Raw genomic sequence first — 57,671 nt, 5'->3', positions numbered from 1 at the left:
GCGGGGCTGGACCCCGTGGCAGGGCCCCCTGTCGGTGCTCGCCCCCGGCGGCCGGGTCCGCACCCCCGAGGACGAGGGCGCGGTGTACGTCTATCCCGTCGACGCACAACTCGACACCACCGCCGAACTGACCTGCGACTGGCGCCTCGGCGACGCCTGGTGACCTCACACCGGAACGCCGGTGCCGGTGAGCGGAATTTCACGCACGAGTCATCGCGGGCAGCGTCGGGGTAATGAACGCTTCCTACCGTTGCCGCCATGTCGCACCGCATCACCGACTGGGATCCCGAGGACACCGTCGCTTGGGAAGCCGGTAACAAACACATCGCCCGCCGCAACCTGATCTGGTCGGTGGTCGCCGAGCACATCGGCTTCTCCGTGTGGTCCATCTGGTCGGTCATGGTGCTGTTCATGCCCGAGGCCGTCTACGGGTTCACCGCAGGCGACAAATTCCTGCTCGGGGCGACCGCCACCCTGGTCGGCGCCTGCCTACGGATTCCCTACACGCTGGCCACCGCCCGGTTCGGCGGCCGCAACTGGACGGTGTTCTCGGCGTTCGTCCTGCTGATCCCGACACTGGGCACCATGGTGCTGCTGGCCAATCCCGGTCTGCCGCTGTGGCCGTACCTGGTGTGCGCGGCGTTGGCCGGTTTCGGCGGCGGCAACTTCGCCTCGTCGATGACCAACATCAACGCCTTCTACCCACAGCGGCTCAAGGGCTGGGCGTTGGGCCTCAACGCCGGCGGCGGCAACATCGGCGTGCCCGCGATCCAGCTGGTGGGTCTGTTCGTCATCGCGATCGCGGGTAACCGCCAGCCCTACTGGGTGTGCGCGGTGTACCTGGTGGCGCTGGCCGTGGCGGGGATCGGCGCCGCGCTGTACATGGACAACCTGGAGCAGCACAAGATCGACTTCAGTGCGATGAAAGACATTCTGCGCGAACGGGATACGTGGGTGATCTCGCTGCTCTACATCGGCACGTTCGGGTCGTTCATCGGGTTCGCGTTCGCGTTCGGCCAGGTGCTGCAGATCAACTTCGTCGCCGGCGGGCAGAGCCCCGCCGAGGCGTCGCTGCACGCCGCGCAGATCGCGTTCGTCGGCCCGCTGCTGGGCTCCCTGTCGCGGGTCTACGGCGGTAAGCTCGCCGACCGCATCGGCGGTGGCCGCGTCACGCTGGCGGTGTTCGCCGGCATGATTCTCGCGGCCGGGGTCCTGGTCACCGTCAGCACGCTCGACGACGCCAGCGCCGGTGCGGCGACCGCGGCCACGATGATCGGTTACGTCATCGGCTTCATCGCCCTGTTCCTGCTGTCGGGCATCGGCAACGGTTCGGTGTACAAGATGATCCCGTCGATCTTCGAGGCCCGCAGCCGGTCGCTGGACGCGACCGAGGAGGTCCGGGTCGCGTGGTCGCGCGCCATGTCGGGGGCGCTGATCGGCTTCGCGGGCGCCGTCGGCGCGCTCGGCGGGGTGGGCATCAACCTGGCCCTGCGGCAGTCCTACCTGTCCAGCGGTTCGGCGACCTCGGCGTTCTGGATCTTCGCCGCGTTCTATGTGCTGGCCTCCGTCGTAACCTGGACGAGGTACGTGCGCCGCCCCGGCGACTCCGCGGTGCGGCGGGCGCCGCAGACCGACCTCGCGCGGGCATGACCGCCCCCGCAATTCCATGGCAACGGGGCCGAAACGAATCAGAAACACGACCTGCATACACAGAACACATGAGTGAGCCTGACTGGGCACCGCTCACCGGATTCCGGGTGGCGGTGACATCCGCCCGACGCGCCGAGGAGCTCAGCGCCCTGCTGCGGCGACGCGGCGCGACCGTCACCAGCGCGGCGGCGATCGCCATGGTCCCGCTGCCCGACGACGACGAACTGCGCGGCCACACCCAGTCGCTGATCGACCAGCCGCCCGACATCGTCATCGCCACCACCGGCATCGGCCTGCGCGGCTGGATCGCCGCCGCCGACGGCTGGGGGGTGGCCGCCGAACTGACCGCGGCGCTGGAACGCGCTCGCATCGTCTCTCGCGGGCCCAAGGCCACCGGCGCGCTACGCGCCGCGGGTCTGCCCGAGGAGTGGTCACCGGATTCGGAGTCCTCCCGAGAGGTGCTGCGCTACCTGCTCGACGGTGGGATCGCCGGGCGCCGCATCGCCGTGCAGTTGCACGGGGCGACCGACGACTGGGACCCGTTCCCCGAGTTCCTCGACGAACTGCGCGCTGCGGGCGCCGACGTCGTCCCGATCCGCGTCTACCGCTGGCGGCCCGCCCCCCGCAACGGCGAGTTCGACCAGCTGGTGGCCGGTATCGCCGAGGAGAAGTTCGACGCCGTCAGCTTCACCTCCGCACCCGCGGTGGCATCGGTGTTGATGCGCGCCACCGAGATGGGAGTCGTCGACCAGGTACTGACCGCGCTGCGCACCAACGTGCACGCGATGTGCGTCGGCCCGGTCACCGCCCGTCCGCTGGTGCGGCTGGGGGTGCCGACCTCGGCGCCCGAACGGATGCGGCTCGGTGCGCTCGCCCGCCACATCACCGACGAACTCCCGCTGCTGCAGGCCCGCACCGTGCGGGTGGCCGGCCATCTGCTGGAGATCCGCGGCACCTGCGTCCTGGTGGACGGTGTCGTGAAGTCGCTCTCGCCCGCCGGGATGGCCACGATCCGCGCGCTCGCGCACCGGCCCGGTGCGGTGGTGTCGCGGACCGATCTGCTCGGGGCGCTGCCCGGCAGCGGCACCGACACCCACGCCGTCGAGACCGCGGTACTGCGGCTGCGAACGGCGTTGGGCGACAAGCAGATCGTGTCCACGGTGGTCAAACGCGGCTACCGGCTCAGCGTCGACGACGATCCGATGGTCGCGCTGTGACGGGCCGGATCCTGGTCGCACACGGCACCCGCAAGCCCAGCGGGGTCGCACTCATCGGCGACCTCGCCGAACGGGTGTCGGCGGTGCTGGACGCCCCGGTGTCCGTGGCGTTCGTCGACGTACTCGGCCCCACCCCCGCCGACGTCCTGACCGCCATGCCCGGACGTCCCGCGGTCCTGGTGCCGGCCTTCCTGTCCCGCGGTTACCACGTCCGCGCGGACATCCCCGCCCACGTGGCGACCAGCGGACACCGGCAGGTGGCGGTCGCACCGGCGCTGGGCCCGGACCCGCAGCTGGTTCGCGTGCTGGCCGACCGTCTGGTCGAATCTGGTTGGCGGCAGACGGATTCGGTGATATTGGCGGCCGCAGGCACCTCCGACCCCGTCGCCATGGGCGACCTGCACACCACCGCCGCCTCGCTGTCGGCGGTCACCGGCGCCCGCGTCGAACTCGCCTTCGCCGCCACCGGGTCTCCGCGTATCGGCGACGCGGTCGCCGCGGCCCGCCGTCGCGGGGCCCGGCGGGTGGTGGTGGCGTCATACCTGTTGTCCGACGGCCTGTTCCAGGACCGGTTGCGCAGCAGCGGCGCCGACATCGTCACCGCCCCGCTGGGGACCCATCCGGGGTTGATCCGGTTGATCGTCAACCGGTTCCGGCGGGCCAGGATCCCGGTGGCGGCTTAACCGATCCGACCCCTGACGACCTCGAGCGCCACCGTCTCGATCGACTGGTTCTGTTGCCTGGCGAGTTTGAGGAGCAGGGCGAACGCTTCAGCGACGTCGATGCTGAAGCGTCGGATCAGAAGGTCCTTCGCCTCCTCGATCACGTCGTGCCGGGACGGATGTCGTGGTACGTCGCCCGCCCGCGTGGTCAGTGTCGCGGCGATGCGGTCGGCGATCAGCGCACCGACGGTCTCGGTCGCGGCGTCGAACGCGCCGACGCGGTCGGCATAGAGGTTGAGCGCGGCGTGCACAGTGCCGTCGTGGAACACCGGGAAGGCCAGCACCGCCCGCACCGGGGTGCACACCACCGCTTCCCGGCAGAAGTCCGGCCATCTCGTCTCGACCACCAGGTCGGCGACCCGGACCACCTCGGAGTGGATCGCCGCCGACAAACACGGACCCTCCCCGCATCCGCGCTGGATGTTGTCGAGTGCGTGGGCGTGCCCGTCGGAAGCGGCCAGGGAGCGGATGACACCGTCCTCGGTCACCAGCGTCGCACCTGCATGGTCGACGCCCGAGGTCTGTTGTACCGCGAGGACGGCGAAACTGCTCAGTTCGGCGGCCATGTCAGCCCGGGCCCGCCGCGCGTAGCGGCGCACGTACTCCTCCTGGCGGACAGCCATACCGGCGAGGTACCCCGGGCGCACAGACCCAAACGCGGTTCGACGCCGGTCGTTTGGGTACCTGACCACCATGAACATCCATCGCATCCTCGCCAAGGTCGAAGACGTGAAGTCGCTCGACGCACCGGCAGGCGTGAGTGCCCGCATCGCGGGCGGTGTCGTCGACGGCGCCCGGCTGGGCCGGGTCCTGCGAGGCTCCTGGCTCGGCCATCCCGTCCACCCGCTGCTGATCACCCTGCCGATCGGCACGTGGATGACGTCGGTGGTCTTCGACGTCGTGTTCTCCGACGTGGCCACGGCCCGGCGCCTCATCGGCGTCGGCTTGGCCGCGACACCGCCGACGGTGCTCGCCGGGTGGGCCGACTACGCGTTGCTCGACAGACGCCAGCAGCGGGTCGGGTTGGTGCACGCGGTGTCCAACGCGACCGGGGTGGCGATGTTCGGGTTGGCCTACCGTGCCTACCGCAAGGAGAAGGTGCGCGCCGCGCGGGTCTACAGCCTGCTCGGCCTCGGCGCGATCAGCGTCGGCGGTGCGCTCGGCGGGCATCTGTCCTACGCCCAGGGCGCCGGAATGTTCCGCTGGCAGCCGGTGCGTGCACTCACCCACCGCGCCCCGATGGAGTACCGGCGCGCGGCGTGACCGCTACGACGCGATCTCGACGACACCGTCGGCGGTGAGCCGGGTCCGGTACACCGGCACCGACACCGCCGGATCGTCGAGGCAGCTGCCGTCGTCGAATGCGAAGGCCTGCTTCTTGATCGGGGATTGCACGATCGCCCTGCCGCCGCGGTCGCCGGTGATACCGCGCGACATCACCGCGGCGCCGCTGAACGGGTCGATGTTGCCGATCGCGCCCAGCCCGCCGTCGTCGAAGCGGAACAGCGCGGCCTGCGCACCGCCGGGCAGCAGGACGCCGACGCCGCGGCCCGGGATCAGGAAGTCGTAGCGGCAGGCCGCTGTCCACGTCGCCGTGGTGCGGTCGTCGAGAAGTGTCACGGGGTCTCCTGCAGGGGTCGGACGGTGGGCATCCCGATCGAGACCGGCACCTTGCGGCCGGCGTGTTCGGTGAAGGCGATGGTCGGGTCCGGCACATCCGGGGCGTTGACGAACGACACGAACCGCGACAGTTTGTCCGGGTCCTCCAGCACGCCCTTCCACTCGCACGCGTAGCCGTCGACGTGACGCTCCATTGCGGCCTCGAATTCGGCTGCCAGACCGAGGGAGTCGTCACAGATCACCTCGCGCAGGTGGTCCAGGCCGCGTTCCTCGACCCACGGCGCGGTGCGCTGCAACCGGTCGGCGGTGCGGATGTAGAACATCAGGAACCGGTCGATATAGCGCACCAGCGTCTCGTCGTCGAGGTCGCCGGCGAGCAGCTGAGCGTGCTTGGGTGTCATCCCGCCGTTGCCGCCGACGTAGAGGTTCCAGCCGTTCTCGGTCGCGATGACGCCGACATCCTTACCGCGAGCCTCGGCGCACTCCCGAGCGCACCCCGACACCCCCATCTTGATCTTGTGCGGGGACCGCAGACCGCGGTAGCGCAGTTCGAGGTTGATCGCCATCTGCACCGAATCCTGCTGCCCGTAGCGGCACCAGTCGCTGCCCACACAGCTCTTCACCGTGCGCAGCGACTTCCCGTACGCCTGACCGGATTCCATGCCGCCCTCGACGAGGCGACGCCAGATCTCGGGGAGCTGTTCGACGCGGGCGCCGAACATGTCGATGCGCTGACCGCCGGTGATCTTGGTGTAGAGGCCGAAGTCGCGGGCGATCTCCCCGATCAGGATCAGCTGCTGCGGGGTGATGTCGCCGCCGGGCACCCTGGGCACCACCGAATAGCTGCCGTTACGTTGGATGTTGGCCAGGAAGTGGTCGTTGGAGTCCTGCAGCGCCGCCTGTTCGCCGTCGAGGATGTGCTCCGAACTCGTCGAGGCCAGGATGGATGCGACGGTGGGTTTGCAGATGTCGCAACCCTTTCCGGCGCCGAAGCGGTCGAGCAGGCCGGAGAACGTGCGGATACCGGTCGCGGTGACGATCTCGAACAGTTCGGCGCGCGAGTGGGAGAAGTGCTCGCACAACGCCTTCGACTGTTCCACACCCTCGGCTTCGAGGAGCTGTTTGAGCAGCGGCACACACGATCCGCAGGAGGTGCCCGCCTTGGTGCACGCCTTGAGCCCGGCGACATCGCAGCAGCCGCCGCCGATCGCGTCGGTGATGTCACCCTTGGTGACGTTGTTGCACGAGCAGATCTGCGCGGCCGCGGGCAGCGCGCCCACCCCGAGCCCGCCCTCGGCGCCGCCGGACGCGGGCGCGATCAGCGCCATCGGGTCGCCGGGCAACGCCTCGCCGACCATGGGGCGCAGCACCCCGTAGGCCGAGGCGTCCCCCACCAGCACGCCGCCGAGCAGCGTCTTGGCGTCGTCGGAGAGCACGAGTTTGGCGTAGGTCTGGTTGACCGCGTCGTTGACCACCACCTCGAGGCAGTCGGGGGTGCGCCCCTGCGCGTCACCGAAACTCGCGACGTCGACACCGAGAAGTTTGAGCTTGGTGGACATATCGGCCTCGGGGAACTCCGCGGCACCGCCGAGCAGGCGGTCGGCGACCACCTCGGCGCTGGTGTAGCCCGGGCCGACGAGCCCGTAGCAGCGGCCCTCGATCGCGGCCACCTCACCGATCGCGTAGACGTCGGGATCGCTTGTGTGGCAACCGAGGTCGGTGAGCACACCGCCGCGTTCGGCGAGCTCCAGGCCCGCGTCGCGGGCGAGCTCGTCGCGGGGGCGCACACCGGCGGCGAAGATCACCAACCCGGTGTCGATGAACGTCCCGTCGCCGAGCATCACCCGCAGCGAGTCGTCCTCCTCCGAGCGCCGCAGCGGCCGGTTGCGTTGCGCCGGTGCGATCGCATCGGTGCTGACGTCGAGGTGCACCTCGATGCCGAGCGCTTCGATCATCCGGCCCAGCAGCGCACCGCCCGCCTCGTCGAGCTGTTGCGCCATCAGCCGCGGCGACCGCTCGACGACGTGGGCCGTCAGGCCGAACCCGCGCAGCGCGTTCGCGGCCTCCAGACCGAGCAGTCCGCCGCCGATCACCACGCCCACCGGCCTACCGCCCGAGGCCAGCGCGCGTCGGGCGTCGGCGTGAATGGCGTCGAGGTCGTCGAGGGTGCGGTAGACGTGGCACCCCGGCAGGTCCCGCCCGGGCACCGGCGGAACGAATGCGTACGACCCGGTGGCCAGCACCAGCGCGTCGTAGCCGACGGTGGTGCCGTCCGCGGTCCGCACCGTGCGCGCGGCGCGGTCGACAGCCGTGACGCGCTGATTGAGCCGCAGGTCGACCAGGGCGTCGCCGAGGTAGTCGTTCCCGGCCAGCGCGAGCCGGGCCCGCTCCCAGTGTTCGGTGTAACCGGTCAGCCCCACCCGGTCGTAGGCGGCGTCGGCCTCCTCGGCGAGCACGGTGATTCGCCAGGCCCCCGCCTCGTCGCGCGCGCGCAGCGCCTCGACGAACCGGTGCCCGACCATGCCGTGGCCGACGACCACGACGCTTTTCGTTGACGACATGGCGCAAGGCTAGAAATCGGATATTGCCGCGATGTCGCATTGTGTGAAGGCCCCATCACGGTGTGCTCACGTTGCTCACGCGTGGGTTGTGAGACGGCGGGCGCGCCGACAGGTCTACGTTTGGGGGATGGGCGACGAGCGCGGTGGGCTGGTCAGCCGGATGTACGAACAGATCGACGACCTGTCGACAGCGCGCGACCAGATGGAACGCCTGGTGCGCGCGATCGTCGCGATCGGCTCGGATCTGGATCTGCCGGTCACCCTACGCCGGATCGTCGACGCCGCCAGGGAGCTCAGCGGCGCCCGGTACGGCGTGCTGGGAGTGCGCGGGCCCGACGGCGCCTTGGTCTCGTTCGTGCACGCCGGGACCGACGACGACACCGCGCAGCGGCTCGCCGAAGTGCCGGTCGGCGACGGGCTGCGGCTCGACGATCTGTCCGCGCAGTCACCGATCACCGGGGCGGTCCCTCCGATCCGGGCGGTGCTCGGCGTGCCGATCTCGGTGCGGGCGGCGCACTTCGGCACTCTCTACCTCGCCGACGACCGTCCCGGCCTGACCTTCTCCGACGAGCAGGAGGGCGTGGTCCGAGCGCTGGCGACCGCGGCCGCCGCCGCCATCGACAACGCGCGGCTCTTCGACCGCGAACGCGAAGCCTCGAAGTGGACCAAGGCCAGCCGCGAGATCACCACCGCACTGCTGTCCGGGGATCCGCAGACCGGACCGCTGCAACTGATCGTGAACCTCGCGCTGGAACTCGCCGAGGCCGAGCAGGCGATCCTGTTGGTGCCGCGCGAACCCGAGTCGCCCACCGATTCGGTCGACACCCTTGTCGTGGCCGCGACCGCCGGCCGGTACTCCTCGGAGGTGATCGGCCGTGAGGTACCCATGGACGGCTCGACCAACGGTGAGGTCGCGCGTCGCGGGCTGCCGCTGATCACCGATTCCTTCCAGTACCCGATCGAGGGGTTCACCGACGTCGGTGACCGTTCGGCGATCGTCATGCCGCTCATCGCGGACGACGCCGTGCTCGGTGTGATCGCGGTGGCCCGGCCTCCGCTGCAGCCGGCCTTCGACAACGACTACCTCGACCTGGTCAGCGACTTCGCCCGGCACGCCGCCCTCGCGTTGGCGTTGGCGGCCGGCCGCGAACACGCCCTGAATCAACAACTGGCGCAGGCGGATTCGGTCGAGGATGCGCTGCACGCCGCCGCCGAGGAATTGCGCAGGCTGTGGCGGGCGCGGCGCGTGCTCGCCGTCACCTTCCCCACCCACACCCCACGTGAGACCGCGCCGCGGGTGGTGGCGGTCGGTGAGCCCGCGCAGTGGGGTGACCTGCCGTCGCACACCCGGCAGATGATCACCACGCTGCGCGACGGGAACTTCCTCACTCCGGACACGAGCACGCCGGGCACGGCCGGGATCGCACTGCAGCATCCCGAGGGGATCCTCGTCGTCTGGATCGACCTGACCGCGCAACGGTCGTTCACGCTGGAGGACCAGACTCTGCTGACGGTCCTGGCGGGCCGCCTCGGCCAGGGCCTGCAGCGCGTGCACCAGGCCGACCAGCAGCGCGAGACCGCGCTCGCGCTGCAGCACGCCATCCTCGGCCCCGCGCATCTGCCGCACGGGTTCGCGGTGCGCTACCAGGCCGCGAGCCGTCCGCTGCAGGTGGGCGGGGACTGGTACGACGTCGTCGATCTCGAGGACGGCCGCATCGCGCTGATCGTCGGCGACTGTGTGGGCCACGGCCTGTCCGCGGCCACCGTGATGGGTCAGGTCCGCAGCGCCTGCCGTGCGCTGCTGCTGAGCAACCCCAGTCCCGGCGCAGCCCTGGCCGGGATGGACCACTTCGCCGCGCGGCTTCCCGGCGCCCAGTGCACCACCGCGGTCTGCATGGTGCTCGACCCCACGACCGGTGACCTGGTGTACTCCAGCGCCGGACATCCGCCGCCCATTCTGGTCGGCGCCGACGGCACCACCCGGTTCCTCGACGAGGGCCACACCATCGCCCTCGGGATGCGCACCGACTGGGCACGCCCGGAAGCGCATGTGACCCTGGCGCCGGGCGCGCTGCTGCTGCTCTACACCGACGGACTGGTCGAACGCCGCGGTGCGGCGCTCGAACACGGCATCTCGCGCGCCGCGGGCGTGATGCAGGACCTCCGCACGTCGACGCTCGACGATCTGGCCGACGACATCATGGCGCGTCTCGCACCGAGCGGCGGGTACCAGGACGACGTCGCCGTCCTGCTCTACCGCCATCCCGCACCGCTGGACATGACCTTCCCCGCCGACGCGAGCCACCTCGCACCGACGCGCAGGGCTCTGCGCAGTTGGCTGGCGCGGGTCGGGCTGAAACCGGCGCAGGCCACGAACGTGCTGATCGCCGCGGGCGAGGCCGTCGCCAACGCGATCGAACACGGCCACCGGCGCAATCCGGAAGGCACGATCTCCCTGCGGGCGACGGCGCTGACCGACGAGGTCAGGGTGGTCATCACCGACACCGGCGTGTGGAAGCCCCCCTCCCCGGTGCCCGACCCGCGTCGCGGCCGCGGCGTCACGCTGATGAACGCGCTCATGCACGACGTCGCCATCGACCACGGTGCCGGCGGAACCACCGTCCACCTCACCGCGAGGATCGCGTGATGACGACACCGCTCACCATCGACAGTGCCCGCCGGGACGACGGCCGCACTGTGCTCACCGCGGTGGGCGAGATCGACCTGAGCAACATCGACGCCTTTCGGTCGGCCCTGACCACCGCGACCGATGACAGCGGTCCGCTCACCGTCGACCTCAGCGCTGTGGAGTACCTCGACAGCGCCGCCATCAACGTCCTGTTCGACCGCGCCGAGGGCATCGACGCGCTGATCGCCCACGCCTTCCTGATGTCACCGCTGACGATCAGCGGTCTGACCGAACTCGTCGCCGTCGAATCGGCGGGCCCCTAGAGAGCTCGCGCCTGAAAGTGTTCGCCGAGGGCGAACGACGCCACGGAACATGAGCGGGGTCGACTCAAGTTCTATAGGGCAGCGGACCGGCACAGGGCGCGGTCCCCATCGACGAGGAGCGACTCATGAGCAACGTGGCTTTGCGGGTGCGGCCCGCGTGGGATCTGGACCGCTGGGTCCGGGACTTCTTCGGCCCGGCAGCGGCCAACGATTGGTTGAACCCAACGGCGACAACGGGTTTCAACCCGGCTGCCGAAATCGACCGGGACGGCGACGACGCGGTGGTGCGGCTGGAGCTGCCCGGTGTGGACGTCGAGAAGGACGTCGCCGTCGAGGTGGACAACGGTCAGTTGGTCATCCGCGGTGAACGGCGTGACGAACGCAGCGAGGAGCAGGACGGCCGCACGCTGCGCGAGATCCGGTACGGCTCGTTCCGGCGGTCCTTCCGGCTGCCGCAGCACGTCACTGGTGACGCGATCTCGGCGTCGTACGACGCGGGTGTGCTGACCGTCCGGGTGGCCGGCGCCTATGCCGGAGCCCAGCCGCAGCGGATCGCCATCGAAAGTAGGTAAGCCCCTCGGCGCACCCCCTCATGCGCCGAGACCGGAGTCAGGGTCGTGACCCCTCGTGGTTCACGACCCTGACTGTTTCCCGGGCTATTTCCAGCGCTCGAGCAGTTCGTTCGCCCGCGTCGCCAGCGCTGCCTGCAGGAACGGGCCGAAGCTGATGCGCGCGACACCGAGCGGGCCGAACGACGCCGGATCGTCCTGATCGGGGACGCCGATCGCGTTGACCGGCAGCGGCAACTCCGACGTCAGGCGTCGCTGGGTGTCCGGATCGTGCCGTCCCACCGGATACAACACGTCGGCGCCGGCTGCGGCGGCCTCCTTCAGCCGCGCCACCGCCCGGTCGACCCGGTCGGCGTCGTCGCCGTCCTTGCGGAGAAAGAGGTCTGTGCGGGCGTTGACCACCACGTGCACCCCGGCGTCGTCCGCCGCGGCCCGCAACGCGCCCACCAGCTCGGCGTGTTCACCGGAGGCGCGCAACCGGCCGCCCTCACCGTGCACGGTGTCCTCGATGTTCAACCCGACCGCGCCGACACCGAGCAGTCCCTCGATCAGCCGGCCGGGCGCTTCGCCGTACCCCGACTCGATGTCCACCGACACGGGCACCTCGACCGACTCGGTGATCTGCGCGACGCGGGTGAGGAATTCCTCGAACGTCATCCCCTCGTTGTCGGCGCGCCCGACCGAATCGGCGACGGGATGGCTGCCGACGGTAAGCGCCGCGAAGCCCGCGCCGACGGCCAGCCGGGCCGACCAGGCATCCCATACGGTGGGCAGGACCACGGGGTTTCCGGGCCGGTGCAGGGCGAGCAGGGTTTCGGCCAGCTGCGGCAGATCTTGGTTGGGCACGGACTCATCCTCTCGCGCCGAACGTGATCTGTCTCACTCTTAACTGTGTGATGTCGCTAGCATCGGGTGCGTACTGTGATTCACGACACCCTTCAGCCCAAGGAGGTCACTTGTCCACCACGACTGGTTTCGCCGAACTGCACGAATTGATCGGCGGTCTGCGACGCTGCGTCACCGCGCTGGCCTCCCAGTACGGCGACTCCCCGGCCATGCGCCGCATCGTCAACGACGCCGAACGGATCCTCAACGACATCGACCGTCTCGACATCGATGCCGAGGAACTCGAACTCGGTCGCGGGTTGACCCGGCACCAGCACGCCGGCGAGAAGATTCCGATTCCCGACACGCAGTACGACACCGAATTCTGGCGCGGTGTCGACGACGAGGGCCTCGGCGGCACCCGCTGAGTGGTCGCGGGCGGTCCGCCGCCCACGACACCCCGGGCGTGAGTGCGCCCACTCACGCCCGGGTTGGGTAACCGCATGCCCCCACCGATCCTCGAAAGGCAACCGTGAGCGCACCCACCGCAGACCGCGAGGGCACCGGCGTCTTCTCCGCGAAACGCGCCCGAATCCCGCAACGGACGTTGCGCACCGACCGCTGGTGGGTGCCGACGCTGCTGACCAACCTGGGTCTGGGCGCCTTCGTCGTCTACGCGACGGTCCGTGCGTTCTGGGGCAGCGCCTACTGGGTGGCCGACTACCACTACCTCACGCCGTTCTACTCGCCGTGCGTGAGCACCGGGTGTATCCCCGAGGCCAGCCACTTCGGCCAGGTCCTGCCCGACGTCTGGTGGCTGCCATACGCGGCGTTCTCGCTGCCGTTCCTGCTGCTGTTCCGGCTCACCTGTTACTACTACCGCAAGGCCTACTATCGGTCGGTGTGGCAGTCCCCACCGGGTTGTGCTGTCGCCGAACCGCATTCGAAGTACACCGGTGAGACGCGGCTGCCGCTGATCATGCAGAACCTGCACCGCTACTTCTTCTACATCGCGGTGCTCATCTCGCTGATCAACACCTACGATGCGATCCTGGCGTTCCACTCCCCCAGCGGATTCGGCTTCGGGCTGGGCAACGTCATCCTCGTTATCAACGTCATCCTGCTGTGGACCTACACGGTGTCCTGCCACTCCTGCCGCCACGTCACCGGCGGCCGTCTCAAGCACTTCTCCAAACATCCGATCCGCTACTGGATCTGGACACAGGTCAGCAAGCTCAACACCCGGCACATGCTCTACGCGTGGATCACCCTCGGCACGCTGGTGCTGACGGACTTCTACATCATGCTGGTCGCGAGCGGAACCATCTCCGACCTCAGATTCATTGGCTGACAAGACAACCGGACAAGTTCAAAAAGACGAGTGAGGTTTCATGGGTGAGCTCGAACGGCACCAGTACGACGTGGTCGTGATCGGTGCCGGCGGCGCGGGTTTGCGTGCGGTGATCGAGGCACGGGAGCGCGGCCTCAAGGTCGCCGTGGTCTGCAAATCGCTGTTCGGCAAGGCGCACACGGTGATGGCCGAGGGCGGCTGCGCCGCATCGATGGGCAACACCAACCCGAAGGACAGCTGGCAGGTCCACTTCGGGGACACCATGCGCGGCGGCAAGTTCCTCAACAACTGGCGGATGGCCGAACTGCACGCCAAGGAGGCACCCGACCGGGTGTGGGAGCTCGAGACCTACGGCGCGCTGTTCGACCGGACCAAGGACGGCCGGATCAGCCAGCGCAACTTCGGCGGCCACACCTACTCGCGCCTTGCCCACGTCGGTGACCGCACCGGCCTGGAGATCATCCGCACCATGCAGCAGAAGATCGTCTCGCTGCAGCAGGAGGACAAGGAGGAACTCGGCGACTACGAGGCCCGCATCCGGGTGTTCGCCGAGTGCACGATCACCGATCTGATCAAAGACGGGGACCGGATCGCGGGCGCCTTCGGGTACTGGCGCGAGAGCGGCGATTTCATCCTCTTCGAGGCGCCCGCGGTGGTGCTCGCGACGGGCGGGATCGGCAAGTCCTACAAGGTCACCTCGAACTCGTGGGAGTACACCGGCGACGGCCATGCGCTGGCACTGCGGGCCGGCGCCACGCTGATCAACATGGAGTTCATCCAGTTCCACCCGACCGGGATGGTGTGGCCGCCCAGCGTGAAAGGCATCCTCGTCACCGAGGGCGTGCGCGGTGACGGCGGGGTGCTGAAGAACTCCGACGGCAAGCGGTTCATGTTCGACTACATCCCCGACGTGTTCAAGGGGCAGTACGCCGAATCCGAGGACGAGGCCGACCAGTGGCTCAAGGACAACGACTCCGCGCGCCGAACCCCCGATCTGCTGCCCCGCGACGAGGTCGCCCGCGCCATCAACACCGAGGTCAAAGAGGGTCGCGGTACCCCGCACGGCGGTGTCTACCTCGACATCGCGTCGCGGATGAGCTCCGAGGAGATCAAACGCCGGCTGCCGTCGATGTACCACCAGTTCATGGAGCTCGCCGAGGTCGACATCACCACCGACGAGATGGAGGTCGGACCCACCTGCCACTACGTGATGGGCGGCATCGAGGTCGACCCGGACACCGGGGCCGCGAAGGCCCCAGGCCTGTTCGCCGCCGGCGAGTGCGCGGGCGGTATGCACGGGTCGAACCGGTTGGGTGGCAACTCACTGTCGGACCTGCTGGTGTTCGGCCGCCGCGCCGGCTTGGGCGCCTCGGACTACGTGCGGTCACTGGACAGCCGGCCTGCGGTATCGGACGAGGCGGTCGAGGCGGCCCGGAAGCTGGCGCTGGCTCCGTTCGACGGGCCGAGCGACGGCGAACCGGAGAACCCGTACACCGTGCAGCTGGACCTGCAGGACACCATGAACGAGCTCGTCGGGATCATCCGCACCGCCGACGAGGTCATCGAAGCCCAGGGCAAACTCGACGAACTGCGCGAGCGGTACAAACGCATCAAGGTGGAGGGTGGCCGGCATTTCAACCCGGGCTGGCACCTCGCGATCGACCTGCGCAACATGCTGCTGGTCAGCGAGTGTGTGGCCAAGGCGGCGCTGGAGCGCACCGAGAGCCGGGGCGGCCACACCCGCGACGACTATCCGGCGATGGAGGCGGAGTGGCGCCGGACGCTGCTGGTGTGCCGGGCGAACGACGACGACGTCGTCGTCCCGAGCGCCACCGTCACCCGTGAGCCCCAGGTGCCGATGCGCGACGACCTGCTGGAACTGCTCGACATCGAAGAACTCGAGAAGTACTTCACCGACGAGGAACTCGCCAACCACCCGGCAAGGAGGAGCTCATGAGCTACCAGGCGAAGTTGCGGGTGTGGCGTGGCGACGAGGACGGCGGCGACCTGCAGGACTACACCGTCGAGGTCAACGAGGGTGAGGTGGTGCTCGACATCATCCACCGGCTGCAGCAGACGCAGACCGGCGACCTCGCCGTGCGGTGGAACTGCAAGGCGGGTAAGTGCGGATCGTGTTCGGCCGAGATCAACGGCCGCCCGCGGCTGTTGTGCATGACCCGGATGTCGACGTTCGGCGAGGACGAGACCGTCACGGTCACACCGCTGCGCACGTTCCCGGTGATTCGCGACCTGGTCACCGATGTGTCGTTCAACTACGAGAAGGCCCGCGAGATCCCGGCGTTCACGCCGCCGAAGGATCTACAGCCCGGTGAGTACCGGATGGCCCAGGAGGACGTGAACCGGTCACAGGAGTTCCGCAAGTGCATCGAGTGCTTCCTGTGCCAGAACGTCTGCCACGTGGTGCGCGACCACGAGGAGAACAAGAAGGCGTTCGCGGGTCCGCGCTACCTGATGCGCATGGCCGAACTCGACATGCATCCCCTCGACGTCCACGAGCGCCGCGCGGAAGACGCCCAGGAGGTGCACGGCCTCGGCTACTGCAACATCACCAAGTGCTGCACCGAGGTCTGCCCCGAACACATCAAGATCACCGACAATGCGTTGATCCCGATGAAAGAGCGTGCGGCAGACCGCAAGTACGACCCGGTGGTGTGGCTGGGCAACAAGCTGTTCCGGCGGAAGTAAACGGGTAGCCTCGGTCACAGCGGCCAATCAACGACGAAAGGCAGCCTGATGACCCTCAGTCACACGCACAGTGTCAACGACATCCGTACCGCGATCCGTCAACTGTCCGTCCGCGCGGACCTCGCCCGCAAGGAGGGCCGCAGCGCTGACGCCGCCGAGCTCGAACGGCGGATCCAGGGTTACCGCGAGGAATTGGCGACGCGTCCCTGAGGCCGCGGGGTCAGCCGCCGAGACGGCGGAATGTGCTGCGGTGGAACACGATCGGGGCGACGTCCGGGTGGACGGTGAGGTCTTCGACCCGCAGGATCACGATCGTGTGGTCACCGGCCTCGACGAGGTCGTGGATCGACCCGTCCAACCACACGCTGGTGCCGTGGATGAACACCGCCCCTTCGGGGGTGGACGTCGTCTCCAGCCCGGCGAAGCGGTCACCGGCCTTGGCCGCCAGCGTGCGCGCGGCCGCGTCGTGCGACTCGCCAAGCACACTGATGCCCAGCCGCGGCAGGTCCTTGAGTTTGGGCCACGTGGTCGAGCTGTTCTGCACGCAGAACGACACCAGCGGCGGGTCGAGGGAGATCGGGACGAAGGTGCTCGCGGCCAGGCCGACGCGGGTGCCCTCGGTCTCGGCGGCGATCGCGATGACGCCCGTCGGGAAGTGGCCGAATGCCTCACGCAGCGTTGCGGGGTTCAGTTCTGTGCGACTCATAGCGGGACCATCTTCACACGGGGCGGTGGACGGCGCATCACCTCGCCATCCTCAGCCCGCTGACCGGTCGGGGCCCGGTAGCCTGACACCCCACGGGTGACAGCGAGGCCGAGGACCGACGAATCGACATGTGGATCACGCTCCTGGTCATGGCCGTCGCGGTCAGCCTCGAGCCGTTCCGGGTCGGGATGACCGTGCTGATGTTCAACCGTCCCCACCCGCGGCGGCAACTCCTGGCCTTTCTGGCCGGCGGTTTCCTCATGGGCATCGCGGTCGGTGTGGTGGTGCTGTTCCTGCTGCGCCCCGCGCTGGGCTCGGCCCACTTCACGCTGCCGGTGGTGCAGATCGTGGTGGGCGCCGTGGTGCTGGTCAACGCCGCGCTGGTCGTGGCCGGGGTGTGGAGTCGCGGCCGCGACGTGGTCGGTGATGCGGGCGCCCGGTTCGGGCCGTTCGCGGCGCGGGCGCGGGGCATGCTCAGCGGCGGCGCACCGTGGACGGCGGGCGTGGCCGGGCTCGGGATCGCGCTGCCGTCGGTGGACTATCTCGCCGCGCTGGCGCTGATCGTGGCCTCGGGGGCGGCGACGTCGGTGCAGTTCAGCGCGCTGGTGGTGTTCAACGTGGTGGCGTTCGCGCTCGTGGAGATCCCGCTGGTGTGCTACCTGGTCGCGCCGGAGCGCACCCGCGCCGCGGTGTCGGCGCTGTACGACTGGGTGCGCTCCCGGGGCCGCCGCGGGGTGGGCGCGATGCTGGCCGTCATCGGGTGCGTGCTGCTGGCCGCGGGGTTCGCCGGCCTGTAGCGATTCGGGTGTCGCTGGTTGCGCTGAGCGCAACCAACTGCACCGAAATCACTTGGGTGGGTTGTTGAGCACGTACTGCAACCCGGCCATCAACTGCGAGACGGGGTCGGAGCCGCCGCCGAACGCGGCCTGGGTCGCAGGCGCGGTGACCTCGGCCGGGTCGTACCCGTTGACCGGGTCCACGGTGATCGGCGCGGTCAACGGATCGTCGTTCCGCTTGTACCCCGCGTCGACATACGGTTGGAGCACCTTGTCGAGCTTCATCAGCGTGCCCTTGTCGATCCCGAGGTACTTGAACGGCATCACCAGCGGCAGATGCTCCTCGGGGATCATGTACGTCGTCGTCTTCGCGCCGCGCGAGTTGACGGTCGTGCGGATGTTCTGCGGCGGCACCATCTCCGGGCGGGTGAACGCCACCGCGGTGTGGCCGGTCGCCAGGCCCACGATCGCGTTCGCGACGGAGATCCAGTTGTCCGGCCGGTCCGGCCAGTCGGCGATGCTGTCGTAGGCGGAGATGAACTGGTAGGTGTCGTACTGGCTCTCCACCGGCGCCGGGATCCGGTAATCCAGCGACGGCACCACGCTGCCGACCGGGAACATCTGGGTCAGGAAGCTCTCGCCGAAGGGGTGCCGCGCCACCGGGTTGCCGTATGTGGCGAAGCTCAGCTGATCCGGCGGCGGCGCTGCCGGGTCATACGCGAGCCGCGCCTGCACCTCGTCGAGCACCGACGCACCTTCGGACAGTCCGATCGCGGTGCCCGGACCGCCCGCTTTGATCGCCTGGATGAGGTTGGGTGCGCCGACGTCGATGGACTCGCCGTAGCTGGGGCCATCGAGACCCAAGCCGGGCACGAACTGGTCCCCCAGCGCGCCGATGCCCGGGAACAGCCGTTCGAGGGTGTGTCCCTGCACCTGTCCCGCCGGGTAGTCGACGATCTCGCGGTCGAGGCCGGGGAACCAGTCGGCACCGGTGCGCATGATGTATTCGTCGTACGGGATGCCCAGCACATGGGCGCCGCCGAGCGCGTATCCCCGGCCCGGGGTGCCCAGCGGCGCCGGTCCGTCGGCCGGGGCGGGCGGCGGGGGCGGTGTGTCATCGGCCGTGGCGACCCCCAGGCCGAAGCACCCCGCGGCGCCGAGGATCGTCAACGTACTGCCAAACGCCACAAGCCGTTTCATGCACTTCCCGCCTTACTCGGCTGCACTGTCTCGCACCCTACTCCGCATCGTCACCGTGGGGCACCCACAGAAACGTCCAACCGCTCGAACGCACCCCGCCGGTACTGCTCGGCGCAGGCGGTGCGCTGGATCTTGCCGCTGGTGGTCGTGGGCAGCGATCCGGGCGCCACCAGCACGAGGTCCTCGACGCTCAGCCCGTGTGCGTTCGAGATCGCCGCGGTCACCTTCTCTTTCACGTCTTCAACGTCGGATGCCGGATTCTTGATCTCGACGACGGTGACCAGCCGCTCGGCGCCGTCGACGGGCACCGCGATCGCGGCGACGCGACCGCGGGTGACCTCCTGCACCGTGGCCTCGATGTCCTCGGGATAGTGGTTGCGGCCCCGGATGATCAGCAGATCCTTGATCCGCCCGACGATGTGCAGCTCGCCGTCGCAGACGAAGCCGAGGTCGCCGGTCCGCAGCCACGGCCCGTCCGGTGTCCCCGGCGACGGATCGACCAGCGTTGCGCCGAAACCACTTTGCGCATCCGGCGATTTGCCCCAGTAGCCTTCGGCGACGTTCTCCCCGTGCACCCAGATCTCCCCGACGGCGTCCGGTGGGCATTCGCGGCGGGTGTCGCCGTCGACGATCCGCAGCGTCGGGGACTGCGGCACCCGGTACCGGATCAGCGGCGTCCCCCGGCCGGCGGCGCTGCGCCGCACGCGGCCGGCACCCAGTTCGTCGGGGTCGAAGTACCCCGCCGGCGCGTCCTCGTCCCAGGTGCCCGTTGCCACGAACACCGTCGCCTCCGCCAGACCGTAGGCCGGGCGCATCATGTGGTCACGGAAGTCGAAGTGCGCGAACCGATCCACGAACCGGTGCAGGGTGGCCGGTTCGACGCGTTCGGCGCCGCTGATGATGCCCACCACCCCGCCGAGGTCGAGACCGTCGAGATCCTCGTCGGTGGTCTTGCGGGCGGCCAGGTCGAAGGCGAAGTTCGGCGCCGACGACCAGGCGTGCGGGTTGGCGGCCAGCGCGCGGATCCAGCGGGCCGGTCGCTCCAGGAACGCCACCGGGCTCATCAGGTCGGCGCGGCGGCCACACAGGATCGGGGCGCAGACCCCCAGCACCAGACCCATGTCGTGATAGAAGGGCAGCCACGACACGAGCGTGGCGTCGGGCGGCAGCGGGGCGTCGGCGAAGAAGCTGCGCATCAGCTGCTCGAAGTTCACCGTCAGGTTGCGGTGGCTGATCATCACACCGGCGGGTGAGCGGGTGGATCCGGAGCTGTACTGCAGGTAGGCGATGCTCGGCAGTTCGGCCGGGCCGACCTCGAGGGGCGCCTCGGCGTCCAGCGCCAAGGTGTCGATTGCGACGATCGTCGGGGGCATGGCCTGCGGCGTTGCGCTGACGAAGGTTTCGACGTCGGCGACCGCAGACGCGGTGGTGAGCACCACCGACGGGGTGGTGTCGGCCAGGACCGCACTGACCCGCTCGCCGCCGGCGCCGGGATGGGGCAGCGGCAGCGGCACCGCGACGAGCCCCGCCTGCATCGACCCCAGGAACGCCAGGATGTACTCCAGCCCCTGCGGCGCGAGGATCACCGCGCGGTCACCGGGTCCGCCGAGCCGGGTGAGTTCGCGCGCCACGTTCGTCGTCCGCCGGGCCAGCTGCGACCACGTCAGGCTCTGCACCACCCCGGCGGGACTCCCGGAGTAGTCGGTGAACGTGAACGCGAGGTCGTCGGGACGCATGCTCGCGCGCCCGTGCAGCATCGACAGGATCGACGACTGCCGCTCCATCATCCCCACTCCTCTCAGCCGACCTCGACCGGCTCGCGCACCGCGGGCCGCGCCGGACCCGGGCGCGTCGGCCACCAGTTGGCCCGGCCGACCAGCGCGGCGATTGCGGGCACGGTGATGGTGCGAACCACGAACGTGTCCAACAAGATTCCGACGCCGATGACGAAACCGCCCTGGACCACGAGACCGATACTGGAGAACAACAGACCCGCCATCGACGCGGCGAAGATCAGACCCGCCGCGGTGATCACGCCGCCGGTCGTACTCAAGGTGCGGATGACGCCGTGCCGCACGCTGCTCGGGGATTCGTCGCGTAGCCGCGAGACGAACAGCATGTTGTAGTCGGCGCCCACCGCGATCAGTACCACGAACGCCAAAGGTGGCACGCTCCAATGCAATTCCTCACCGAGGAGGAACTGGAACGTCAGCACCCCGATCCCGATCGCGGCGAAGTAGGAGACCACCACCGAACCGACGAGGTACAGCGGTGCGATCACCGCCCGCAGCAGCAGCATCAACGTCAGCAACACCACGATCAGGGTCGCGGCGATGATGAACCGGATGTCCTGCTGGTAGTAGTCGCGGGTGTCGCGCAGCGAGACCGGGAAGCCGCCCATCGAGATCGTCGCATCGGCCAGCATGGTGTTCGGCTGGGCGTCGCGTGCGACGTCCTGGATCCGGTTGACCTGATCCATCGCCTCGGCGCTGAACGGGTTGAGCTCGGTCTGCACGAGATAGCGCACCGACCGGCCGTCCGGCGAGATGTAGGCCGCGGCGGCCTTCTGGAAATCGGGGAGGGCCAGCACCTGCGGGGGAATGCTGAACCCGGCCTGGGACGGGTCGGCGGCGCTGTTGCGCATCGTCAGCAGGAACGCCGACGCCTCGTCGAGGCCGGCGGCGATCACCTTGACCTGTTTGACCAGTTCGTCGACACCGCCCGCCACTTCGCGGCTGCCACCGGCCAGGCGGTTGGCGCCCTGCTGCAGGTCGGCCAGCCCCTTCTGCGGTCCGCCCGGTTTGTCCAGGCCCATCGCGTTGACCGCCTTGGCGACGCCTGCCATCGCGGTGTTGAGCTTCTTGACCGCGGTGTTGAGGGTCTGCCGGTCGTCGACGCCCTGCAGTTCCTGGGCCAGCCCGTTGATCTCGTCGAGGCTGCCCTCCTGACGCGCCTTGACGAGCCGTTCGAACTGCATGCGGGTGTCCCGGCAGGACGGATTCGAGTCGCAGATCGCGTTGCCCTGCAGCGCCGCCAGCACCGGACCGATCCAGGCGAACATGTCCCTGACCGTGCGGAAGTTCACGCCCATGGAGTTGCCGAGCGCGTTCACGCTGGCGACCAGCTTCGCCGCGACCTCGACATCGCGGACGAGTTTGTCCCCGCCGTACTCGGTGCGCACCGACGAGAACGTGGTCACCAGGTCCTGGATGCTGGGCGCGATCGTGTTGATCTGGCTGCGGACGTCGGCCAGGCTGTCGGCCAGCGTGTCGGCCCCGTCGGTCAGGCGGTTGAGGTCGCTGCTGCGCTGGCCGATCTGGTTGGAGCCGTCCTGCAGGCGGTCGCCGACGATGCCGGCCTGGAACGTGGCCCGGAACTCCGGCGGCACCTCGCCGAGCGGGCGGGTGATCCCGCTGACCAGGCCGACGCCGGGCAGCTGCGCGACGCGGGACGCCAGCTGCTCGAGATCGGCGAGGGCGCGCGGGTTGCGCAGGTCGTGCGGGGACTGGATGAAGATGTACTCGGGGATGGACTGAGCGATCGGGAAATGCCGCTCCAGCGCGGTGTACCCGATCGAACTCGACGCCTCTTCCGACACCACCTTGCGGTCGTCGTAGTTGTAGCGGGCGAACAGGCCGATCCCGGCCAGCAACGCCAACACCAGCAGGCTGGCCACCAGGTGCGGTACCGGGCGCCGCACGATCCGGATGCCCGACCGCCGCCAGAACCGGGCGGTCAGTTCCCGTCGCGGTTTGACCCAGCCGCGGGGCCCGGCGAGCACGAGGATCGCCGGCAGCAGCGTCACGCCGGCGAGGAAGGCCACGCCGATCCCGATCGCCGACGACACGCCGACGGTCTTGAACACGCCCATCTTGGCGAAACTCAACAGCAGGAACGTCACGCCCACCGTCGCCGCGGATGCGGTGATCACCTTCCCGATCGAGATCATCGCGGCCTTGACCGCGTGGTCGTAACCGTCACCGGCCCGCAGGTAGTCGTGATAGCGGCTGATCAGGAAGACCGCGTAGTCGGTCCCCGCCCCGGCCATGATGGCGCTGAGGAACACGATCGACTGGTTGGACACCCCGGCCCCGGTGAGTTCGGAGTAACCGGCCACGGCGGCCTGCGCGATCAGCAGCGACGAGCCGATGGTCACCAGCGGCAGCAGCATCGTCACCAGGTTGCGGTACACCACCAACAGGACGCCGAGGACCAGGACCGCTATCGCGATCTCGATCGGCAGGCGGTCCTTCTCCCCGGCGACGGTGAGGTCGGCGACGGTGGCGGCCGGGCCGGTCACGTACGCGGTCAGCCCGCCGGCCTTCCCGTCGGGGATGGTGCGGTCGACGATGTCGGAGACCCGGGTGAACGATTCGTAGGCCCGCGGGGTGCCCAGCTCACCTTCAAGGCTGACCGGCAGCACCCAGGTCGTCTTGTCCTCACTGGTGAGGAACGGGCGCAGCTGCGGGGTGGCGACGAAGTCCTGCACCGACACCACATCGGCGGGGTCGTCGCGCAGCGCGTCGACGAGCTTGCGGTAAACGGCCTCGTCGTCGGGGGTCAGCCCGTTCTCGTTGATCAGCGCGACCAACAGCAGATCGTCGTTGCCGGATTCCCCGAATGCCTCGGCCATCTTCTCGGCCGTGACCGTCGACGGCGCGTCGGCGGGCAGCACCGCCAGCGGATGCCGCTGGGCCATCTCGCCCAGGGAGGGCACCGACAGCGGCAGCGCGATGGCCAGGGCGGCCCAGACACCGATCACCACCCACGGCCAGCGCACCACGAAGTCGGCTAACCGCCGCATGACGCCCCCACCTCCGAGCGGACGTTGCGCGACCGGTTGACACTGCAGGTTCGGCCGTAGCCGCGATGTTGCTCCACGCTATGCGACGCGACCCCAGTTACCGCTGTCGGCAACCTGTTCGGCGACAGATTTCATCGTATTCATGTACCTCGCAACCGATTTCCTGGCCACCGAGTTGTCGGGATGCATGATCGCCATCGCGGTGCCCTCGCCGTACCGGAAGATGTAAATGGTCAACTGATAGGAGAATCGGCCGTCCGGGTAGATCCCGATGTTGTTGGCCAGCCCCATGTCGGCGGCGGCGAGTACGGCATTGAGCGGCGCCGCACCGCCGTGAAAGAAGTTCGACACCGGGAAATTCGGTTTCGGCCAATTCAATTCCGGCGCCAATTCCATCGCCCGGTAATACGGAACTCTTGCCATATTCAAACTCGAGTCGAAAGACGCCTGCGCCGCCCACGCCGCGTCATTGAACGAGGCCGCCCCGATCGGAACGGTGATCGGAATCAGCCCGGTGAACCACCCCTGGGTCATGAAATTGTCCGTCGCCGCGCGGGAATCCCGAGGGGTGAGACCGTAATACGTCAGCGCGCCGGTCAATTCGTGTTCGACCTGCGCCAGACATGCGAACAAGCCGCCGACGAATCGCGCCCCCGCACCGGAACACGCCGCATCGAATCGCTCGGTCTGCCCGGGATCCATGAGCAGTTGCGAAGTCATGTCGCTGCGCACCGCCTGCGCGGGATCGCCCAGCGGCAGCGGGAATTCCGGGAAGCCCGACTGGTTGTTCTCGGCAAAGTCGATCCAGGCGCGAACTTCCGGCGAAGCCACGGTCAACTCCGCCGTGCGCTCACGTTCGCGAACACAGAACTCGTCGAAACTGCCGGCGTCGGGCAGGACGAGCGCCTCGCCGCCGCCGCTCAGGGCCGAGTACATCCCGTTTGCTTCGAGCATCGTCGTGCCGATCAGCGTCGCGTCACCGTGCACGTGGTCCATGGCCGCGAAAAACGTGAAATAGTCGTCATTCTGAATGACGCCGAACGTGAAGCACGCCCATTCCAGCGGACTCGGGATGGCGACCACGTGCGCCTGGATCTCGTCGATCGACATGAGACCGTGGTCGACGGGGACGAATTCGATGTCGGCGGGGTCCTCGATCGCGTGCCGCACGAACTCACCGTCGGCGGTCTGCTCGAACCAGCTGCGAAAGGTGTCGTGGCGCCGCAGATATGCGTTCACCGCGTGATCCATGGCCGAGATGTCGCATTTCCCGGCGACTTCACAACTCGCGATGATCTGTCGCGAGAAATTCAACCCCGCGGCCGTGCGCTCGGAGTAGTTACGCAGATGCTGGCCCTGCATGTAACTGATCGGGACCGAACTGAGCGGCGCTTTCCGAGCAATTTCCACCGCAGCCGCAGTGGGATGCCAAGAGGTTACCGAACCCGGCTTCAACGACCATTCATCAAGGGGCCCAACAGTGATCTTGCCGATTTGCAACTCGTCTAACCTCTCCGCTTTGCCGATCCGCGACCGGCACGAGCCGTTGCCGGATCAACATACTCCCGCCGGACCCGCATGGGTTCGACACCGCCGACGCCAGGAGACCGAACCGCGCGTGGCATACGCGAACATGCCATAGTGTGCCCCGGAACACATCTTCACGGGCGCAAGAAGTGCCTGAAGGCCACTTTCTGACAGCCGGTGCAAGGGAGGAACTACGGGCATGGATGCTGCCGTAAAAACCAACGAAACAGCAGGTCGATTCGCGATCGTCGGTTACGCGGCGCGGTTCCCAGGAGCCCGGGACGCCGACGAGTTCTGGGACGTACTACGGGATGGCCGCGATGCGATATCCGAGGTCCCCCAGGATCGTTGGAACGCCGACGAGTTCTTCGACCCCGAACCCGGCGCCCCCGGCAAGGTCGTCACCCGCCGCGCCGGCTTCGTCGACGACGTGACCGGCTTCGACGCCCCGTTCTTCGGTCTGTCGGCCCGTGAGGTCCGTCTGATGGACCCCCAGCACCGGCTGCTGCTCGAAACCGCCTGGCGCGCCGTCGAACACTCCGGCACGGCACCGACGTCGTTGGCCAACAGCAACACTGGCGTGTTCGTCGGCCTGGCCACCCACGATTACCTCGGAATGGCATCCGATGAGCTGACGTACCCCGAGATCGAGGCCTACATGGCGATCGGGACGTCGAACGCCGCCGCGGCCGGGCGCATCAGCTACCGGCTGGGCCTGCAGGGGCCCGCCGTCGCCGTGGACACCGCGTGCAGTTCCTCGCTGGTGGCCATCCACCAGGCCTGCCAGGCGCTGCGGCTCGGGGAGTGCGACCTCGCGCTGGCGGGCGGCGCCAACGTGCTGTTGACCCCGGCGACCATGATCACGTTCTCCAGTGCGCACATGCTCGCGCCGGACGGCAAGTGCAAGACCTTCGACGCCGCCGCCGACGGTTACGTGCGCGGTGAGGGCTGCGGCGTCATCGTCATCAAACGCCTCGAGGACGCCCTGCGTGACGGCGACCGGATCCGGGCCGTCATCCGCGGCAGCGCAATCAACCAGGACGGCGCGTCAGGCGGGCTGACCGTGCCCAATGGTGTTGCCCAGCAACGCGTCATCACCGATGCGCTGCAACGCGCCGGCCTGAAGCCCAGCGACATCGGTTACCTGGAGGCCCACGGCACCGGCACCTCCCTCGGCGACCCGATCGAAGCGCAGGCCGCCGGCGAGGCGCTCGGCGCGGGCCGCGACCCCGGCAAACCCCTGCTGATCGGTTCGGCAAAGACCAACATCGGGCACCTCGAAGCCGCCGCCGGCATCGCGGGTGTCCTCAAGGTCGTGCTGGCGCTGGAGAACGAGCAGCTGCCCAAACACCTGCACTTCGAGAACCCGTCGCCGCACATCCCGTGGGACCGGCTGCCGGTGGAGGTGGTCACCGAGACCACCCCGTGGCAGCGCAACGGTCAGCCCCGCATCGCCGGCGTCAGCTCGTTCGGCTTCGCGGGCACCAATGCCCACGTCATCCTCGAAGAGGCGCCCGAGCCCACCCCTGCCAGCGAACCGGCACCGGCCGACGAGCGGTTCGGCCTGCTCCCCCTGTCCGCCCGCACCCCCGCCGCACTGGTGGCGCTGGCCGGGCAGTACCGCGACTACCTCGCCGAGCATCCGGAGGCCACGCTGGCCGACGTGTGCCACACCGCGGGCACCGCCCGCGCGCACCTCGAGCAGCGGGCCGCCCTGGTGGTCGACTCCCGCGACGCGGCCGTCGAACTGCTCGGTGCGCTCGCCGACGACCGGCCGGCCCCCGGCCTGGTGCGCGGCGAATCGCACGACACCCCCAAGACCGCGTGGCTGTTCACCGGTCAGGGCAGCCAGTACCCCGGGATGGCGCGGCAGCTGTACGACACCGAGCCGGTGTTCGCCGAGACCCTCGACCGATGCGCGGCCGCGGTGGCCGATGCGCTCGAAAAGCCGTTGCTGGACGTCGTTTTCGATACGGGGGCGAGTGACGCTGAGGAGACGTTGCGGCAGACCAGCTACGCCCAGCCCGCCCTGTTCGCGGTCGAGATGGGGCTGGCCCGGCTGTGGCAGTCGTGGGGTTTCGAACCCGACGTGGTGCTGGGCCACAGCGTCGGCCAGTACGCCGCGGCCTGCGTCGCCGGGGTGTTCGAGCTGGAGGACGGCGCCCGGCTGATGGCCGAACGCGGCAGGCTGTTCGGCAGCCTGCCCGCCGGTGGGCGCATGGTCGCGGTGTTCGCCGCCGCCGACCGCGTCGAGAGCCTGACCGACGAGTACCCGAGCCTGTCGGTGGCGGCCTACAACGGCGCCAACACGGTGCTGTCCGGACCCGCCGACGAGTTGGAGAAGGCGGTCGCGCGACTGGCCGCCGACGGTGCCCGGTGCGACTGGCTCGACACCAGCCACGCGTTCCACTCGGCACTACTCGACCCGATCCTCGACGAGTTCGAAACCTTCGCACAGGGTTTCACCTACCGTGCGCCGCAACGGATCCTGATCGACAACCGGACCGGCGCCGCCCTGGGCCGCAGTGTGCGCCTCGACGGTGCCTACTGGCGCAGGCACGCCCGCCAGCCGGTGGAGTTCGCCAAGAGCGTGCGCACCCTCGCCGAGATGAACTGCCGCGTGCTGCTGGAGATCGGGCCCCGGCCCGTGCTGACCGCGGCCGCTTTGGCGGCCTGGCCGGACCCGGCCACCGCCCCGCGCGCGATCGCCTCGCTGCGCCGCAACACCCACGACCACCGGCAACTCACCGAGGCGCTCGCCGACGCCTACGTGCTCGGCCACCTGCCGCGGTTCGCCGCGCTGAAGCGCCCCCACGCGCAGCTGCTCGACCTCCCCACCTACCCGTTCGAGCACCGCGAGTATTCATTCCGTGACAACCGGACAGCGGGCGTCGAGGATCGGCCGCAGCCCACGGCGGCGGCGACCGAGGCGCTGCGGCTACTCGAGGACGGCCGCATCGCCGAACTCGCCGCTCTGCTCGGCGACGCGGACGGTGATCAGCAGAGCCACGACGTGTTGACCAGGCTCGCCGCCCAACACAATCGGCAGCGCACGACACAGTCCATCGCCGACGACCGCTACGAGTTCCGGTGGGAGGCGCTGACCGGCGCACCGGCCGGAGCGGGCGGCGAAGCGTCGTGGCTGCTGGTCGGTGACGACACCGAGACCGTGCGGCCACTGGTCGACACCCTGGTGGCACGCGGGCACCGGCACCGCTTCGTCGGGCTGCCCGCCACCGACGCCGACGAGGACACCCTCGTCGACATCCTGCGCGAGGCCGCAGAGGACGACGCCACACTGCGCATCCTGCACATCGCGGCTGTCGACTCGACGACCACACCGTCCATGCGGTCGCTGCTGCGCATGCAGCACCGCATCCTCGGCGGCACCCGCCGCCTCTTCCGCGCCGCTGCGACCGCGGAACTGCGGAGCCCCGTCTGGGTGGTGACCCGTGGTGCGCAACGTGTTTCCGACGTCGACTCTGTCGCCCCCGAGCACAGTGCGCTGTGGGGGTTCGGCCGCGCCGCCGCACTCGAGCTGCCACAGGTCTGGGGCGGGCTCGCCGACCTCGCCGCGGGCAGCGCCGACGAATGGTCCGCGCTGCTCGACCGGTTGACCGCACCCGCCGCCGCGGTGCGGGAGGATCAGCTCGCCCTGCGGGGCCACACCACCTATGTGCCGCGCCTGGTCCGGCGCGACGGGGTCACCGGCGGTGCCCTCGAACTGCGGAGCGACGCAACCTATCTCGTCACCGGTGGGCTCGGGTCGATCGGTATGGAGATCGCCGGCTACCTGGCCGCCAACGGCGCCGGTCACCTGGTGCTGACCAGCCGCCGCACCCCCGACGACACAGTCCGCGAACGCATCGACGCGCTGGCCGCCCAGCACGGCTGCGATATCCGTGTCATGACCGCCGACGTCGCCGACGCACACGACGTGGCGCGGCTGCTGGCCGGTGTGGCTGCCGAACTGCCGCCGCTGGCGGGCATCGTCCACGCGGCGGGCGAGATCGGCACCACCCCGCTGACCGCCCTCGACGTCGAATCTCAGCAAGCCGAGGTCGACCGTGTATTCGCGGGAAAGGTCTGGGGCGCCTGGCATCTGAGCGAGGCCGCCGCGGACCTGGAGCTCGACTTCTTCATCAGCACCTCCTCGATCGCCTCGATCTGGGGTGGCTACGGGCAGACCGCCTACGGTGCGGCCAACGCCTTCCTCGACGGGCTGGCCTGGCGCCTGCGCGACCAGGGCATCGCGGGGGTGAGCGTGAACTTCGGCCCCTGGTCGGCGGGTATGGCCGATGCGGAGTCGCGGGCACGCCTCGACGAGCGCGGGGTCCGCACGCTCGGACCGGCCGACGCGCTGGCGGGCCTGGCCGACGTCGCGGCGAACTCGACACAGGGGGTGATCGCGCGCATCGACTGGGCGCGGTTCCTGCCGCTCTACCAGCAGGCGGGCCGACGCGCCTTCCTCTCGGAGCTCGACCGCGAGGTGCCGAGCGCGGCGACACCTGCGGTGGTGACGCCGTCGGGCCGGACCGAACTCGTCGAGCAGCTCACCAACGCCCCTGTGCAGCAACGCAAACGACTGCTCACCGACTACCTGCGCGACGCGGTCGCCGACGTGACCCGGGTCGACGCCGCCGAGATCCGCGAGGACGCCGGCTTCTTCGACCTCGGCATGGACTCGCTGATGGCCGTCGAGCTGCGTCGCCGCCTCGAACAGGGTGTCGGCAAGGAGATCCCGGTCACCCTGGTGATGGACCACCCGCGCCTGTCCGATGCGGCCGAGTACCTGCTCGGCGACGTGCTGGGCCTCGAACAGCAGGCGCCCGCCCGGCCCGCGCCTCGGCAGGCCGCGACGACGCGGGCCGACGACCCGATCGCGATCATCGCGGTGTCGTGCCGGTTCCCCGGCGCACCGAACCCGGAAGCGTTCTGGGAGTTGCTCTCCGGCGGTGTCGACGCGATCCGGGAGGTCCCCGAGGACCGCTTCGACATCGATGAGTTCTACGACCCCGATCCCGACGCCGCGGGCAAGACCTACACCCGGTTCGGCGGATTCCTCGACGGCATCGACGGATTCGACCCGGAATTCTTCGGTATCTCCCCGCGCGAGGCCGTGTGGATCGAACCGCAGCAGCGGCTGATGCTCGAAACCGTCTGGGAGGGGCTGGAACGCGCCGGGTACGCACCGGCGGACCTTCGCGGCAGCCGGACCGGAACCTTCGTCGGGGTGGCGGCCAACGAGTACGCCCACCTGCTGTCCTCGGAGTCGATCGACAAGATCGAACCCCACTTCATCACCGGCAACGCGCTCAACGCCATCTCCGGCCGCGTCGCCTTCGCGCTCGGGTTCGAAGGTCCCGCCGTCGCGGTCGACACCGCGTGCAGTTCGGCGCTGGTCGCCGTCCACCAGGCCGTCCAGGCACTGCACGCCGGTGACTGCGACCTCGCCGTCGCCGGCGGGGTGAACGTGCTGCTGAGCCCGGTCACCGTCGTCGCCGCCTCGCGGGCGCGGATGCTCTCCCCGGTCGGCCGGTGCAAGACCTTCGACGCCTCCGCCGACGGGTACGTGCGCAGCGAGGGCTGCGGGATCCTGGTGCTCAAGCGGCTCAGCGACGCGGTCCGCGACGGCGACCGGGTGGCCGCGGTCATCCCGAGCAGCGCGGTCAACCAGGACGGCGCGTCCAGCGGTCTGACCGTGCCCAACGGCGGTGCGCAACAACGACTCATCAGGTCTGCCCTCGACCGCGCCGGGCTCACCGGCGCCGACGTCGACTACCTCGAGGCGCACGGCACCGGCACCCCGCTCGGCGATCCGATCGAGGTGCAGGCGGCCGCCGCGGCCTACGGAGACTCGCGTACCGCCGACCGGCCGCTGCTCATGGGCTCGGTCAAAACCAACATCGGTCACACCGAATCCGCCTCGGGTGCAGCGGGTCTGATCAAGGTCGTGCTCTCGCTGCAGAACGAGACGCTGCCGCAGAGCCTGCACTTCGACACCCCGTCACCGCACATCCCGTGGGATTCGTTGCCGGTGCGCGTGGTGGACAAGGCCGTGCCGTGGCAGACCAACGGCAGGCCGCGCCGCGCCGGTGTGAGTTCCTTCGGCTTCACCGGCACCAACGCCCACGTGCTCGTCGAAGAGGCGCCGCCGCTGCCCGAGCTCGACCCCGATATCGAAGACGACCAACCCGACACCGACGCAACGCCGGTCAACGTGCTGGCGCTGTCGGCGCGGTCCCCGGAGGCACTGGTCGATCTGGCACAGCGGTACCGGTCCTGGCTGGAGGAGACCCCCGACGCGGATCTGACCGACGTCTGCCTCACCGCGGGCACGGGCCGTTCGCACTTCGAACACCGCGCCGCGATGGTGGTGGACTCCATCGAGTCCGCCCGCCAGGCGCTGACCGATCTGGCCGACAACCGGACCCGGCCCGGCGTGGTGCGCGGTGAGCAGACGCACCGCCCGACCACGGCGTGGCTGTTCACCGGACAGGGCAGCCAGTACCCCGGTATGGCGCGGGAACTGTTCGAGGCCGAGACGGTGTTCGCCGACACCGTCACCCGGTGCGCGGACGCGGTCAAGGACATCCTGCCGCAGCCGCTGCTCGAGGTGCTGTTCGCGACCGACCGGGAGACCGGAGAACGGTTGCGCCACACCTCGTATGCCCAGCCGGCGCTGTTCGCCGTCGAGATGGGTCTGGCGCGGCTGTGGCAGTCCTGGGGCATCGAACCCGACGTGGTGCTCGGCCACAGCGTCGGCCAGTACGCGGCGGCCTGTGTCGCGGGCGTGTTCAGCCTCGAGGACGGCGCCCGGCTGATGGCCGAACGCGGCCGGATGTTCGGCGGTCTGCCCGACGGCGGGCGGATGGTGGCGGTGTTCACCGACGCCAAACACGTCGAGGAGATCGCGAGCGAGTTCCCGCGCGTATCGGTGGCGACCTACAACGGGCCCAACACCGTGCTGTCGGGCCCGGGCAAGGATCTCGAGCAGATCGTGCCGAAGTTCGCCGAGGAGGGCATTCGCTGCACCTGGCTGGAGACCAGCCACGCCTTCCACTCCGAACTGCTCGACCCGGTGCTCGACGAATTCGAGTCCTACCTCGGCCAGTTCGAATTCGCCACGCCCACACTGCCGTTGGTGTGCAACCGCACCGGCTCGGTGATCACCGCCCAGACTCCGCTCGACGCCACGTACTGGCGCAGGCACTCCCGCCAGCCGGTGCAGTTCGCCGAGAGTGTGCGCGCGGTCGCCGCGCTGGGCGCCTCGGTGCTGATGGAGATCGGACCGCAACCGGTGCTGACCGGTGCCGCGGTGCAGGTCTGGCCCGAACACCTGGCCGCACCGCGGGCGGTCGCCTCACTGCGCAAGGGTGTCGCCGACCGTCGTCAGATGGCCGACGCACTGGCCGCGGCCTACGTCGGCGGACACCGACCGAACTTCGCCGCGGTGCAGAACCGGCCGCACCGCAAGCTGGAGCTGCCCACCTATCCGTTCCAGCGCCGCCGCTTCTGGCCCAAGACGTCCAGCATCTCCGTCGACGGCCCGACGGTGTCCGGGATCCTCGGTAGTGCAAAAGATCTCGCATCCGGGGACACCGTGTACACCAGCCGGCTGTCGGTGAAGTCGCAGCCCTGGCTGTCCGACCACGTGATCTACGGCACCGTCGTGGTGCCCGGCGCGACGTACGCCGCGATGGCGCTGGCCGCCGTCGGCTCACCCGCGAGGGTGAAGGACGTATTCTTCTACGAGCCGATCATCCTGCCGGAGAAGGCCTCTCGCGAGGTGCAGCTGACCCTGCATCCCGGCGACGGCGACGGTGTGTGGACCTTCCAGGTGCACAGCAGGCCCTACGGCGAACGCGGCGCCGACTGGTCGCTCAACGCCGACGGCACTGTGGTCTCCGGGCTCGAGGAGATCGCCGACCAGGACAGCGGACCCGTCGACGAGGCGATCGAGCGGCTCAACCGCATGCGTCCGCAGGACCTGTTCGAGACGTTCGCCGACATGGAGCTGGCGTGGGGTCCGACCTGGTCGGGGTCGCTCAAATCGCTGTGGCTCGGTGAGGGCGAGGCGATCGGCGACATCCTCGTCGGTGAGGAACTGGCCGACCAGCTCGGCTCGGAGCCGATGCACCCGGTCCTGATGGATCTGTGCACCGGTGTCGCGTTCCCCGCGTTCCCGGCGCTGCTGGCCGCCGAACAGGGCGTCAGCGATCTGTTCCTGCCGCTGCGGTACGGGCAGGTGTCGCTGCGGGAGAAGATGCCACGCCGGTTCTACTGCCGTGCGCGGTGGCACACCAGCGAGCTGATGAGCGAAACCCAGGTCTTCGACCTCGATTTCGTCAGCCGGGACGGCCGCCCGCTCGGCGGCATCCGCGAGTTCACCGTCAAACGCGCACCGCGCGAGGCGTTGTTGCGCGGCCTCGGCGGGGACGCCACCCGGCTGCTCTACACCCTCGGCTGGGCCGAGGTGCCGGCCCCGGAGCCCGGCGACTCGACCGGCAGCGGCACCTGGCTGGTCGCGGGCTTCGACGAGCTGGCATCCGCCGTGCCGGGCTGCATCCCGTTCGATCCGGCCGTCGACACCCAGCCGTTGGGCGAGGTGCTCAGCGATGCCCACGAACGCGGGATGGCGTTCTCCGGCGTGGTGTGGCGGGCCGCGCAGCCTGGGGCGGACGAGTCGGCCGCCGACGTGGCGGCGCGGACGGAAGCCGAGATCGCGAACCTGCTCAGTGCGGTGCACACCGTCCAGGGTGGGCTGAAACTGCCCGGCGGGCTGTGGATCGTCACCGAACGGGCGGTCGCCACCGAATCCGGTGAGCCGGTGGATCCGGTGCAGGCCGCGCTGTGGGGTCTCGGGCGCACCACGATCAACGAGGAACCGGCGCTGCGGTGCAGGCTGATCGACTGCGACGGGTCACCCGAAGCGGTGCGCGCGCTGGCCGATCTACTCGTCACCCCCGTCGACGAGCCGGAACTGGCTGTGCGGCAAGGGAAACTGCTCGCCTCGCGGCTGCTGCCGTGGGCGCGCAGCGGACACTTCACCGTGCCGCGCTCGACCGACTACGTTCTCGCCCCGACCGAACGCGGCGCGATCGACAACCTGCGGCTCACCGAGGCCGACGTGCCGCCGCCGGCCGAGAACTACGTGCAGGTCCGCGTCGAGGCCGCGGGCCTGAACTTCCGCGACGTGCTCAACGTGCTCGGTCTCTACCCCGGCGATCCCGGGCCGATCGGCGGCGACTTCGCCGGCGTCGTCACCCAGTTGGGCGACGGTGTCACGGGACTCGAAGTGGGACAACGCGTCTACGGCTCCATGCAGGGCGCGTTCGCCAGCCGGTTCAACGTGCCCGCGCAGTTCCTGGCGCCGATCCCCGACGGGGTCAGCGCGGTGGAGGCCGCGACGATCCCCGCCGCGGCGCTCACGGTGCGGCTGTCGTTCGACTGGGCGCAGCTGCGGCCCGGCGACAAGGTGCTCATCCACGCCGCCAGCGGTGGCGTCGGACTGGCCGCGGTGCAGATGGCGCAGCGGTGCGGTGCCACGGTGTTCGCCACGGCGAGCACGTTCAAGCGGGCGACGCTGCGGAAGCTGGGCGTCGAATACGTCTACGACTCGCGCACAACGGATTTCGCGGATCAGATCCTCGCCGACACCGACGGCGCCGGGGTGGACGTGGTGCTCAACAGCCTGACGAGCGAAGGGTTCATCGAGGCGACGCTGCGGGCCACCGCCCAAGGCGGCCGCTTCGCCGAGATCGCCAAACGCGATATCTGGTCGACCGAGAAGATGGCCGAGGCCCGCCCCGACATCTCCTACGAGATCGTCGCGCTGGACACCGTGATGTTCACCGAGCCCGATCGCATCCGCGATCTGCTCACCGAGGTGTCGGAGGGCCTGGCTCGCGATGAGTGGACCCCGCTGCCCGCGGAGATCTACCCGCTGACCGAGGCCAGGACCGCGTTCCGCCGGATGCAGCAGGCACGCCACATCGGCAAGATCGTGCTGCAGATCCCCCAGCCGCTGCAGCCGCGGCCGGACCGCAGCTACCTGATCACCGGTGGTCTCGGGGCAATCGGCCTGCACACCGCGGCGTACCTGGCGCAGCTCGGAGCAGGCGACATCGTGCTGACCAGTCGCCGGGAGCCCGATGCCGATGTGCGGCGGGTGATCGACGACATCGCCGAGCGGTACAAGTGCCGGATCCACACCTTCGCCGCCGATGTCGGCGACGAGGCCGCGGTGGCGGCGCTGCTCGACCGCATCCGCGCCGAGCTGCCGCCGCTGGCGGGGGTGGCACACCTCGCCGGTGTGCTCGACGATGCGCTGCTGTCCCAGCAGAGCCCGGACCGGTTCCGGGCGACGCTGGCGGCCAAGGCCTACGGCGCCTGCCACCTGGACCGGCTGACCCGGGACGACGGGCTGGACTTCTTCGTCGTGTCGTCGTCGGTGTCGAGCCTGTTCGGCTCGCCGGGGCAGGCGAACTACGCCACGGCCAACGCGCTGCTGGACGGTCTGGTCGCGCAGCGGCGGGCCCACGGCCTGCCCGCCACCGGCGTGAACTTCGGGCCGTGGGCCCAAGGCGGGATGGCGTCGTCGGAGGCGGCGACCGCCAACATCAGCGCTCAGGGTCTGGTTCCGCTGGAACCGTCGGCGGCGCTGAGCGCGCTGGCCGAAGTGATCGCCAACGGCACCGGCCAGGCCACGGTCATCAAGGCGAACTGGGCGCGGGCGGCCAAGGTGCTCGGCAGCTCGCGGCCGCCCATCCTGGACCTGGTGTTGCCGAGTGCCGCCGGTGAGGTGACCGGCGACAGCGAGCTGCTGCGGCAGCTGCAGGAGATCCCGGTGCCCCAGCGGGCCGGGTTCGTGACCGAGTTCCTGCAGCGGGAGGTGCAGACCTTCCTGCGCCTGGCGCAGCCGCCGGCGGCGACGAGCCGGTTCCTGGACCTGGGGACGGACTCGTTGATGGCGATCGAGCTCCGGAACCGGTTGCACAGCCAGTTCGGCGGGGCGTTCACGATCAACGCGACCGCGGTGTTCGACTACCCGACCATCGGTGGGCTGGCCGAGTACCTCGTCGGGCAGCTGCCCGATGCGGAGACGCCGGAGGCCACACCCGAGCCGATTGCGCAGGAGCCGTCCGAGCCGGAAGGCGCCGGGCCAGCGGCGTTGCCGTGACGTCGCTCCCTCGGCATGTTGCTGTCGCAACATGCCGAGGGGGTGCTGGCTGACCATCCCCGCGAAGGCTTCACACCGATGTTTGCGCAGTCCTATCGTGAAGGCTGCGCGACAGGTTCGGGGGCAGACAGTGGACGGCACACCCTTCGGTCACTACCTGCTGGTCGAACTCCTGGGCCGGGGTGCGACGGGTGAGGTGTGGCGCGCCCACGACACCGTGGCCGGCCGCACGGTCGCACTGAAGCAGCTGTCCGCGCATCTCGGCCGCGACGTCGAGTACCGGATGCGGTTCCAGCGCGATGCGCAGGCCGCCACGCTGCTCAGCCATCCGCACGTCGTCCCGGTGCACGGCTTCGGCGAGATCGACGGGCGCCTGTATGTCGACATGCAGTTGATCGACGGTCGGGATCTGCGGCGACTGCTGAGCCAGGGGCCGCTCGACCCGGCGCGCGCGGTCATGATCGTCGACCAGGTCGCCGCCGCCCTGGACGCCGCGCACGAGATCGGCCTGGTGCACGGGGATGTTCGGCCGTCCAACATCATCGTCGCCGGATTCGACGTCGCCTACCTCGGCGACGTCGGTATCCCCCGGCCGGCCACCGGCCCCTACCAGTACACGGCGCCGGAGCGGTTCCGGGACGGACGCGGCGACGGGCGCTCGGACACCTACGCGCTGGCGTGCGTCCTCTACGAATGCCTGGTCGGTGCGCCCCCCTTCCAGGGCGATGGCCTCGAACAGCAGATCGCCGGCCACCTCATGACGCCACCGCCGCGGCCGTCCACCGTGCTGGCGGGCATCCCGGCGCGGTTCGACCTCGTCATCTCCAGGGGGATGGCCAAGGACCCCGGCGACCGCTACCGAACGGCGGTGGAGTTGGCCCACGCCGCCCGCGCGGCGGTGACCACGACCCTCGCCACGGACTTCCCGCCGCCGCCTGCGGCCGCCCACGCTCGCGCAGGCACGTCGATCGACGCGTTGCTCGACCACACGGTCTCGGCCATCCACAGCGGCGGCGACGGCGACCGGTCCGACGCGGCCGTCGACCCCGACCGCGCGCACGCGGACTTCGATGACCTGCTCACCGCACCGGGCGAACCGGGCGAGATCCGGCGCCTCACGATCATGTTCGCCGACCTCGTCGACTCGACGGTGCTGTCGACCGAGGTCGAACCGGAGACCTACCGCCTCCTCGTGGGCCGGTACCGGCAGCAGGTGCTGCGCATCGTCGGCAAATACGAGGGCCATATCGGATCGACCAAGGGCGACGGTCTGCTCGTCGTCTTCGGCTATCCCGTCGCCCACGAGAACGACGTGCGCCGCGCGGTGCAGGCCGGGCTGGAGATCACCCGCGACGTCGCGCGGCTGAGCGAGCAGGCCGAACGCCGTTTCGGCCTTCGCATCGACGTGCGGGTCGGCGTCCACCGGGGGCTGGTCTACCTCGACACCGCGCAGGACGATGTGTTCGGGCTGGCCGCCAACATGGCGGCGCGGGTCTCGGGGCTCGCGCCACCGGGCACCGTGGTGGTGTCGGATTCGGTGGAGGCGCTGGTCAAGGACACCTTCGAACTGGAAGCGCTGCCGCCTGCGCCGGTGAAGGGCATCAAGGGTCTGGTCAGCCACTCGCGGGTGGTGGGCGAACGCGCGGAGACGTCCCGCGGACACAGCGGCCCACTGGTGGGGCGCGAACGCGAGCTCGCCCGGCTGCGCCGGGGGTGGGTGCGGGCACAGGCCGAGACGCTGACCACACCCGCGGTGGTGATCCGGGGTGAGGCCGGGATCGGTAAGAGCAGGCTGGTCGCCGCGGTGATCGACCTGGTGGCCGACGACGGCGGGGTGGTCGTCGAGCTGGCGGGCTCGCCGTTCCACACCGATGTCGGACTGCACCCGGTGCGTGTGCTGCTGGAGCGCCGCTGCGGTGTCGACCGGATGACCGCCCCGGCGCGGTGTGTGGATCTGCTCCGGGCCGAACTCGCCGCGCGGGGTCTGGATCCGGGAACGGATGTGAGCCTGTTGGCGCCCGTGATGGGCCTCGGTCCGGAGTCCGGATACGAGATGTCGCCGTTCGAGGGCCGCCGACTGCAGGAGGCGATCGGCGCCGCGGTGGCGCGGTACCTGACGGCCTGCCTGAGCGGGGCGCCCGGCCTGATCGTCGTCGAGGACGGGCACTGGCTCGACCCGTCGACGCTCGAGTTGATCGCGGACGTGTTGCGGGCCGCCGACGGCCGGCTCCTGGTGGTGGTCACCGGCCGCCACGGGACCTGGCTGCCCGGTGACTGGCCCGCCAAGATCCTCGACCTGGACCCGCTGTCCGACGACGAGGTGGACACGCTGATCGCGGCACTCGATCCGACGGTCACCGCAGAGGAGTGCGCCGCGGTGCGCGAACGCTGCGACGGTATCCCGTTCTACGTCGAGCAGGTGGTCAGCGGCCTGGGCCAGACCGGTCCCGAGGAGAACCGCCCGCCGGTGCCGGATCCGCTGTACGAGCCGTTGTTCGCCCGCCTCCTCGCGCGGCCCAACGTGGTGCCGGTCGTCGAGGCGGCCGCCGTCATCGGGCGTCAGGTCGACCGCGGATTGCTGATCGCGGTGTGCGGGCTGGCCGAGGACGACGTCGACGACGTGATCGACGAGCTCGAAGACGCGCAGGTGCTCGAACCGCAGGGCGCGGGCGGTTGGCGGTTCCGCCACGAACTGCTGCGCGAGGTCGCCGCGGAGTTGGCTCCGCCCAGCGTCCGACGGGATCTGCACGGCCGGGTCGCCGACGCGTTGACGGGCCGCGCCGCGGGCGACCCCGACTGGCGGCTGGTCGCCGCGCACTACGAGAGCGCCGAGCGGTACGCCGACGCCGCGGCGGCCTACCGCGAGGCGTCGGCGGCCGCCCGGCTCCGCGGCGCACTGCCCGAGGCCCGCACCTACCTCAGCCACGCGCTGTCCGAACTCGAGAAGAGCCCGCCCGACGCCGCCCGTGACCGCCTCGAGATCCGGCCGCGACTGGAGCGCGGATTCCTCGCCGCGGCGATGGAGGGATACCAAAGTGTCTCCGTCGCCGACGATTTCGAGCGTTGCCTGCAGTTGGCGGGCACCGATCTGCACGACGACGAGGTCTGCTCCACGTTGATCTCGGTGTGCAGCTACTACGTGTCGCGTGCCGATCTCGACCGCGCCGCCCAGATCCTGGAGCTCGTCGAGTCGGCACCGGACATGGGCAGAGAATGGCTCCGCCCTTCGGTCAACGGTGCGCTGGGCACGATCGCGTTCGTCCGCGGTCAGATGCCCACTGCCCGTGCACATTTCGCGAAGGCGCTGGAGAGTGTGGCACTCGAGGACCGCCAGCGCATGGGTGAGCTGTGGTACGTCCCGCACGATCCGGTGGCGATGGCGCACGAACATCTCGCGATGGACCGGCTGTGGCGCGGCGACCTCGCGGGCGCGGAGGCCGCCACCGCCGCCGCGCGGCGACGGGCCGACGGGCTGGGCGCCCCGCTGGCGGCGTACAACGTCGTCAACGCGATCGACATGGAGATCTGGATGCGCGTGGACGCCGGTCAGTTCGACCGGGCGCGCGCACTGGTCGCCGAGATGATCCGCCGGTCCGAAGACCACGGCTTCGACTTCTGGCAGCTGTTCGGGACGACCGAACAGTGCATGGTCGACGCCGAGATGGCGCTGCACACTCCGGCCCCCGACCGCACCGCACTCGAGGCGCTGATCACGGCGATGACCCAGGCCGTCGACTTCTGGCGCGCGGTGGGCCTGTACATCTACCAGACCCATTACGACTGCGTCCTCGCGAAACTGCTGACCGCGGCGGGCCGCCACGACGAGGCGCGGCAGCGGATCGAGACGGGTCTGCGCATCGCCGCCGACACGGGCATGCACTTCCACGACGCCGAACTGCTGCGCGCGCGGGCGCGCACCCGCGCCGACGACGCCGACCGCACCGCGGACCTGGCGGCGGCACGACGAATCGCTCGCGAGCAGGACGTTCCGCTGATGGAGTTGCGTGCCGCCCTCGACGACCACGACGTGCGCGGTTCCGCAGCGCGCGGCGTGCTGGCTGCGGCCCTCGAACGCTTCTCGGACGACGGGCCGACGGGCGAGGGCACCCTCCCTGAGCTGCGGCGCGCACGGTCGCTGCTGCGGTGACTGCGACGGCCCGCATACGCCGCCTTTACGTTGCGTGATCAAAATCACATTGGGGCGTATGTGCCGGTCAGACATGTGTCAACTGCGATTTCCGGTGGCCCTACCAACCAGGTGGTTACCCCGGTCGGAGGAATTGCCGGCAGGGGGTTTGAGTTGTAGTTACCGGTGGGTATAGTCGCGGCAGTTACTGGTGGGTAACTTAGCGAAAAGTACCCAACCGAGCTGTGGCATTTCTCATCGAGGAGGCAACGTGAGCCACTACAAGAGCAACGTCCGGGATCAGGTCTTCAACCTGTTCGAGGTGTTCGGCGTCGACAAGGCGCTCGGCCAGGGCGACTTCACCGACCTGGACGCCGACACGGCCAAGGAGATGCTCGGCGAGATGGCTCGCCTGGCCGAGGGCCCGATCGCCGAGTCGTTCGTCGAGGGCGACCGCAATCCCCCGGTCTTCGACCCCGAGACCCACACCGTGACGCTCCCCGAGGGCTTCAAGAAGTCGATGCGCGCGCTGTTCGACGCCGGCTGGGACAAGGCCGGTATGAAGGAGGAGCTCGGCGGTATGCCGATGCCCCGCGCCCTGCAGTGGGCCCTGATCGAGCACGTCCTCGGCGCGAACCCGGCCGCGTACATGTACGCCATGGGCGGCGGTATGGCGCAGATCTTCTACGACAACGGCACCGACGAGCAGAAGAAGTGGGCCAAGTTGGCCGCCGAACACAACTGGGGCGCCACCATGGTGCTCACCGAGCCCGACGCCGGCTCCGACGTCGGCGCGGGCCGCACCAAGGCCGTCCAGCAGCCCGACGGCACCTGGCACATCGACGGCGTCAAGCGGTTCATCACCTCGGCCGACTCCGACGACCTGTTCGAGAACATCATGCATCTGGTGCTGGCCCGCCCCGAGGGCGCAGGCCCCGGCACCAAGGGTCTGTCGCTGTTCTTCGTACCGAAGTTCCACTTCGACCCGGAGACCGGTGAACTGGGCGAGCGCAACGGCGTCTTCGTCACCAACGTCGAGCACAAGATGGGCCTGAAGGTCTCGGCCACCTGTGAGCTGACCTTCGGCCAGCACGGTGTCCCGGCCAAGGGCTGGCTCGTCGGCGAGGTGCACGACGGCATCGCGCAGATGTTCGACGTCATCGAGCAGGCCCGAATGATGGTGGGCACCAAGGCGATCGCCACGCTGTCGACCGGCTACCTCAACGCGCTCGAGTACGCCAAGGACCGCGTCCAGGGCGCCGACATGACCCAGATGACCGACAAGACCGCTCCGCGCGTGACCATCACGCACCACCCGGACGTGCGTCGCTCGCTGATGACCCAGAAGGCCTACGCCGAGGGTCTGCGCGCCCTGTACCTGTTCACCGCGACCCACCAGGACGCGGATGTGGCCAAGGCGCTGCACGGCATCGAGCCCGACCTCGCGGTCAAGGTCAACGACCTGATGCTCCCGATCGTCAAGGGTGTGGGTTCCGAGCAGGCGTACGCCAAGCTCACCGAGAGCCTGCAGACCTTCGGTGGCTCCGGCTTCCTGCAGGACTACCCGATCGAGCAGTACATCCGCGACGCCAAGATCGACTCGCTCTACGAGGGCACCACCGCCATCCAGGCGCAGGACTTCTTCTTCCGCAAGATCGTCCGCGACAAGGGTGTGGCGCTGGCGCACGTGGCGGGCCAGATCGAGGAGTTCGTGAAGTCCGAGACGGGCAACGGCCGGCTCAAGGCCGAGCGTGCGCTGCTCGCGACCGCGCTGACCGACGTCCAGGCGATGGCGGCCACGCTGACCGGCTACCTGATGGGTTCTCAGGAGGACTCGAAGGAGCTGTACAAGGTCGGCCTCGGTTCGGTCCGGTTCCTGATGAGCGTCGGTGACCTCGTCATCGGCTGGCTGCTGCAGAAGCAGGCCGCCGTGGCGATCGAGGCGCTCGACGCCGGCGCCACCGGTGCGGACAAGTCGTTTTACGAGGGCAAGCTCGCGGTCGCGTCGTTCTTCGCGAAGAACTTCCTGCCGCTGCTGACCAGCACCCGCCAGATCGTCGAGAACCTCGACAACGAGATCATGGAGCTCGACGAAGCCGCGTTCTGATCCCTTTCACGCAGAAGGCCCCCGCCACGGCGGGGGCCTTTTGTGATGGTTCAGCGCGAGCAGACGCAGATTCGCGTGCACAGCGTCCGAACAGCGCGAATCTCTGTCTGCTCGCGTAGGAAAGGAGGGCTGGCTGAGAAACAAGGGCGGGTCCGGGAGGACATTGGGGGCGTCTTCTCACTGTGTCTCGCGCCGCCGGTTGTTCACCCCTGCACCGGCTATTTGGATCTGTCACTCCCGAACCCGTCGTGCGACCGACTTTACGCCTCTGATTCCCCTCAGACCAGAGGTGCGGTAAATCGAATCGCAGGAAAGTGGTGGCCCCGTGTTGCCGTCGGGTCGGGGGGTCAGACGGCAACACGGAGCTACCCGGTGTATCGACCGTGCGCGAGGCGGCGTTACACGGTCCCGCGGAAAATTTCGGCGGGCTGGTCAGGCCTCGAGGATCGCGGCCACGCCCTGGCCACCGGCGGCGCAGATGGAGATGAGTCCACGCGCCGGCTGACCGGTCTGCTGCTTCTTCTCCGCGAGCTGCTTGGCCATCTGGGCCACGATCCGCCCGCCGGTCGCGGCGAACGGGTGGCCGGCCGCCAGCGACGATCCGTTGACGTTCAGCTTGCTGCGGTCGATCGCGCCCAGCGCACTGTCGAGGCCGAGGCGCTCCTTGCAGTACTCCTCGGACTCCCACGCCTGCAGATGGGCCAGCACCACGGAGGCGAACGCCTCGTGGATCTCGTAGAAGTCGAAGTCCTGCAGCGTCAGGCCGTTGCGGGCCAGCAGTCGCGGCACCGCGTACGTCGGCGCCATCAGCAGCCCGTCGCGGCCGTTGACGTAGTCGACCGCCGCGCTCTCGCCGTCGACGTAGTAGGCGAGGGGTTCGACGGAGTGCTGCTCGGCCCAGTCCTCGGACGCCAGCAGCGCCACCGAGGCACCGTCGGTCAGCGGGGTGGAGTTGCCCGCGGTCATCGTCGCGTCGCCGTGGCGGACGCCGAACACCGGCTTGAGTTTGGCGAGCTTCTCGGCCGACGAATCCGCGCGCAGGTTGTTGTCGCGGTAGACGCCGAGGAACGGGGTGACGAGGTCGTCGAAGAAGCCGCGCTCGTAGGCGGCGGCCATGTTGCGGTGGCTGGCCGCGGCCAGTTCGTCCTGGTCGACGCGCTTGATGCCCATCTCCTTGGCGGTGATGGCGGCGTGCTCCCCCATCGACATCCCGGTGCGCGGTTCACTGTTGACGGGGATCTCGATGCCGACCGCGGCGGGCAGCTTGCCGACGAGTTTGAGCCGGTCGACGTTCGACTTGGCCCGGCGCAGCCCGAGCAGCGTCTTGCGCAGGTCGTCACCGAACGCGATCGGGGCGTCGGAGGTGGTGTCCACACCGCCCGCGGCCGCCGACTCGTACCGCCCGGCGGCGATCCCGTCGGCCGCGGCGATCGTGGCCTGCAGCCCGGTGCCGCAGGCTTGCTGGATGTCGAAGGCGGGGGTGTACGACGACAGCGCGCTGCCCAGCACGCATTCGCGCATCAGGTTGAAGTCGCGGCTGTGCTTGAGCACCGCACCGCCGATGACCGCGCCCAGCTTCTCGCCGTGCAGGTTGTACCGGTCGATCAGCCCACCCAGCGCCGCGGTGAACATGTCCTGATTGGACGCGTTCGCGTAGGCGCCGTCGGACCGGGCGAACGGAATCCGGTTGCCGCCGAGGACGGCCACCCGCCGCATGCTTCTGCTCTCAGCCACGTTTGCCTCCACTGTCGTTCCGGTTATCTAATGCCCGATATTACCCACCGTTCTTACTCAGGAGTAAGTTCAGGGTGGGACCTCCACTCCGCAGACGAAAGGCAGCTGAAGTGGCCTCCGACATCTATACCCAAATTGTTCACTCGGGCCCGGGTTCGTTTCTCGCGAAACAGCTGGGAATCCCCCAGCCCGAGACGCTGCGTCGCTACCGGGCCGGCGAACCGCCACTGCCCGGCGCGCTGCTGATCGCCGGCGAGGGCCGCGTCGTCGAACCCCTGCGTGCGGCGCTCGCCGACGACTACGAGATCGTCGCCAACAACATCGGTGGCAAATGGGCCGACAAGTTCGGCGGCCTGGTCTACGACGCCACCGGTATCACCGAACCCGAGGGCCTCAAGGGCCTCTACGAGTTCTTCACCCCGCTGCTGCGCAACGTCACACCGAACGCGCGGTTGGTCGTCGTCGGCACCGACCCCGACGACGCCGAGACCCCGCACGAACAGATCGTGCAGCGCGCGCTCGAGGGCTTCACCCGCTCGCTGGCCAAGGAGATGCGGCGCGGGGCGACGGTGTCGCTGGTGTACCTGTCGGCCGACGCGAAACCGGCCGCAACCGGTCTCGAGTCGACGATGCGGTTCATCCTGTCCGGCAAGTCCGCTTACGTCGACGGTCAGGTGTACCGGGTCGGCGCCGACGACGCCGCCCCGCCCGCCGACTGGGACAAGCCGCTGGCGGGCAAGGTCGCCGTCGTGACCGGTGCGGCCCGCGGGATCGGGGCGACCATCGCCGAGGTGTTCGCCCGTGACGGCGCAACGGTCGTCGCGGTGGACGTCGAGGGTGCCGCCGAGGACCTGGCCAAGGTGGCCGAGAAGGTGGGCGGCACCGCGCTGACCCTCGACGTGACCGCGGCAGACGCCGTCGACAAGATCGCCGCGCACGTGCGCGACCATCACGGCGGCAAGCTCGACATCCTGGTCAACAACGCCGGTATCACCCGCGACAAGCTGCTGGCCAACATGGACGAGGGCCGCTGGGATTCGGTGATCGCGGTCAACCTGCTGGCCCCGCTGCAGCTCACCGAGGGGCTCGTCGACAACGGTGTGCTCGGTGAGGGCGGCCGGGTGGTCGGGCTGTCGTCGATGGCAGGCATCGCGGGCAACCGCGGTCAGACCAACTACGCCACCACCAAGGCAGGCATGATCGGCCTGACCGACGCGCTGGCGGACAAGCTGCACGACAAGGGCATCACGATCAACGCCGTCGCACCGGGGTTCATCGAGACCAAGATGACCGAGGCGATTCCGTTCGCGACCCGCGAGGTCGGCCGTCGGCTCAACTCCCTGTACCAGGGCGGCCAGCCGGTGGACGTCGCCGAGACCATCGCCTACTTCGCCAACCCGGCGTCGAATGCGGTGACAGGCAACACCATTCGGGTGTGCGGCCAAGCCATGCTGGGGGCCTGACATGAGTGGACAGCCCAGCGGGGCGCGAAACCTGTTGATGGCGGTCGCCGGTGCGCTGCCGTTCGTACCGCGCGGCGATTCACTGCCCGAGCGCACGCTGGCCGTCGAGGACCTGACGATCGATCCGGCCACCGTCGCGCAGTACGCCGCGGTGACCGGGCTGCAGTTCGGCGACACCGTGCCGCTGACGTATCCCTTCGCGCTGACGTTCCCGACGGTGATGGAACTGATCACCGGCTTCGATTTCCCTTTCGCCGCAATGGGTTCGGTGCACATCGAGAACCACATCACCCAGCACCGGCCGATCTCGGTCCGCGACACCGTGTCGGCACAGGTGCACGCGGAGAACATGCGCGAACACCGGCGCGGTCTGCTGGTCGACGTCATCACCGACGTGAAGGTCGGCAACGAACCGGCGTGGCATCAGGTGACGACGTTCCTGCACCAGCAGCGGACCAGTCTGTCGGACCAGCCCAAACCGCCGCCGCAGAAGCCGCCGAAACTCGGGCCGCCGAATGCCCTGCTGAACATCACCGCGGGGCAGATCCGCCACTACGCCTCCGTCGGCGGCGACCACAACCCGATCCACACGAATCCCCTTGCGGCCAAACTGTTCGGCTTCCCGACCGTGATCGCCCACGGGATGTTCTCGGCGGCCGCGGTGCTGGCCAACATCGAGGGTCAGCTGCCGGGTGCGGTCCAGTACTCGGTGAAGTTCGCCAAACCGGTCGTGCTGCCCGCCAAGGCCGGTCTGTACGTCGACCGCACCGCCGACGGCGGCTGGGACCTCACGCTGCGGAACAAGAAGGGTGAACCCCACCTGACGGGTACCGTCCGCCCGCTCTGACCCGTCGAGACTGCGGAGTGATCGCCGATACGCGCGATTTCGCGATCTCCCCGCAGTCTCGGCGTCGGTGGACATACGATTCCGCCATGATCCGGGCGGGCCTGGTTCTCCCCGTGGCCGCGACGCTGACCGTCGCGGGTACCGCCGCCGCGCAGGCCCAGCCCCCGCCGCCGTGCACCTACACGCTGTCGACCCCGGTGGTGGTGGACACCGCCGAGGGGCCCGCCGTATCCGCCACGGTGGCGCCCGCGCAGTGTGGCTGGCCCGCCGAGCCCGGTTTCGCGGTGGCGTGCCTGCAGCTCAGCGGTGACGGCTCGGTCACCCGGTGCATGCAGTCCCGCGGCACCGACAGCGCGCAGGTCCTCTTCACGCCGTACGTACCCGGGGTGGGCTACACCGCGACGGGGCGGGGCTGCGGCAGGTGGGCCGGTCAGCCGCCGGCGCCGCTGTGCCAGCCACTCGGCCCGCAGACCGCGGTCCCCCCGACATGACGCGCGTGCCGCCGGTTCGGCTGGTGCGCACCCTCGACCGGGTACGCCAGCTGCTGTACCGCGGCTATCAGCGCAGCGCGCCGCCGACTGCGGTGATGATGGAGAAGATCTTCGGTGCCTGGGTGGCGCAGGGCATCACCGTGGCCGCCGACCTCGGGGTGGCCGACGCGCTGGCCGATGGACCGCTGTCCCTGTACGACCTGGCCCAGCGGGTCGACGCCGACCCCGATGCGCTGTCGCGGCTGATGCGGGCGCTGATCGGCGAGGGCATCTTCACCCGGCGCGGCGACGGCCGCTACGCGCTCAACCCGCTGGGCGCCACGCTGCGCACCGGTGCGCCGATGTCGATCGCGGGGATGGCCCGGTTCGTGGGCCACCCGGACCACCGCGAACACTGGAGTCACCTGCGCGAGGCGATCCGCACCGGCGAGGCCACCATGCCGAAGCTGCGGGGGATGCCGGGGTTCGAGTACCTGGCGGCGAACCCGGACCTGAGCGCGGTCTTCAACGCCGCCATGACCGACCTGACCGAGACGTCGGCCGCGGCGGTGACCGCGGCCTACGACTTCAGCCCGTACGCCAGGATCGTCGACGTCGGCGGCGGGCACGGCCGGTTCCTGGCGGAGATCCTGGCGGCCACCCCGTCGGCGCGCGGGGTCCTCTACGACCTCCCCCAGGTCATCGAGGGCGCCCCCGACCTGCTGCGCCGACATGGGGTGGCCGACCGGGTCGACCTCGTCTCCGGCTCGTTCTTCGACCATGTGCCCGCCGGCGGGGACGCCTACGTCGCCAAGAACGTCATCCACGACTGGCCCGACCACCAGGCGCTGACGATCCTGCGCAACATCCGCACCGCGGCGGATACGGGCACCGTGGTGCTGCTGGCCGAACTGGTCATCGGAGACCACGGGGGCAGATTCGTCGGCAACTGGACCGACCTGGAGATGCTGATGGCCACCGGCGCGCGGGAACGAACCAAGGCGGAGTATCGAAAGTTGTTCACGCAGGCGGGTTTCCGGTTGACCCGGGTGGTGCCGACAGTCGCGCCGATCAGCCTGATCGAGGCGACGGCCGTCTAGGTGGACGCGACCGCGGCGTCTTTCGACATCCCCGGGTCGCTGCGCTCCTGCCCGCCGGCATCCGACGGGGTGCCCTTCAGGCCGCGCCAGAACAGGTTGATCATCAGCTCCGCGGCCTCGTGGACGTCGGCGTCGCCGGTGCTGACCCGGGTGGCGATCGCCTCACCGGCGCCGACGAGTGCGACCGCCATCATCTCGAAGTCGGTGTCGGGCTCCGGGTGCCGGGTGCCCTCCTGCAGGAGCTTGCCGACCAGTTCGATGATCCGCTCGCGGCCTTCCCGCACGGTGTGGGCGAACGTCTGCGAACTGGTGGCCTGGGTGTACAGCACGATCCACGACGCGCGGTTGGTGTCGATGTAGGTCAGGAAGGACAGCACCGCGGTGCGCAACAGGTCGCGCGCGCTCTGGGTGAAGTCGATCTTGCTGCGCACCTCGTCGACGAACCGGCTGAGCTCCCGGTTCAGGCACGCCCCGAACAGCTCCTCCTTGGACCCGTAGTACAGGTAGAGCATCGGCTTGGAGATCTGCGCCTCGGCGGCGATCGCGTCCATCGACGTCTCGTGGTAACCGTTCACCGAGAACATCTGCACGGCCGCGTCGAGCATCTGTTGCTCGCGCACCGCGCGGGGCAAACGCTTCGTTCCTCCGGCCATCAGACAAGGGTAATCGGTCGCACCGCGGGGCTCAGAACGTCAGGCCAGGAGTTCGCCGCGGCGTTGCTCCTCCCACAGCGCCATCCGGGTGCGGGCGGGCTCCCCGATCGCGTCCATCACCAGCGGAAGCAGCAGTTCGGTGAGCAGGAACCCAGCCGCCATGCTCTGGTAGACGGTCCCGACGGTGCTGGATGCAGCCAGCACGACCTCCGCGTCGGGCGCGACCGGACAGGCCAGCTCGTCGGTGATCAGCACGACCGCGGCGCCGGCGCGGTGGAACCGGGCGGCCACGTCGACCGCGCTGGCCTGGTAGCGGTGGTAGTCGAACAGCACGAGCACGTCTCGGCGCGTCAGCTCCATCATCGCGCCGAGGTCGCGGCCCGCCGGTTCGGCCAGCAACCGCACCCCGGGGCGGAGTTGTTCGAGGTGGGCGGCCAGATGCTGGGCGAGCAGCAGCGAGAACCGGCCACCGTGCAGGAACAGCGGCCGCGACGGGTCGGCCAACAGGGCCACCGCCGCCTCCAGTGAGGAGTCGGACATCGTGGCGAGCGTGTCAAGAGCACGGTCGTTCTGGGCGCGAGCCTGGTGGAGCAGCCGCTCGAGCATGCTGCCCGCGGCGGGGGCGTCCGGCAGGCGGGTGAGCGGCCCACTGGACATCGCCGAGATCTCGGCGCGCAGCGCGACCTGCAGGTCGGCGAACCCGTCGAAGCCCAGCGAGTGCGCGAACCGCAGCACGGTCGGCGGGCTGACCTCGGCGCGTTCGGCGAGCCGGGCGGCGCTGGCCAGCCCGGCGCTCGGGTAGTCGGCGAGCAGCGCCCGGCCGACGCGCCGCTCGGCGCGGCTCAACATCGGCAGCGCGGCGGCGGCTCGTGCGGCCACGGTCTCGCCGGCGCGGTCGGTCACTCCCGGGACCCGTCCTCGAGGGGATGCAGGCTCATCGACAGATCATGCAGGGACACCGCGGTCACGCATTCGGGCGGCAACGGCTGCCAGTCGAGGTCGCCGAAGCCCGTCGACCCGATCACGAACGTGTCGTCGTCCGGGCGGGCCCAGCGCAGTGCGAAGTAGTCCTCGAGGTGTTCGGTCGGCAGGTCCGCGGCGGTGATCTCCTCGATGTCCTCGGCGGGCAGGCTGCTGCGGGCGTGGGCGTCGACGGCGATGAGCTGGCCCTCGCCGAGCAGCAGCGCGTTCAGGCTGGCCTCGGGGTACCGGCCGCGCAGGTCGGCCACAGCGCGGCGCACCGCTTCGGCCAGGGTGGGCGCGGCGCGGCGGTGCTGACGGATCAGCGCGAAGTAGCGCTCGCTGTCGGTGGTGCCGCGCAGCGTGGCGGCGATGTCGGCGTCGAGCATCTGGTCCAGCGGCGCCATCGGTTTGATCGACCCGTTGTGGGCCATGGCGAGTCCGTCGGCGAGGAACGGGTGGGAGTTCTCCGGGCGAACCGCCAGACCGTTGGTGGCCCAGCGCAGGTGCACCATGCTCGCCACCGCGTGGCGGCCGGAGGTGGCGGTGTCGAAGGCGGCGTCGTCGAGCGCGCTGCCCGCCGACACCTGGACCCGGGGCAGCCCGTCGGCGCGGTCGACGTCGGCGATGCCCCAGCCGTCGCCGTGGATCTTGGTCAGCGCGACGAAATCCTTCAGCGTCGGCGCACCGACGGCATCGGTCACCGACACCGGAACGGTGGATACGACTCCCAGCAGCCGACACATACGCGCATCCTCCCAGTACCGGATCTAACGAATCAATCGTGATCGACAGATTTTAAAGATTGTGAAACATCCATGACATAGGGTTCGCGAAGACTCGACCGCCGAGGAGGACATCGAATGCCGCAGCAGGACGAGGAGTTACGGGCCAAGGGGATCGCGCTGATCGCCGGGTCGGTGACCGACCTGGCCGGGGTCACCCGCGCCAAGTACGTCCCCGTGCATCGGCTCGGCGCGTTCGAACAGTCCGGGATGGGCGTCTCGCCGTCGTGGAGCGTGTTCTGCGTGGACAGCGGTATCGCGTTCACCCCGGCGATCGGTGTTGCGGGCGACCTCCGCATCCGCATCCGCGGTGACCGCCTACGCATCGTCGAGGACGGGATCGCCTGGGCCCCGGGCGATTTGCACGACCAGTACGGCGACCCGGCACCTCTGTGCCCGCGCTCGCTACTGGCCCGCGCGGAGCAGCGCGCCACCGAACAGGGCCTGCGGGTCCGCGTCGGCGGGGAACTGGAGTGCACGATGCTGGCGGCCGACGGCGGCCCGGCCTCGGCCGAGCCGTGGTCGCCCTACGGCATCCGCACCTCACTCGACCGCTCGGCGTTCCTCGTCGACCTCATGGGCGCCGCGGAGCGCGCCGGCCTCTCCGTCGAACAACTGCACACCGAGTACGGCCACGACCAGCTGGAGATGTCGCTGGCGCCCGCGGGCGCCGTGGAGACCGCGGACGCAATCATCCTGGCGCGCATCGTGATCGGGCGGGCCGCCGCCCGCCACGGCCTGAAGATCTCGTTCTCGCCGGTGCCGTTTGAGGGTGCGGCCGGAAACGGTGCGCACCTGCACCTCTCCCTCGCCGACGGCGACGGTCCGCTGTTCTCCGGCGGGGACGGCCCCTACGGGATCCGGCCCGACGGCGGTGCAGCGATCGCGGGCGTCCTCGACACCCTGCCGGACCTGATCGGGGTGTACGCGGGGTCGGTGCTGTCGGCGCAGCGGCTCAAGCCGGGCAACTGGGCCGGTGCGGCGGCATGCTGGGGATTGGAGAACCGCGAGGCCGCGGTCCGGTTCATCGCCGCGACGCCCGGGAGCCCGCACGGCGCGAACGCCGAACTCAAACTCGTCGACCCGAGTGCGAACCCCTATCTGGCGGCCGCCGCATTCCTGGGCAGCGCGCTGCGCGGTATCGACCGGCGACTTCCGCTGCCGCCCGAGGTCCCCGAGGACCCGCGCAAAGTCGGCGCCACTCCACCCCCGCTCCCGCTCGGGCAGCAGGCCGCTATCGAGGCGCTGGAGAACTCCGCGGTGGCCGCCGAACTGCTCACCGCACCGGTCATCGAGGCGCTGGCCGCCGTACGTCGTCACGAGCTGACCACCTACGGCGAGCGCACCCCCGCCGAGACCACCCAGGCGCTGCGCCTCGCCTGGAGCTGTTGACCACCGTCGAGAGGAGTCCCCGATGACCCAGACGCCACCCGAGACCAATCTGCCCGACACCGACCAGCTGCCGCACCGCCGCCTCCCGTTCTGGGTGGCACTGGCGATGTCCGTGGCGCTCGTCGGCCCGACGCTGGCGATGTCCGGCAACGGGCAGGGCCTCATCGGCACCGTCGGCAAGGCCATCCCGCTGGTGTTCCTGATCGGTCTGGTCGGGGTGTCGCTGGTCGGGTACAGCTTCGTGCGCCTGACCCGCCACCTCAACCACGCCGGGTCGGCGTACGGACTGGTCGGCGGGACGATCGGGCCGCGCGCGGGGTTCTTCTCCGGCTTCGCGATGCTCGGCGCCTACGCCGGGTTCTCGATCGGCACGCTGGCGCTGACCGCCGCGTTCACCAACGCGTTCATCGCCCAGTTGCAACCCGACGCCGAAGACCCGTACCAGGTGCCGTGGCTGCTGGTGGTGCTGGTGGCCGCGGTCATCTCGTTCCTGTTGGCCGGCCGCGACATTCGGCTGCTGGCCAAGATCCTGCTCGGCATCGAGGGTATCGGCATCCTCGCCATGGTGGTGTTGGTCGCGGTCATCTTCGTCAAGGGCGGGGCGCCGACCACCGGGGTCGACTTCAGCGTGTTCACCTTCGACGGGGTCTCGGCGTCGGCGGTGCTCAGCGGTGTGGTGGCCGCGTTCCTGTCGTGGGCGGGGTTCGAAGCGTGCGCGTCGATGGGTGAGGAGACCGACGACCCCGGCCGCAACATCCCGCGGGCGCTCGCCGGCACCCTGCTGCTGACCGGTGTGCTGTTCGTGGTCGTGATGTTCGCCCAGGTCATCGGATTCGGGACGGACGAGGCCGGGCTGGCGGCGTTCCAGGGATCGGGTAACACCCTCGGCGATCTCGGCAGCAGCTATGTCGGACAGTGGTTCTCGCTGCTGATCATCTTCACCGCGACGGTCGCCGCGTTCGGCTGTCACCTGGCCACCTCGGCGACGTCCGGCCGCATGCTCTACGCGTTCGGCCGCGACGGATTCGGCCCGAAGGCGTTGGCGCACATCCACGCCCAGACCGGCGGCCCGCGCCGGGCCACCTGGCTGGTGGTGGGTGTCGCCCTGGTCGTCGACATGCTGTGCGGTGCGCTCGACTGGCCGGACATGGGCACCGGCAACGACGCGATCGACACCTACTTCCTGTTCGCCGTCGCGGGTTCGGTGTGCCTGATGGTGTGCTACCTGCTGGTCGAGATCGCCGCGGCGTGGTTCGTCGGCGCGCCGAAGTTCACCGCCGTACACGGCGGGACGGGCAGGGTGCTCGGCCTGTTGCTGCCGCTGCTCGGTGCGGTGGTGATCGCGGTGGTGCTGTGGTTCAACGTCAAGGACGCCGAGACGTGGTCGGCCGCGCCGATGCTCGGAATCTACTGGTGTGCAATTGGTCTGATCATCGCGCTGGCCGCTTCGGGGATCGCCAAACGGGTCGGCGAGTCGCTGACCCGCGAACTCGAGTTGGCCCCGCCGGTCGACCCGAAGGGGTGAGCACTACGTTGGCCGCAGTGCCCGTCGACGAGGAGGTCGCGCAGTATGCCGGTTGGTGACCACACCGACGTGTTCGCCGGGGTGACGGCGGAGGTCCCCGATGCGCTGGCCGACCACCTGCGCACCGTCGACCTGATCGACCACCACGTGCACGGCACCTTCAACCAGCTCGTCGACCGCGCCGGGTTCGAGGCCGCCATCAACGAGGGCTCCACCGATCCGGTGCCCGCGTTCATGACGCAGTTCGACTCCCCGCTCGGGCTGGCGATCCGCCGCTGGTGCGCACCGGTACTCGACCTGGAGCCGCTTGCCGACGCCGACGAATACTGGGCCCGCCGAAGCGAATTCGGCCCGGACGAGTTGGCCGAGCGGTTCCTGCGCGCGGCGGGGGTGTCGCGCTGGGTGATCGACACCGGCTTCAAGGGCGACCTGATCACCACGCCGGAGCAGATGACCGCGCTCAGCGACGTCCCGTCGTCGGAGATCCTGCGGCTGGAACGGCTCACCGAGGACCTCCTCGAGGCCGGTACCGCGCCGCGTGACTACCCGCAGGCGTTCCGGGCCGCGCTGGAGGCGGCCGCCGCCGACCCCGGCACCGTCGGGGTCAAGACCATCGCGGCCTACCGTGTCGGATTCGACATCGACTGGTCGCGGCCCGCGGAGGCCGCCGTCGTCGACGCCGCCCAGCGGTTGGCCGCGGGCGGTGGACCCCTTCGGGTCGCCGACCCGGTATTGATCGCTTTCGGGGTGCACGAGGCTGCCGAACGGGGTCTGCCGATCCAGGTTCACGTCGGCTTCGGTGACCGCGACCTGGACCTGCACCGGACCGATCCGCTGTTGCTGCTGCCGCTGCTGCGCGCGATGACGCCGGTGCCGGTGCTGCTGCTGCACTGCTACCCGTTCCAACGCGAGGCCGGATATCTCGCGCAGGCCTTCGACCACGTGAACTTCGATGTGGGACTGGCGATCAACTATCTGGGCCCGCGGTCGACCGCACTGGTCGGCGAGGCGCTGGACACCGCCCCATTCGCCAAACAGCTCTACTCCTCCGACGCGTTCGGACCGCCGGAGCTGCACCTGCTCGGCTCGGTGCTGTGGCGGCGGGCGATGGGTCTGGTGCTCGGCGAGTGGGTACGCACCGGCGACTGCACCGAAGCCGACGCGATCCGCATCGTCGACATGATCGGTGTGCACAACGCCGAACGGGTCTATGGGCTCTGACCGGCACGCCCGCGCACCATTGTTCGACGCGCTGCGGGAATTCGTCGAGCGCGGGCAGGCGCCGTTCTACAGCCCCGGCCACAAGGGCGGCCGCACACTGGACCCGTGGCTGCGCGAGCACATCGCCGCCGTCGACCTGAACAACCTCGCCGACCTCGACACCTTGCACTGCCCCAGCGGGCCGATCCTCGACGCCGAGACGCTGATCGCCGATGCGTGGGGCGCCGACGCGAGCTTCATCATGGTGCAGGGTTCGACCGGCGGGAACATCGCGGTGGCGCTGTCGGCGCTGCGGCCGGGGGATCCGGTGCTGGTGCAGCGCAACGCGCACAAGTCGGTGCTGGCCGGCCTGGTGCAGTCCGGCGCCCGACCGATCTGGGTGACACCGCAGTGGGATCCCGAATTCGGTGTCGCGCATGGACTTCCGGTTGATCGGGTGGAGGCTGCGCTGGCGTCGGAGTCCGCGGCGGCGCTGTGGATCCTGCACCCCACCTACTTCGGGACCACGGCCGACATCACCGCACTGACCGAAGTCTGCGGCCGCCACGGCATCCCGCTGCTGGTCGACGGCGCACACTCCCCGCACTTCGCCTTCCACCCTGACCTGCCCGTCGCCGCCGAGACCGCGGGTGCGGCGGCCACCGTGCAGTCGGTGCACAAGATCATCTCCGGGTTGAGCCAGGCGGCGGTGCTGCACGTCGACACCGATCAGCTCGACGTGCCCACGGTGCGGCGCGCACTGCAGCTGGTGCAGACCACCAGCCCGCACTTCGCGATCATGGCGTCCATCGACCTGGCCCGCCGCCAGATGATGACCGAGGGGCGCGACCTGCTCGACGCCACGCTGCGGCGGGCCCGCGACGCCGCCGCCCGGCTCGCCGACATTCCGGGTCTGACCGTCTTCGGCGACCGGCACCTCACCGGACCGGGGACCGGGCTGCACCAGCGCGACGCGACGAAGCTGCTGATCGGCACGCAGGGGCTGGCCGCCGACGCGGCCGACGTGCTGACGCGGCTGAACCGCGGGCACGGCGTGCAGCCCGAACTCGCCGGGGCCGGGCACATCCTGTGCATCACCACGATCGGAAACACCGACGCCGACATGGACCGGTTGGTCGACGGATTCGCCGCCGTCGCCGATGAAGTGGGGCGACGCGACGGCGCGCGGCCGGCCGAGGTGGACGGGGTGCTCGACGTGACGCCCGAGATCGTGCTGACCCCGCGGGAGGCGTTCTTCGCCGACGTGGACACGGTGGCGCTGACCGCGGCGGCCGGCCGCATCGCCGCCGAGCCGATCACGCCCTACCCGCCGGGGATCCCCCTGGTCATGCCCGGGGAACGCCTCAGCGTCGAGGTGGTCGACGCGCTGTCGGCGTTGCGCACCGGGGGCAATCCGATCAGCGCGTCCGACCCCACCCTGGACCGGGTGACCGTCGTCCGTCACCGCCCGGCGTAGACGACCTCGTAGAGCGATTCGATCTCGGCGGCCGACGGGATCACCGGGTTGTTGCCCGGCGACCCGGACTCCAGCGCCTGGGTGGCCATCAGCGGGATGCGGGCATCCCATTCCGCCTTGTCGATCCCGTAGGAACTCGGCGTGGGCACCTCGAGCTCACGGCACAGCTCGCACAGGGATTCCACCAGGGTCTGCGCCGCTTGCGCATCGGGCGCGGAGTCGTCCACGACGCCGAGGGCCCGCGCGCAGTCGGCGTACCGCCGCTCCGCACCGGACAGTGAGAACGCGGTGATGGCGGGCAGCAGCATCGCGTTGGACAGTCCGTGGGCCACCTGGAAGTGCGCACCGATGGGTCTGCTCATCCCGTGGACGAGGGCGACGCTCGCATTCGAGAACGCCATGCCGGCCTGCATGGAGGCGAGCATCATCGCCTCGCGGGCGACGCGGTCGGAGCCGTCGGCGTATGCGGTGCGGATGTGCTTGCCGATGGTGCGTATCGCGGTGAGCGCCAGCCCGTCCGAGAACGGGTTGGCCTTGCGGCTGACGTAGGCCTCGATGGCGTGGGTGAGGGCGTCGACTCCGGTGTCCGCGGTCAGCCGCGGCGGCATGGACACCGTGAGCTCGAAGTCGACGACGATCGCCATCGGCAGGAACGACAGGCCGGGGCAGAGCATCTTCTCGTTGGACTGGCTGTCGGTGATGACCGTGAACTGCGTTGCCTCCGAACCACTTCCGGCAGTGGTGGGGATGGCGACGATCGGCAGCGCGGCGCCGGTGTAGTTGCGCGGCGCCTTGTAGTCGCGCATGCGGCCCTCGTTGGGCGCCAGCACCGCGAGGGCCTTGGCCGAATCCATCGGGCTGCCACCGCCGAGCCCGATCACCACATCCGCCCCGTGGCCGGTGATCACCTCGACGCCGGCGCCGAGGGATTCGGTGGTGGGGTCGGGCACCACACCGTCGAAGACCGTCGGGGCCAGACCGGCCGCGTGCAGCCGTTCGAGGATCTGCGCGGTGACACCGGTGGAGGTCATGAACGTGTCGGTGACCACCACGGGACGGCTGTGGCCGAGTTGGGCGACGACGGAGCCGATCTCGTCGACGGCCCCGGCGCCGATCCTGGCGATGCGCGGTAGGGAGATGTGTGCGGTCAAGTCGATACCCCAGCGATCTTGAAAATGGTTCGCGTGAAATGGATTTCCTGAATTCTCGAGTGCGCCCCACACCTGCGTCAACGCCTAGAATTGCAGTCGCCAGTGCAAAAACGCACACCGGCAGTGAGGGGATTCGACGGTGATCGCCGACAACATGCTCTACCTCCTCGAGGTGTCCCGGACCGGTCGTGGGGGGGGGGGGGGGGGGGCGGGGGGCGGGGCGCCCCCCCCCCGGGGGGGGGGGGGGGGGGCCGCCGGGAAAGAGGGGGGGGGAGCGCGGGTTGGGGGCGCCGCGGGGGGGGGGGGGGCGCCC

39 protein-coding genes (1 of these 39 running past the window's edge) are annotated in these 57,671 nt (G+C 69.7%); 25 read left to right on the top strand and 14 right to left on the bottom strand.

Annotation, left to right across the window (positions count from 1 at the left end; all coding sequences use genetic code 11):
• From AU194_RS06335 to AU194_RS06320, 4 genes are all read left to right on the top strand, one after another.
• A protein-coding gene (locus AU194_RS06335) for a GNAT family N-acetyltransferase (protein ID WP_059088391.1) crosses the window boundary here: on the top strand, positions 1-163 show its 3' portion. It extends 413 nt beyond the left edge of the window; only the last 163 of its 576 coding nucleotides appear in the window; its start codon lies off the left edge, out of view; its stop codon occupies positions 161-163.
• A gap of 95 nt (positions 164-258) precedes the next feature.
• Positions 259-1,650 (top strand): NarK/NasA family nitrate transporter, encoded by a 1,392-nt coding sequence (locus tag AU194_RS06330; RefSeq protein WP_059088390.1) that lies wholly within the window; start codon positions 259-261, stop codon positions 1,648-1,650.
• Between the two features lie 68 nt (positions 1,651-1,718).
• Positions 1,719-2,867, top strand: coding sequence for a uroporphyrinogen-III synthase (locus AU194_RS06325; RefSeq protein ID WP_059088389.1), 1,149 nt, complete (start codon positions 1,719-1,721; stop codon positions 2,865-2,867).
• A complete protein-coding gene (locus AU194_RS06320) occupies positions 2,864-3,550 on the top strand; it encodes a sirohydrochlorin chelatase (RefSeq protein WP_059088388.1) in 687 nt (228 codons plus the stop codon). Before AU194_RS06325 ends, AU194_RS06320 begins: the two co-directional genes overlap by 4 nt.
• On the opposite strand, the gene AU194_RS06315 is transcribed toward AU194_RS06320, so the two are convergent.
• Positions 3,547-4,212 carry a GAF and ANTAR domain-containing protein gene (locus tag AU194_RS06315; RefSeq protein ID WP_059088455.1) on the bottom strand — a complete coding sequence of 222 codons (666 nt, stop codon included), beginning with the start codon at positions 4,210-4,212 and terminating at the stop codon, positions 3,547-3,549. The two genes, AU194_RS06320 and AU194_RS06315, sit on opposite strands and share 4 nt — an antisense overlap.
• 70 nt (positions 4,213-4,282) lie before the next feature.
• On the opposite strand from AU194_RS06315, the gene AU194_RS06310 reads away from it, so the two are divergent.
• Entirely contained in the window at positions 4,283-4,852 is a 570-nt protein-coding gene (locus tag AU194_RS06310) for a DUF2231 domain-containing protein (protein ID WP_059088387.1), read from the top strand.
• A 3-nt stretch (positions 4,853-4,855) separates the two neighbouring features.
• On the opposite strand, the gene nirD is transcribed toward AU194_RS06310, so the two are convergent.
• Together nirD and nirB are read right to left on the bottom strand one after the other, a co-directional pair.
• Positions 4,856-5,209 carry a nitrite reductase small subunit NirD gene (gene nirD / locus AU194_RS06305; RefSeq protein WP_059088386.1) on the bottom strand — a complete coding sequence of 118 codons (354 nt, stop codon included), beginning with the start codon at positions 5,207-5,209 and terminating at the stop codon, positions 4,856-4,858.
• Positions 5,206-7,770, bottom strand: a complete 2,565-nt coding sequence (nirB, locus tag AU194_RS06300) for a nitrite reductase large subunit NirB (protein ID WP_059088385.1) — start codon at positions 7,768-7,770, stop codon at positions 5,206-5,208. Before nirB ends, nirD begins: the two co-directional genes overlap by 4 nt.
• Before the next feature lie 127 nt (positions 7,771-7,897).
• Between nirB and AU194_RS06295 the strand changes: the two genes are divergently transcribed.
• The 3 genes from AU194_RS06295 (at position 7,898) to AU194_RS06285 (ending at position 11,294) form a co-directional block, all read left to right on the top strand.
• Positions 7,898-10,417: a SpoIIE family protein phosphatase gene (locus AU194_RS06295; RefSeq protein ID WP_059088384.1), complete on the top strand. Its 2,520-nt coding sequence runs from the start codon at positions 7,898-7,900 to the stop codon at positions 10,415-10,417.
• Positions 10,417-10,722 carry an STAS domain-containing protein gene (locus tag AU194_RS06290; RefSeq protein ID WP_059088383.1) on the top strand — a complete coding sequence of 102 codons (306 nt, stop codon included), beginning with the start codon at positions 10,417-10,419 and terminating at the stop codon, positions 10,720-10,722. Before AU194_RS06295 ends, AU194_RS06290 begins: the two co-directional genes overlap by 1 nt.
• Positions 10,723-10,847: 125 nt before the next feature.
• Positions 10,848-11,294 carry an Hsp20/alpha crystallin family protein gene (locus tag AU194_RS06285; RefSeq protein ID WP_059088382.1) on the top strand — a complete coding sequence of 149 codons (447 nt, stop codon included), beginning with the start codon at positions 10,848-10,850 and terminating at the stop codon, positions 11,292-11,294.
• Positions 11,295-11,378: 84 nt separating this feature from the next.
• On the opposite strand, the gene AU194_RS06280 is transcribed toward AU194_RS06285, so the two are convergent.
• A complete protein-coding gene (locus AU194_RS06280; protein WP_059088381.1) occupies positions 11,379-12,137 on the bottom strand; it encodes an isocitrate lyase/phosphoenolpyruvate mutase family protein in 759 nt (252 codons plus the stop codon).
• A 110-nt stretch (positions 12,138-12,247) separates the two neighbouring features.
• Between AU194_RS06280 and AU194_RS06275 the strand changes: the two genes are divergently transcribed.
• From AU194_RS06275 to AU194_RS32140, 5 genes are all read left to right on the top strand, one after another.
• Positions 12,248-12,544: a hypothetical protein gene (locus tag AU194_RS06275; RefSeq protein WP_059088380.1), complete on the top strand. Its 297-nt coding sequence runs from the start codon at positions 12,248-12,250 to the stop codon at positions 12,542-12,544.
• Positions 12,545-12,648: 104 nt separating this feature from the next.
• On the top strand, positions 12,649-13,467 hold the full coding sequence (locus tag AU194_RS06270) for a hypothetical protein (RefSeq protein WP_059088379.1): 819 nt from the start codon (positions 12,649-12,651) through the stop codon (positions 13,465-13,467).
• Between the two features lie 40 nt (positions 13,468-13,507).
• Complete coding sequence (locus AU194_RS06265) at positions 13,508-15,424, top strand: fumarate reductase/succinate dehydrogenase flavoprotein subunit (RefSeq protein ID WP_059088378.1); 1,917 nt, start codon at positions 13,508-13,510, stop codon at positions 15,422-15,424.
• Positions 15,421-16,173 (top strand): succinate dehydrogenase/fumarate reductase iron-sulfur subunit, encoded by a 753-nt coding sequence (locus AU194_RS06260; protein ID WP_059088377.1) that lies wholly within the window; start codon positions 15,421-15,423, stop codon positions 16,171-16,173. Before AU194_RS06265 ends, AU194_RS06260 begins: the two co-directional genes overlap by 4 nt.
• Before the next feature lie 48 nt (positions 16,174-16,221).
• Positions 16,222-16,383: a hypothetical protein gene (locus AU194_RS32140; protein WP_197417531.1), complete on the top strand. Its 162-nt coding sequence runs from the start codon at positions 16,222-16,224 to the stop codon at positions 16,381-16,383.
• Between the two features lie 10 nt (positions 16,384-16,393).
• On the opposite strand, the gene AU194_RS06255 is transcribed toward AU194_RS32140, so the two are convergent.
• Positions 16,394-16,879, bottom strand: coding sequence for a flavin reductase family protein (locus AU194_RS06255; protein WP_059088376.1), 486 nt, complete (start codon positions 16,877-16,879; stop codon positions 16,394-16,396).
• Positions 16,880-17,007: 128 nt separating this feature from the next.
• Between AU194_RS06255 and AU194_RS06250 the strand changes: the two genes are divergently transcribed.
• A complete protein-coding gene (locus tag AU194_RS06250) occupies positions 17,008-17,676 on the top strand; it encodes a GAP family protein (RefSeq protein ID WP_059088375.1) in 669 nt (222 codons plus the stop codon).
• A gap of 48 nt (positions 17,677-17,724) precedes the next feature.
• Here the strand turns inward: AU194_RS06250 and pe are convergent, their stop codons facing one another.
• From pe to AU194_RS06230, 4 genes are all read right to left on the bottom strand, one after another.
• Entirely contained in the window at positions 17,725-18,855 is a 1,131-nt protein-coding gene (gene pe, locus AU194_RS06245; RefSeq protein ID WP_059088374.1) for an acyltransferase PE, read from the bottom strand.
• Positions 18,856-18,905: 50 nt separating this feature from the next.
• Positions 18,906-20,639: an AMP-binding protein gene (locus tag AU194_RS06240; protein WP_082698508.1), complete on the bottom strand. Its 1,734-nt coding sequence runs from the start codon at positions 20,637-20,639 to the stop codon at positions 18,906-18,908.
• Positions 20,640-20,653: 14 nt separating this feature from the next.
• Entirely contained in the window at positions 20,654-23,659 is a 3,006-nt protein-coding gene (locus tag AU194_RS06235) for an RND family transporter (RefSeq protein ID WP_059088373.1), read from the bottom strand.
• A gap of 78 nt (positions 23,660-23,737) precedes the next feature.
• Complete coding sequence (locus AU194_RS06230) at positions 23,738-25,159, bottom strand: condensation domain-containing protein (protein WP_059088372.1); 1,422 nt, start codon at positions 25,157-25,159, stop codon at positions 23,738-23,740.
• 226 nt (positions 25,160-25,385) lie between these two features.
• On the opposite strand from AU194_RS06230, the gene AU194_RS06225 reads away from it, so the two are divergent.
• The 3 genes from AU194_RS06225 to AU194_RS06215 all read left to right on the top strand — a co-directional run bounded on the left by AU194_RS06225 (position 25,386) and on the right by AU194_RS06215 (position 42,601).
• Entirely contained in the window at positions 25,386-36,368 is a 10,983-nt protein-coding gene (locus tag AU194_RS06225) for a type I polyketide synthase (protein WP_059088371.1), read from the top strand.
• Between the two features lie 130 nt (positions 36,369-36,498).
• On the top strand, positions 36,499-40,515 hold the full coding sequence (locus AU194_RS06220) for a serine/threonine-protein kinase PknK (RefSeq protein ID WP_197417530.1): 4,017 nt from the start codon (positions 36,499-36,501) through the stop codon (positions 40,513-40,515).
• 250 nt (positions 40,516-40,765) lie between these two features.
• A complete protein-coding gene (locus AU194_RS06215; protein WP_059088370.1) occupies positions 40,766-42,601 on the top strand; it encodes an acyl-CoA dehydrogenase in 1,836 nt (611 codons plus the stop codon).
• Positions 42,602-43,033: 432 nt separating this feature from the next.
• On the opposite strand, the gene AU194_RS06210 is transcribed toward AU194_RS06215, so the two are convergent.
• Entirely contained in the window at positions 43,034-44,335 is a 1,302-nt protein-coding gene (locus AU194_RS06210; RefSeq protein ID WP_059088369.1) for an acetyl-CoA C-acetyltransferase, read from the bottom strand.
• 110 nt (positions 44,336-44,445) lie between these two features.
• On the opposite strand from AU194_RS06210, the gene AU194_RS06205 reads away from it, so the two are divergent.
• The 4 genes from AU194_RS06205 to AU194_RS06190 all read left to right on the top strand — a co-directional run bounded on the left by AU194_RS06205 (position 44,446) and on the right by AU194_RS06190 (position 48,215).
• Entirely contained in the window at positions 44,446-45,798 is a 1,353-nt protein-coding gene (locus tag AU194_RS06205) for a 3-oxoacyl-ACP reductase (RefSeq protein ID WP_059088368.1), read from the top strand.
• Between the two features lies 1 nt (position 45,799).
• A complete protein-coding gene (locus AU194_RS06200) occupies positions 45,800-46,645 on the top strand; it encodes a MaoC/PaaZ C-terminal domain-containing protein (RefSeq protein ID WP_059088367.1) in 846 nt (281 codons plus the stop codon).
• An 86-nt stretch (positions 46,646-46,731) separates the two neighbouring features.
• On the top strand, positions 46,732-47,136 hold the full coding sequence (locus tag AU194_RS06195; protein ID WP_059088366.1) for a hypothetical protein: 405 nt from the start codon (positions 46,732-46,734) through the stop codon (positions 47,134-47,136).
• Positions 47,133-48,215 carry a methyltransferase gene (locus tag AU194_RS06190; RefSeq protein ID WP_059088365.1) on the top strand — a complete coding sequence of 361 codons (1,083 nt, stop codon included), beginning with the start codon at positions 47,133-47,135 and terminating at the stop codon, positions 48,213-48,215. Before AU194_RS06195 ends, AU194_RS06190 begins: the two co-directional genes overlap by 4 nt.
• Here the strand turns inward: AU194_RS06190 and AU194_RS06185 are convergent.
• From AU194_RS06185 to AU194_RS06175, 3 genes are read right to left on the bottom strand one after another with little or no spacing between them, the layout of a single operon-like run.
• Complete coding sequence (locus AU194_RS06185; protein ID WP_059088364.1) at positions 48,212-48,868, bottom strand: TetR/AcrR family transcriptional regulator; 657 nt, start codon at positions 48,866-48,868, stop codon at positions 48,212-48,214. The two genes, AU194_RS06190 and AU194_RS06185, sit on opposite strands and share 4 nt — an antisense overlap.
• Before the next feature lie 39 nt (positions 48,869-48,907).
• Positions 48,908-49,771, bottom strand: coding sequence for a MurR/RpiR family transcriptional regulator (locus tag AU194_RS06180; RefSeq protein WP_231743187.1), 864 nt, complete (start codon positions 49,769-49,771; stop codon positions 48,908-48,910).
• Positions 49,768-50,574, bottom strand: coding sequence for a class II glutamine amidotransferase (locus tag AU194_RS06175; RefSeq protein WP_059088363.1), 807 nt, complete (start codon positions 50,572-50,574; stop codon positions 49,768-49,770). The genes AU194_RS06180 and AU194_RS06175 overlap by 4 nt, the downstream gene beginning before the upstream one ends.
• A 117-nt stretch (positions 50,575-50,691) precedes the next feature.
• Between AU194_RS06175 and AU194_RS06170 the strand changes: the two genes are divergently transcribed.
• Genes AU194_RS06170 through AU194_RS06155 form a run of 4 tightly spaced genes read left to right on the top strand, consistent with a single transcriptional unit; the run spans position 50,692 to position 56,207 of the window.
• Positions 50,692-52,005, top strand: coding sequence for a glutamine synthetase family protein (locus AU194_RS06170; RefSeq protein ID WP_059088362.1), 1,314 nt, complete (start codon positions 50,692-50,694; stop codon positions 52,003-52,005).
• A 22-nt stretch (positions 52,006-52,027) separates the two neighbouring features.
• Positions 52,028-53,530: an APC family permease gene (locus AU194_RS06165; RefSeq protein ID WP_059088361.1), complete on the top strand. Its 1,503-nt coding sequence runs from the start codon at positions 52,028-52,030 to the stop codon at positions 53,528-53,530.
• Between the two features lie 45 nt (positions 53,531-53,575).
• Entirely contained in the window at positions 53,576-54,751 is a 1,176-nt protein-coding gene (locus AU194_RS06160; protein WP_059088360.1) for an amidohydrolase family protein, read from the top strand.
• Positions 54,741-56,207, top strand: a complete 1,467-nt coding sequence (locus AU194_RS06155; RefSeq protein ID WP_059088359.1) for an aminotransferase class I/II-fold pyridoxal phosphate-dependent enzyme — start codon at positions 54,741-54,743, stop codon at positions 56,205-56,207. The genes AU194_RS06160 and AU194_RS06155 overlap by 11 nt, the downstream gene beginning before the upstream one ends.
• Here AU194_RS06155 and AU194_RS06150 read toward each other — a convergent pair.
• Positions 56,192-57,358: an iron-containing alcohol dehydrogenase gene (locus tag AU194_RS06150; protein WP_059088358.1), complete on the bottom strand. Its 1,167-nt coding sequence runs from the start codon at positions 57,356-57,358 to the stop codon at positions 56,192-56,194. The two genes, AU194_RS06155 and AU194_RS06150, sit on opposite strands and share 16 nt — an antisense overlap.
• Positions 57,359-57,671 lie beyond the last annotated feature (313 nt).

Source organism: Mycobacterium sp. GA-2829, assembly GCF_001499965.1.
Taxonomy (GTDB): Bacteria; Actinomycetota; Actinomycetes; order Mycobacteriales; family Mycobacteriaceae; genus Mycobacterium.
This window is presented reverse-complemented; position numbering and strand designations above follow the sequence as displayed.

Coding starts and splice junctions, on each gene's coding strand:
- AU194_RS06185 (WP_059088364.1), bottom strand. CDS start 48,868: ATGGCCGGAGGAACGAAGCGTTTGCCCCGCGCGGTGCGCGAGCAACAG.
- AU194_RS06235 (WP_059088373.1), bottom strand. CDS start 23,659: ATGCGGCGGTTAGCCGACTTCGTGGTGCGCTGGCCGTGGGTGGTGATC.
- AU194_RS06190 (WP_059088365.1), top strand. CDS start 47,133: ATGACGCGCGTGCCGCCGGTTCGGCTGGTGCGCACCCTCGACCGGGTA.
- AU194_RS06325 (WP_059088389.1), top strand. CDS start 1,719: ATGAGTGAGCCTGACTGGGCACCGCTCACCGGATTCCGGGTGGCGGTG.
- AU194_RS06255 (WP_059088376.1), bottom strand. CDS start 16,879: ATGAGTCGCACAGAACTGAACCCCGCAACGCTGCGTGAGGCATTCGGC.
- AU194_RS06175 (WP_059088363.1), bottom strand. CDS start 50,574: ATGTGTCGGCTGCTGGGAGTCGTATCCACCGTTCCGGTGTCGGTGACC.
- AU194_RS32140 (WP_197417531.1), top strand. CDS start 16,222: ATGACCCTCAGTCACACGCACAGTGTCAACGACATCCGTACCGCGATC.
- AU194_RS06330 (WP_059088390.1), top strand. CDS start 259: ATGTCGCACCGCATCACCGACTGGGATCCCGAGGACACCGTCGCTTGG.
- AU194_RS06170 (WP_059088362.1), top strand. CDS start 50,692: ATGCCGCAGCAGGACGAGGAGTTACGGGCCAAGGGGATCGCGCTGATC.
- AU194_RS06315 (WP_059088455.1), bottom strand. CDS start 4,212: ATGGCTGTCCGCCAGGAGGAGTACGTGCGCCGCTACGCGCGGCGGGCC.
- AU194_RS06195 (WP_059088366.1), top strand. CDS start 46,732: ATGATCCGGGCGGGCCTGGTTCTCCCCGTGGCCGCGACGCTGACCGTC.
- AU194_RS06225 (WP_059088371.1), top strand. CDS start 25,386: ATGGATGCTGCCGTAAAAACCAACGAAACAGCAGGTCGATTCGCGATC.
- AU194_RS06165 (WP_059088361.1), top strand. CDS start 52,028: ATGACCCAGACGCCACCCGAGACCAATCTGCCCGACACCGACCAGCTG.
- AU194_RS06200 (WP_059088367.1), top strand. CDS start 45,800: ATGAGTGGACAGCCCAGCGGGGCGCGAAACCTGTTGATGGCGGTCGCC.
- AU194_RS06285 (WP_059088382.1), top strand. CDS start 10,848: ATGAGCAACGTGGCTTTGCGGGTGCGGCCCGCGTGGGATCTGGACCGC.
- AU194_RS06250 (WP_059088375.1), top strand. CDS start 17,008: ATGTGGATCACGCTCCTGGTCATGGCCGTCGCGGTCAGCCTCGAGCCG.
- AU194_RS06265 (WP_059088378.1), top strand. CDS start 13,508: ATGGGTGAGCTCGAACGGCACCAGTACGACGTGGTCGTGATCGGTGCC.
- AU194_RS06160 (WP_059088360.1), top strand. CDS start 53,576: ATGCCGGTTGGTGACCACACCGACGTGTTCGCCGGGGTGACGGCGGAG.
- AU194_RS06295 (WP_059088384.1), top strand. CDS start 7,898: ATGGGCGACGAGCGCGGTGGGCTGGTCAGCCGGATGTACGAACAGATC.
- AU194_RS06290 (WP_059088383.1), top strand. CDS start 10,417: ATGACGACACCGCTCACCATCGACAGTGCCCGCCGGGACGACGGCCGC.
- AU194_RS06260 (WP_059088377.1), top strand. CDS start 15,421: ATGAGCTACCAGGCGAAGTTGCGGGTGTGGCGTGGCGACGAGGACGGC.
- AU194_RS06240 (WP_082698508.1), bottom strand. CDS start 20,639: ATGGAGCGGCAGTCGTCGATCCTGTCGATGCTGCACGGGCGCGCGAGC.
- AU194_RS06155 (WP_059088359.1), top strand. CDS start 54,741: ATGGGCTCTGACCGGCACGCCCGCGCACCATTGTTCGACGCGCTGCGG.
- AU194_RS06310 (WP_059088387.1), top strand. CDS start 4,283: ATGAACATCCATCGCATCCTCGCCAAGGTCGAAGACGTGAAGTCGCTC.
- nirB (WP_059088385.1), bottom strand. CDS start 7,770: ATGTCGTCAACGAAAAGCGTCGTGGTCGTCGGCCACGGCATGGTCGGG.
- pe (WP_059088374.1), bottom strand. CDS start 18,855: ATGAAACGGCTTGTGGCGTTTGGCAGTACGTTGACGATCCTCGGCGCC.